General features: G+C 59.9%; 58 protein-coding genes and 1 riboswitch (2 of these 59 cut by a window edge). Of the genes, 22 read left to right on the top strand and 36 right to left on the bottom strand.

Translation table 11 applies throughout. The annotated features are described in order from the left end of the window. On the bottom strand, nt 1–789 hold the 5' portion of the coding sequence (locus tag ACR0E6_RS11470; RefSeq protein ID WP_480583905.1) for an AMP-binding protein. 1,155 nt of this gene lie to the left of the window's left edge; 789 of the gene's 1,944 nt are visible here — the first part of the coding sequence; its start codon is at nt 787–789; its stop codon lies off the left edge, out of view. Nucleotides 790–1,169: 380 nt separating this feature from the next. Here ACR0E6_RS11470 and ACR0E6_RS11465 point away from each other — a divergent pair, with 380 nt between their 5' ends. Then, a complete protein-coding gene (locus ACR0E6_RS11465; RefSeq protein ID WP_170623438.1) occupies nt 1,170–2,291 on the top strand; it encodes an amidinotransferase domain-containing protein in 1,122 nt (373 codons plus the stop codon). A 114-nt stretch (nt 2,292–2,405) separates the two neighbouring features. Here ACR0E6_RS11465 and ACR0E6_RS11460 read toward each other — a convergent pair whose 3' ends face one another. After that, nucleotides 2,406–2,795, bottom strand: a complete 390-nt coding sequence (locus ACR0E6_RS11460; protein ID WP_480583400.1) for a MerR family transcriptional regulator — start codon at nt 2,793–2,795, stop codon at nt 2,406–2,408. 94 nt (nt 2,796–2,889) lie between these two features. Here ACR0E6_RS11460 and ACR0E6_RS11455 point away from each other — a divergent pair, with 94 nt between their 5' ends. Both ACR0E6_RS11455 and ACR0E6_RS11450 read left to right on the top strand, forming a co-directional pair. Next, the gene (locus ACR0E6_RS11455; protein ID WP_480583397.1) at nt 2,890–3,213 is read left to right on the top strand and encodes a hypothetical protein; all 324 of its coding nucleotides are present in this window, start codon (nt 2,890–2,892) and stop codon (nt 3,211–3,213) included. A gap of 4 nt (nt 3,214–3,217) precedes the next feature. Next, on the top strand, nt 3,218–3,436 hold the full coding sequence (locus tag ACR0E6_RS11450; protein ID WP_480583394.1) for a GDCCVxC domain-containing (seleno)protein: 219 nt from the start codon (nt 3,218–3,220) through the stop codon (nt 3,434–3,436). Nucleotides 3,437–3,499: 63 nt separating this feature from the next. On the opposite strand, the gene mutT is transcribed toward ACR0E6_RS11450, so the two are convergent. From mutT to ACR0E6_RS11435, 3 genes are read right to left on the bottom strand one after another with little or no spacing between them, the layout of a single operon-like run. Beyond that, nucleotides 3,500–3,898, bottom strand: a complete 399-nt coding sequence (gene mutT / locus ACR0E6_RS11445; RefSeq protein WP_170334201.1) for an 8-oxo-dGTP diphosphatase MutT — start codon at nt 3,896–3,898, stop codon at nt 3,500–3,502. A 55-nt stretch (nt 3,899–3,953) separates the two neighbouring features. Next, nucleotides 3,954–5,180 (bottom strand): bifunctional glutamate N-acetyltransferase/amino-acid acetyltransferase ArgJ, encoded by a 1,227-nt coding sequence (argJ, locus tag ACR0E6_RS11440; RefSeq protein ID WP_480583391.1) that lies wholly within the window; start codon nt 5,178–5,180, stop codon nt 3,954–3,956. Nucleotides 5,181–5,186: 6 nt separating this feature from the next. After that, nucleotides 5,187–6,035 carry a peptidylprolyl isomerase gene (locus ACR0E6_RS11435; protein WP_170453412.1) on the bottom strand — a complete coding sequence of 283 codons (849 nt, stop codon included), beginning with the start codon at nt 6,033–6,035 and terminating at the stop codon, nt 5,187–5,189. A 176-nt stretch (nt 6,036–6,211) separates the two neighbouring features. Here ACR0E6_RS11435 and secA point away from each other — a divergent pair, with 176 nt between their 5' ends. The 3 genes from secA to ACR0E6_RS11420 all read left to right on the top strand — a co-directional run bounded on the left by secA (nt 6,212) and on the right by ACR0E6_RS11420 (nt 11,531). Next, nucleotides 6,212–8,929 carry a preprotein translocase subunit SecA gene (secA, locus tag ACR0E6_RS11430; protein ID WP_480583386.1) on the top strand — a complete coding sequence of 906 codons (2,718 nt, stop codon included), beginning with the start codon at nt 6,212–6,214 and terminating at the stop codon, nt 8,927–8,929. 100 nt (nt 8,930–9,029) lie between these two features. Further along, nucleotides 9,030–9,950: a hypothetical protein gene (locus tag ACR0E6_RS11425; RefSeq protein WP_480583383.1), complete on the top strand. Its 921-nt coding sequence runs from the start codon at nt 9,030–9,032 to the stop codon at nt 9,948–9,950. A gap of 24 nt (nt 9,951–9,974) precedes the next feature. Continuing rightward, on the top strand, nt 9,975–11,531 hold the full coding sequence (locus ACR0E6_RS11420; protein WP_480583379.1) for a phosphate ABC transporter substrate-binding/OmpA family protein: 1,557 nt from the start codon (nt 9,975–9,977) through the stop codon (nt 11,529–11,531). 74 nt (nt 11,532–11,605) lie between these two features. On the opposite strand, the gene radC is transcribed toward ACR0E6_RS11420, so the two are convergent. From radC to dnaK, 13 genes are all read right to left on the bottom strand, one after another. Next, entirely contained in the window at nt 11,606–12,361 is a 756-nt protein-coding gene (gene radC, locus ACR0E6_RS11415; RefSeq protein WP_480583376.1) for a RadC family protein, read from the bottom strand. Between the two features lie 35 nt (nt 12,362–12,396). Next, nucleotides 12,397–13,131, bottom strand: coding sequence for an ABC transporter permease (locus ACR0E6_RS11410; protein WP_480583373.1), 735 nt, complete (start codon nt 13,129–13,131; stop codon nt 12,397–12,399). Continuing rightward, nucleotides 13,128–13,853, bottom strand: a complete 726-nt coding sequence (locus tag ACR0E6_RS11405) for an ABC transporter ATP-binding protein (protein WP_480583369.1) — start codon at nt 13,851–13,853, stop codon at nt 13,128–13,130. Before ACR0E6_RS11405 ends, ACR0E6_RS11410 begins: the two co-directional genes overlap by 4 nt. After that, nucleotides 13,850–14,524 carry a thiaminase II gene (tenA, locus tag ACR0E6_RS11400; protein ID WP_480583365.1) on the bottom strand — a complete coding sequence of 225 codons (675 nt, stop codon included), beginning with the start codon at nt 14,522–14,524 and terminating at the stop codon, nt 13,850–13,852. Before tenA ends, ACR0E6_RS11405 begins: the two co-directional genes overlap by 4 nt. After that, complete coding sequence (locus tag ACR0E6_RS11395) at nt 14,521–15,456, bottom strand: ABC transporter substrate-binding protein (protein ID WP_170623457.1); 936 nt, start codon at nt 15,454–15,456, stop codon at nt 14,521–14,523. The genes tenA and ACR0E6_RS11395 overlap by 4 nt, the downstream gene beginning before the upstream one ends. 20 nt (nt 15,457–15,476) lie before the next feature. Continuing rightward, entirely contained in the window at nt 15,477–16,439 is a 963-nt protein-coding gene (locus ACR0E6_RS11390) for a HesA/MoeB/ThiF family protein (RefSeq protein WP_480583361.1), read from the bottom strand. Next, entirely contained in the window at nt 16,436–17,032 is a 597-nt protein-coding gene (locus ACR0E6_RS11385; protein WP_480583357.1) for a thiamine phosphate synthase, read from the bottom strand. The genes ACR0E6_RS11390 and ACR0E6_RS11385 overlap by 4 nt, the downstream gene beginning before the upstream one ends. Beyond that, nucleotides 17,029–17,793 carry a thiazole synthase gene (locus ACR0E6_RS11380; RefSeq protein WP_170453401.1) on the bottom strand — a complete coding sequence of 255 codons (765 nt, stop codon included), beginning with the start codon at nt 17,791–17,793 and terminating at the stop codon, nt 17,029–17,031. Before ACR0E6_RS11380 ends, ACR0E6_RS11385 begins: the two co-directional genes overlap by 4 nt. A 2-nt stretch (nt 17,794–17,795) precedes the next feature. Then, nucleotides 17,796–17,990: a sulfur carrier protein ThiS gene (thiS, locus tag ACR0E6_RS11375; protein WP_170453400.1), complete on the bottom strand. Its 195-nt coding sequence runs from the start codon at nt 17,988–17,990 to the stop codon at nt 17,796–17,798. Further along, nucleotides 17,974–18,951, bottom strand: a complete 978-nt coding sequence (locus ACR0E6_RS11370) for an FAD-dependent oxidoreductase (RefSeq protein ID WP_480583352.1) — start codon at nt 18,949–18,951, stop codon at nt 17,974–17,976. The genes thiS and ACR0E6_RS11370 overlap by 17 nt, the downstream gene beginning before the upstream one ends. Continuing rightward, a complete protein-coding gene (gene thiD, locus ACR0E6_RS11365; protein ID WP_480583349.1) occupies nt 18,948–19,751 on the bottom strand; it encodes a bifunctional hydroxymethylpyrimidine kinase/phosphomethylpyrimidine kinase in 804 nt (267 codons plus the stop codon). Before thiD ends, ACR0E6_RS11370 begins: the two co-directional genes overlap by 4 nt. A gap of 46 nt (nt 19,752–19,797) precedes the next feature. Continuing rightward, nucleotides 19,798–19,904: riboswitch (TPP riboswitch) on the bottom strand. Nucleotides 19,905–20,171: 267 nt separating this feature from the next. Further along, entirely contained in the window at nt 20,172–21,317 is a 1,146-nt protein-coding gene (dnaJ, locus tag ACR0E6_RS11360; RefSeq protein ID WP_480583346.1) for a molecular chaperone DnaJ, read from the bottom strand. Between the two features lie 74 nt (nt 21,318–21,391). Then, nucleotides 21,392–23,299, bottom strand: a complete 1,908-nt coding sequence (gene dnaK, locus ACR0E6_RS11355; RefSeq protein ID WP_170453396.1) for a molecular chaperone DnaK — start codon at nt 23,297–23,299, stop codon at nt 21,392–21,394. A gap of 214 nt (nt 23,300–23,513) precedes the next feature. Between dnaK and ACR0E6_RS11350 the strand changes: the two genes are divergently transcribed. Then, nucleotides 23,514–24,116, top strand: coding sequence for an alpha-ketoglutarate-dependent dioxygenase AlkB family protein (locus ACR0E6_RS11350; protein WP_480583343.1), 603 nt, complete (start codon nt 23,514–23,516; stop codon nt 24,114–24,116). Here ACR0E6_RS11350 and ACR0E6_RS11345 read toward each other — a convergent pair. Next, nucleotides 24,113–24,934: an ABC-2 transporter permease gene (locus ACR0E6_RS11345; RefSeq protein ID WP_170453394.1), complete on the bottom strand. Its 822-nt coding sequence runs from the start codon at nt 24,932–24,934 to the stop codon at nt 24,113–24,115. The genes ACR0E6_RS11350 and ACR0E6_RS11345 overlap by 4 nt on opposite strands. 122 nt (nt 24,935–25,056) lie before the next feature. On the opposite strand from ACR0E6_RS11345, the gene cysQ reads away from it, so the two are divergent. The 7 genes from cysQ to ACR0E6_RS11310 all read left to right on the top strand — a co-directional run bounded on the left by cysQ (nt 25,057) and on the right by ACR0E6_RS11310 (nt 33,081). Then, entirely contained in the window at nt 25,057–25,854 is a 798-nt protein-coding gene (gene cysQ, locus ACR0E6_RS11340; protein WP_480583340.1) for a 3'(2'),5'-bisphosphate nucleotidase CysQ, read from the top strand. Beyond that, entirely contained in the window at nt 25,854–26,654 is an 801-nt protein-coding gene (locus ACR0E6_RS11335; RefSeq protein WP_480583337.1) for a 3-deoxy-manno-octulosonate cytidylyltransferase family protein, read from the top strand. Before cysQ ends, ACR0E6_RS11335 begins: the two co-directional genes overlap by 1 nt. 70 nt (nt 26,655–26,724) lie before the next feature. Beyond that, entirely contained in the window at nt 26,725–27,708 is a 984-nt protein-coding gene (galE, locus tag ACR0E6_RS11330; RefSeq protein ID WP_170631519.1) for a UDP-glucose 4-epimerase GalE, read from the top strand. Nucleotides 27,709–27,763: 55 nt separating this feature from the next. Beyond that, nucleotides 27,764–28,759 carry a glycosyltransferase family 2 protein gene (locus tag ACR0E6_RS11325; protein WP_480583902.1) on the top strand — a complete coding sequence of 332 codons (996 nt, stop codon included), beginning with the start codon at nt 27,764–27,766 and terminating at the stop codon, nt 28,757–28,759. 186 nt (nt 28,760–28,945) lie between these two features. Beyond that, nucleotides 28,946–29,932, top strand: a complete 987-nt coding sequence (locus ACR0E6_RS11320; RefSeq protein WP_170631728.1) for a glycosyltransferase family 2 protein — start codon at nt 28,946–28,948, stop codon at nt 29,930–29,932. Further along, on the top strand, nt 29,929–31,629 hold the full coding sequence (locus ACR0E6_RS11315) for a DUF5927 domain-containing protein (RefSeq protein ID WP_480583335.1): 1,701 nt from the start codon (nt 29,929–29,931) through the stop codon (nt 31,627–31,629). The genes ACR0E6_RS11320 and ACR0E6_RS11315 overlap by 4 nt, the downstream gene beginning before the upstream one ends. Before the next feature lie 6 nt (nt 31,630–31,635). Then, the gene (locus tag ACR0E6_RS11310) at nt 31,636–33,081 is read left to right on the top strand and encodes a nodulation protein NodH (protein WP_480583332.1); all 1,446 of its coding nucleotides are present in this window, start codon (nt 31,636–31,638) and stop codon (nt 33,079–33,081) included. Here the strand turns inward: ACR0E6_RS11310 and ACR0E6_RS11305 are convergent. The 8 genes from ACR0E6_RS11305 to hslO form a co-directional block, all read right to left on the bottom strand. Then, on the bottom strand, nt 33,065–33,583 hold the full coding sequence (locus ACR0E6_RS11305) for a L,D-transpeptidase family protein (RefSeq protein ID WP_170453388.1): 519 nt from the start codon (nt 33,581–33,583) through the stop codon (nt 33,065–33,067). The genes ACR0E6_RS11310 and ACR0E6_RS11305 overlap by 17 nt on opposite strands. A gap of 58 nt (nt 33,584–33,641) precedes the next feature. Then, nucleotides 33,642–34,427, bottom strand: coding sequence for an ion transporter (locus tag ACR0E6_RS11300; RefSeq protein ID WP_480583328.1), 786 nt, complete (start codon nt 34,425–34,427; stop codon nt 33,642–33,644). Nucleotides 34,428–34,442: 15 nt separating this feature from the next. After that, nucleotides 34,443–35,672, bottom strand: a complete 1,230-nt coding sequence (locus ACR0E6_RS11295; protein ID WP_480583325.1) for a class I SAM-dependent RNA methyltransferase — start codon at nt 35,670–35,672, stop codon at nt 34,443–34,445. 139 nt (nt 35,673–35,811) lie between these two features. Continuing rightward, nucleotides 35,812–37,644: an ABC transporter ATP-binding protein gene (locus tag ACR0E6_RS11290; RefSeq protein ID WP_480583321.1), complete on the bottom strand. Its 1,833-nt coding sequence runs from the start codon at nt 37,642–37,644 to the stop codon at nt 35,812–35,814. Further along, nucleotides 37,641–39,479 carry an ABC transporter ATP-binding protein gene (locus ACR0E6_RS11285; protein ID WP_480583318.1) on the bottom strand — a complete coding sequence of 613 codons (1,839 nt, stop codon included), beginning with the start codon at nt 39,477–39,479 and terminating at the stop codon, nt 37,641–37,643. The genes ACR0E6_RS11290 and ACR0E6_RS11285 overlap by 4 nt, the downstream gene beginning before the upstream one ends. 192 nt (nt 39,480–39,671) lie before the next feature. Further along, nucleotides 39,672–40,826, bottom strand: a complete 1,155-nt coding sequence (locus tag ACR0E6_RS11280) for a CCA tRNA nucleotidyltransferase (RefSeq protein WP_480583315.1) — start codon at nt 40,824–40,826, stop codon at nt 39,672–39,674. After that, nucleotides 40,823–41,437 (bottom strand): CoA pyrophosphatase, encoded by a 615-nt coding sequence (locus tag ACR0E6_RS11275; protein ID WP_480583312.1) that lies wholly within the window; start codon nt 41,435–41,437, stop codon nt 40,823–40,825. Before ACR0E6_RS11275 ends, ACR0E6_RS11280 begins: the two co-directional genes overlap by 4 nt. Beyond that, entirely contained in the window at nt 41,412–42,398 is a 987-nt protein-coding gene (hslO, locus tag ACR0E6_RS11270) for an Hsp33 family molecular chaperone HslO (protein WP_170520939.1), read from the bottom strand. The genes ACR0E6_RS11275 and hslO overlap by 26 nt, the downstream gene beginning before the upstream one ends. 76 nt (nt 42,399–42,474) lie before the next feature. Here hslO and ACR0E6_RS11265 point away from each other — a divergent pair, with 76 nt between their 5' ends. Next, on the top strand, nt 42,475–42,918 hold the full coding sequence (locus ACR0E6_RS11265; protein ID WP_170453380.1) for an NUDIX hydrolase: 444 nt from the start codon (nt 42,475–42,477) through the stop codon (nt 42,916–42,918). On the opposite strand, the gene ACR0E6_RS11260 is transcribed toward ACR0E6_RS11265, so the two are convergent. Next, on the bottom strand, nt 42,915–44,186 hold the full coding sequence (locus tag ACR0E6_RS11260; RefSeq protein WP_170453379.1) for a SpoIIE family protein phosphatase: 1,272 nt from the start codon (nt 44,184–44,186) through the stop codon (nt 42,915–42,917). The genes ACR0E6_RS11265 and ACR0E6_RS11260 overlap by 4 nt on opposite strands. 158 nt (nt 44,187–44,344) lie before the next feature. On the opposite strand from ACR0E6_RS11260, the gene ACR0E6_RS11255 reads away from it, so the two are divergent. Beyond that, the gene (locus ACR0E6_RS11255) at nt 44,345–44,674 is read left to right on the top strand and encodes an Hpt domain-containing protein (RefSeq protein ID WP_480583309.1); all 330 of its coding nucleotides are present in this window, start codon (nt 44,345–44,347) and stop codon (nt 44,672–44,674) included. Here ACR0E6_RS11255 and ilvA read toward each other — a convergent pair. Further along, nucleotides 44,671–45,897 (bottom strand): threonine ammonia-lyase IlvA, encoded by a 1,227-nt coding sequence (gene ilvA, locus ACR0E6_RS11250; protein WP_480583306.1) that lies wholly within the window; start codon nt 45,895–45,897, stop codon nt 44,671–44,673. The genes ACR0E6_RS11255 and ilvA overlap by 4 nt on opposite strands. A gap of 58 nt (nt 45,898–45,955) precedes the next feature. Continuing rightward, nucleotides 45,956–46,723: a hypothetical protein gene (locus tag ACR0E6_RS11245; protein WP_170453376.1), complete on the bottom strand. Its 768-nt coding sequence runs from the start codon at nt 46,721–46,723 to the stop codon at nt 45,956–45,958. Between the two features lie 142 nt (nt 46,724–46,865). Between ACR0E6_RS11245 and ACR0E6_RS11240 the strand changes: the two genes are divergently transcribed. Both ACR0E6_RS11240 and ACR0E6_RS11235 read left to right on the top strand, forming a co-directional pair. Continuing rightward, entirely contained in the window at nt 46,866–48,092 is a 1,227-nt protein-coding gene (locus ACR0E6_RS11240) for an argininosuccinate synthase (RefSeq protein WP_170623497.1), read from the top strand. A gap of 153 nt (nt 48,093–48,245) precedes the next feature. Further along, the gene (locus ACR0E6_RS11235) at nt 48,246–48,527 is read left to right on the top strand and encodes an SCP2 sterol-binding domain-containing protein (protein ID WP_170453374.1); all 282 of its coding nucleotides are present in this window, start codon (nt 48,246–48,248) and stop codon (nt 48,525–48,527) included. Between the two features lie 18 nt (nt 48,528–48,545). Here ACR0E6_RS11235 and ACR0E6_RS11230 read toward each other — a convergent pair whose 3' ends face one another. Next, entirely contained in the window at nt 48,546–49,127 is a 582-nt protein-coding gene (locus ACR0E6_RS11230; protein WP_170453373.1) for a peroxidase-related enzyme, read from the bottom strand. Between the two features lie 139 nt (nt 49,128–49,266). Between ACR0E6_RS11230 and ACR0E6_RS11225 the strand changes: the two genes are divergently transcribed. Then, nucleotides 49,267–50,373, top strand: coding sequence for a hypothetical protein (locus ACR0E6_RS11225; RefSeq protein WP_170453372.1), 1,107 nt, complete (start codon nt 49,267–49,269; stop codon nt 50,371–50,373). On the opposite strand, the gene ACR0E6_RS11220 is transcribed toward ACR0E6_RS11225, so the two are convergent. From ACR0E6_RS11220 to ACR0E6_RS11205, 4 genes are read right to left on the bottom strand one after another with little or no spacing between them, the layout of a single operon-like run. Then, nucleotides 50,362–51,414 carry an aromatic ring-hydroxylating dioxygenase subunit alpha gene (locus ACR0E6_RS11220; protein WP_480583299.1) on the bottom strand — a complete coding sequence of 351 codons (1,053 nt, stop codon included), beginning with the start codon at nt 51,412–51,414 and terminating at the stop codon, nt 50,362–50,364. The two genes, ACR0E6_RS11225 and ACR0E6_RS11220, sit on opposite strands and share 12 nt — an antisense overlap. Before the next feature lie 5 nt (nt 51,415–51,419). Continuing rightward, complete coding sequence (locus ACR0E6_RS11215; RefSeq protein ID WP_170453370.1) at nt 51,420–51,755, bottom strand: carboxymuconolactone decarboxylase family protein; 336 nt, start codon at nt 51,753–51,755, stop codon at nt 51,420–51,422. A gap of 13 nt (nt 51,756–51,768) precedes the next feature. After that, nucleotides 51,769–52,530 (bottom strand): amino acid ABC transporter permease, encoded by a 762-nt coding sequence (locus tag ACR0E6_RS11210; RefSeq protein ID WP_170520919.1) that lies wholly within the window; start codon nt 52,528–52,530, stop codon nt 51,769–51,771. Between the two features lie 9 nt (nt 52,531–52,539). Beyond that, the gene (locus ACR0E6_RS11205) at nt 52,540–53,280 is read right to left on the bottom strand and encodes an amino acid ABC transporter ATP-binding protein (RefSeq protein WP_170453368.1); all 741 of its coding nucleotides are present in this window, start codon (nt 53,278–53,280) and stop codon (nt 52,540–52,542) included. A gap of 121 nt (nt 53,281–53,401) precedes the next feature. On the opposite strand from ACR0E6_RS11205, the gene ACR0E6_RS11200 reads away from it, so the two are divergent. Further along, nucleotides 53,402–54,172, top strand: a complete 771-nt coding sequence (locus tag ACR0E6_RS11200; RefSeq protein ID WP_170453367.1) for a transporter substrate-binding domain-containing protein — start codon at nt 53,402–53,404, stop codon at nt 54,170–54,172. Nucleotides 54,173–54,206: 34 nt separating this feature from the next. Here the strand turns inward: ACR0E6_RS11200 and ACR0E6_RS11195 are convergent, their stop codons facing one another. After that, nucleotides 54,207–54,815: an XRE family transcriptional regulator gene (locus ACR0E6_RS11195; protein ID WP_170453366.1), complete on the bottom strand. Its 609-nt coding sequence runs from the start codon at nt 54,813–54,815 to the stop codon at nt 54,207–54,209. 55 nt (nt 54,816–54,870) lie between these two features. Here ACR0E6_RS11195 and ACR0E6_RS11190 point away from each other — a divergent pair, with 55 nt between their 5' ends. Then, nucleotides 54,871–55,620: a creatininase family protein gene (locus ACR0E6_RS11190; protein ID WP_480583293.1), complete on the top strand. Its 750-nt coding sequence runs from the start codon at nt 54,871–54,873 to the stop codon at nt 55,618–55,620. A 100-nt stretch (nt 55,621–55,720) separates the two neighbouring features. Further along, nucleotides 55,721–56,138, top strand: the 5' portion of a protein-coding gene (msrA, locus tag ACR0E6_RS11185; RefSeq protein WP_170623512.1) for a peptide-methionine (S)-S-oxide reductase MsrA. It continues 254 nt past the right edge of the window; only the first 418 of its 672 coding nucleotides appear in the window; the start codon lies at nt 55,721–55,723; its stop codon lies beyond the right edge, outside the window.

The raw sequence follows: 56,138 nt of genomic DNA, 5'->3' as shown, positions 1-56,138 counted from the left end.
CTCGCGCAGGTCGGTCATCATCGTGTCGGCGCTTTCGGGGCAGTTCACGCAGAAACCGCACCAATAGGCCTGACCAACGGAAAAGATGAAATCGCCCACCCAGGCCATCGGCAGATAAGACAGGATGTCTTCGTTCCGGGTCAGGTGATCGAATTCGGCCGAGTTCTTGGCGCTTTCGATCACGTTCCGGTTCGACAACACCACGCCCTTGGGCTTGCCGGTGGTGCCGGAGGTATAAAGCATCACGCAGGTGTCGTCATAGGTGATCGCGGAGATACGCTTGTCCAGTTCCGCATCAAACCGCGCGTGACCGGCGCTGCCCTCGGCCATGATGTCCTCAAGCGCATTCATCTGGGAATGGTCGTATTTCCGCATCCCTCGCTTGTCGGTATAGAGGATGTGTTTGACCTGATGCACGTTTTCCTGAATTTCGATGACCTTGTCGACCTGCTCCTGATCGCCGCAGACAACGTATTTCGCGCCGCAATGTTCCAGCACATAGGCCATCTCTTCGGCGACCGAGTCCTGATACAGCGGCACAGGTACCGCGCCGACCATCTGCGCGGCAACCATTGACCAGTAATGCGCCGGACGGTTGCGGCCTATGACGGCGATATGGTCGCCCTTTTCGACGCCCAGTTCCAGAAAGCCCAGCGCGATGGCGCGGATTTCCCGCGCGGCCTCGGCCCAGGTCCAGCATTGCCAGATCCCGAATTCCTTTTCGCGGTAAGCCGGGGCATCCCCGAACTGCGTGACATTGCGGTGTAACAGCGCTGGAAGGGACTGCATCCCCTCAGCGCCCGACTGCGTCTGAGCCAATCTTCCTCTCCTCCCCATCCGGCCCCTCCTCCGGGCCGGAAATGGCGGGTCCGGGTCGTTGCCCGAACACCTGCGCCCCGATAAGGGACGGTTGCACGATCAGCGTCAACTTTTTCCTGATGTTTTCTCAATTCTTACGAATTGTAACAGGGGTCGTGCCGCCAATCCGGGTGACCTTGGCAACGCCCTTCTTCCCAACGCCTGCAAGCAATGCTATGTGGCCCGTCAAGCTCTTTGGCGATGGCGTCGCCAGAGGTAAATCAGCGACGAACCCCATATCCTGTACGCCGGGACTTTCAATCAGGAGATTGAGGGCCCCGTCCTGATCTCCGCCACAACAGGAGACAGCCATGGCCTGGTCCCCCGACAAAACCGAAGTCAAAAGCTGGAATGAATGGGACACCCTGCGCCACGTCATCGTGGGCCGCGCGGATGACTGCCACATTCCGCCCGAGGAACCCGCGCTGGACGCCAAGGTGCCCGAGGACAGCGACATGCGCGGCCAGTGGGGCCGCCGCCCGCAGGAAACCATCGACCGGGCCAACGAGTTGCTGGACAATTTCGCCGATCAACTGCGCAAGCGCGGTATTCGCGTGGATCGCCCGACGTCGATTGATCATTCGCAACCGGCTACCACTCCGGATTTTCACACCGAAAGCCAGTTCGGCTGTATGCCCCCGCGCGATGTGCTGCTGACCGTTGGGCACGAAATCCTCGAAGCGACGATGTCCTACCGCTGCCGCTGGTTCGAATACCTGAACTATCGCCCCCTGATGCAACAATACTGGGACGAAGACCCGAACTTCCGCCACGAGGCTGCACCCAAGCCGCGCCTGACCGATGCGGATTACCATCCCGATTACCTCAGCGACAAAATCGGCGTCGAAAAGCGCCTGCAATGGGCGGCCGAGAAGTTCTTTGTCACCACCGAAGAAGAGCCCCTGTTCGATGCCGCCGACGTGCTGCGTTTTGGTCGCGATCTGGTGGTCCAGCATGGGTTTACCACCAACCTCAAGGGGATCGAGTGGCTGCGCCGTCACTTCCCCGACCACCGCGTCCACACGGTGAACTTCCCCGGTGACCCCTATCCGATCCATATCGACGCGACGTTTACGCCGCTGCGCCCCGGCCTGATCCTGAACAACCCGCAGCGCCGCCTGCCTGAAGACCAGCGCGGCATGTTCGAGAAAAACGGCTGGGAGATCGTGGACGCCGCCCAGCCGGCCCACAACACGCCGCCGCCGCTGTGCTATTCCTCGACCTGGCTGTCGATGAACGTGCTGGTGCTGGACCCGAAAACCGTCTGTGTTGAAAAGTCTGAGGTCTATCAGGCCGAACAGATGGACAAGCTGGGCATGGAAGTGGTCGAGGTCGAACTCCGCGACGCCTACGCCTTTGGCGGCGGTCTGCATTGCTGCACGGCAGACGTCTACCGCGACGGCGAATGCGAGGATTACTTCCCGAATATGTGAGGTTTTCGGATTGAAAACAGGGTGCCTGGGGTATGGCCCGGGCATCTGCATTCTGTATCAGTAGACGGTGCCGCATGGGTGTTGCGGGAGTGGCAGCAATGTGCCCCAAGCCCACTATTCAGTGCGCAGCTTAGACAGCATTGGACACGAGACATTTCCGCTGTCACAGTTGGCTGTAAGTTCGACTAACGCCGCTTCCAAGCGCCTCAGTTCGTCTACCCTTGCACGCACGTTGAAGATATGGAGTTCGGCCAGCTGCTTGACGGATTGACAATCCTCGGCTTCGCCTTCGGACAGGTTAAGTAGCGTCTTTGCGTCTGCGAGCGAGAAGCCCAAATCGCGGCATTTCTTTAGGAAACGAAGACTTCCAATCTCATCTGCAGAGTACATCCGCCGGTTATTCGGTGCCCGTGCTGGCTTTGGCACAATCCCTTCGCGCTCGTAGTAGCGGATCGTTTCAATGCCGACGCCGCTTTGACGGGATGCTTCCCCAATCGCAAACACGTGAGATTCCCCAGCTTGATCCTGTAGCGACTACAGAAGTTATACGGAAGAATGTCACTTAGACAACTCCCCGCGAAAAGGGCCGTCAGAAAAAATGCAGAAGTACCTTAGCCTCAGTTACCTGGGATCGCTGTCCGCGCTTGGCGTCGCAACTTGCTGCGTATTGCCCATGACGATGATGCTGCTCGGACTGGGCGGCAGTTGGATGGCAATCTTCGGGAAGATCGCGGCGGCAAGCTACTATGTGCTGGCGATATCGACCGTACTTGTCGCGGTAACTTGGCTGATGTCTCATCAGCGCGGATTAATACCAAAGTTGAAGTGGTGGCTTTGGGGAACGACCGCGATAACCGGTTTAGCTTGGGTTGTCGTATTCTACGAGGCCCGGATCAACGATTTCCTGATTATGCAGATGTGAGACAATGACGGACCAAACTCTAGTGCTTGAAAGCACACTGACGTGCCCAATCTGTGGGCACAGCGAAACCGAAGAAATGCCGACGGATGCCTGCCAGTGGTTCTATGAGTGCAAGTCGTGCGAAGCAGTTTTGAAACCCATGGAAGGCGATTGTTGTGTATACTGCTCTTACGCCACTGTTCCATGCCCACCAATCCAATTGGGCGGTAGCTGTTGCGGGTAAAGCGAAGGTCGGCTTCGTCCCGCAAATCAGACAAATGACCACAACCTCGCCACCAACCCGCAACTACAACCAATCCCGCAGGATCGGAATCAACGGCACATCCGCCGCAGGCATTGGATAGTTCCGCAGGTCATTCGCCCGCACCCATTTCAGCGCCTGACCCTCTTTCGACTGCGGGATACCCTCCCATTTGCGGCAGGCGAACAGAGGCATCAGCAGGTGGAAATCGTCATAGCTGTGGCTGGCGAAGGTCAGCGGTGCGAGGCAGGAGGCCCAGGTGTCGATGCCGAGTTCCTCGTGCAATTCGCGGATCAGTGCGGCCTCGGGGGTTTCGCCGGGTTCGATCTTGCCGCCTGGGAACTCCCACAGACCGGCCATCGATTTGCCCTCGGGGCGTTGGGCCAGCAGAACCCGGCCCTCGATGTCGATCAGGGCGACGGCTGAGACAAGAACTGTTTTCATGGTCGCAATCCCGGACGCAAAACCGGGCTCCACTTTTGCTGGAATTGCTCCGGTTTCACGAGCGATAATCCGCGTTGATCTCGATATAGCCGTGGGTCAGATCGCAGGTCCAGACGGTGGATTTGCCCGCGCCCAGCCCCAGATCGACGGCAATCACCAGATTCTGACCTTTCATATAGGCGGCGGCGTCATCCTCGCGGTAATCGGGGCTGACCCAGCCTTTTTCGGCCACCAGAATGTCTCCGAAGGAAATGCTCAGCAGATCACGATCCGCAGCCGCGCCGGATTTACCGATGGCCATGACGATGCGGCCCCAGTTCGGGTCCTCGCCCGCGATGGCGGTTTTCACCAGCGGAGAGTTGGCAATCGCCAGACCGTGTACCTTGGCGTCTGCGTCCGAGGCGGCCCGGGTCACACGAATTTCTACGAATTTCGTGGCCCCCTCACCGTCGCGCACCACTTGCTGGGCAAGATCCAGCATAACGCTTTCCAACGCTTCGGCAAACGCTGCATTGCCGGTGGCATCGACACCCGACGCCCCGGTGGCGCACAGCAGCAGGCTGTCCGAGGTCGAGGTATCGCTGTCCACGGTGATGCAGTTGAACGTGCGGTTCGTCTGCGCGCCCAGCATCGCCTGAAGCGCCGATTGGTCCACCTGCGCGTCGGTGAAGATGTAGACCAGCATGGTCGCCATATCCGGCGCGATCATGCCGGAACCCTTCGCAATCCCCGCAATAGAGACAGTTTTGCCATCAATCTCGACCTGCGCCGACGCCCCTTTCGGGAAGGTATCGGTGGTCATGATCGCCTTCGCGGCGTCTTCGATGGCGTGCCGGCTGAGGCCCGATTTCAGCGTCTCAAGCTGGGCCACGATACGATCATGCGGCAGGGGTTCCCCGATCACGCCGGTGGACGAGGTAAAGACTCGCCCGATCGGGACGCCGGTGGCATCCGCAACGGCCTGCGTCACCTCGGAAACCGAGGTCTGGCCGTAATGCCCGGTAAACGCGTTGGCATTGCCCGAGTTCACAAGGATCGCCGCCGGGCCATCACTTGGCCCGCCGATCTTGTCCTGACAATCCAGCACCGGCGCGGCGCGGGTGGCCGATTTGGTGAATACGCCTGCCACAGATGTTCCGGGGTTCAGCACGGCCAGCATGACATCCGTGCGACCCTGATAGCGCACACCCGCCGCGACGGTGGCAAAGCGCACACCGTCAATTGCAGGCAGATCGGGGAAACTGGCCGGGGCCAGCGGCGAAACCTTGGTGATCGTGGCCACGGCAGATTACTCCTGCAGCAGTTCGATCTGGCGCAGCGTTTCGGGGCCCGCCCCTTCCAGCGCCGGACGCTCGATCTGAGCCTGCTGGGTCAGTTCATCGATGCGGGCCTGGATCGCCTCTTGCTGGATGGTCTGAGCCAGTTGATCGCGGATCGTGTCCAGCTCGGGCGCTTCGGATTTGCGGGTGTCGTTCAGAATGATGACATGCCAGCCGAACTGGGTTTGAACCGGATCCGACACCTGACCTTTTTCCAGACCAATCACGGCCTCTTCAAATGCGGGCACCATCTGGCCCTTGCCGAACCAGCCCAGCGCGCCGCCATTGGGGCCCGAGGGGCCTGTGGACCGTTCGCGCGCCAACTCGGCAAAATCCGCACCATCGTCCAGTTGCGATTTGATGACCTTGGCCTCTTCCTCGGTATCTACCAGGATATGGCTGGCGTCGAACTCATCCTCGCCCGCGAAATCTGCAAACTGGGCGTCATAAGCGGCCCGAATGGCCTCATCCGTGACGGCGGCATCGGTCAGGGCTTCGACCGCCTGCACCGCTTTCAGCGAGCGACGCTCATTTTCAAGCGCGATTTCGTTCAGTTTGGACAAGTCGCCCTGTTCCTGGCTCAGCAATTGCTGCTGGATCAGCTGTTCAAGGATGAAGTCGAACAGCACGTCATCTTCAGCCTGTTGATACTGCGCCGGAAGGTTCGTGGCCATGGCGATGACGTGACCCAATGTGATCTCATCCCCGTTCACACGGGCGACGACGGTGCCTGCATCAGGCTTGGTTTCGGCGGCCAGCGGCAGGGCCATCACGGCAGCAAGCGCCAGAGATGGCAGAAAAGTGAGGCCTTTGGGCATGGATCAATCCTATTTCTTTGCCGCGACAGGGCGCAGCGTTGACACTTCAGAACCTGCCGCTTACATCGCTTTGAAGCCTTGGACAGGGCCGCCTTTCACCCCCCGTATCTATGGGTTGCGCGCAAGGTGGGCAAGCCTGTCGCAACCAAGACAAGAACAGATCCGCTGGAGTGAACATGCTGGGACTCGGAACGCTCGCCAAAAAGGTGTTCGGAACACCGAACGACCGCAAGATCAAGGCGACCCGCCCCCTGATCGAAAAGATCAACGCGCTGGAGCCCGAGTTCGAGAACCTGTCCGACGAAGGGCTGATCGAAAAGACCGCCGAGCTGCGCAAGCGCGCGCTGGATGGCGAAAGCCTGGATGACCTGCTGCCCGAAGCCTTTGCCAATGTGCGCGAAGGGGCCAAGCGCGCGCTGGGTCTGCGCGCCTTTGACGTGCAGCTTATGGGCGGTGCGTTTCTGCATCAGGGCAACATCTCGGAAATGAAAACGGGTGAGGGTAAGACACTGGTCGCCACCTTCCCCGCCTATCTGAACGCGCTGACCGGTAAGGGCGTGCATGTTGTCACGGTCAACGAATACCTCGCCAAGCGGGATGCCGAGTGGATGGGCAAGGTGTTTGCGGCTGTGGGTATGACCACCGGCGTGATCTGGTCGGGGCAACCCGATGCCGAGAAAAAGGCCGCTTATGCCTGTGACGTGACCTATGCCACCAATAATGAGCTGGGTTTCGACTATCTGCGCGACAATATGAAGGCCGATCTGGCCGAGATTTACCAGAAGCACCACAATTTCGCGATTGTGGACGAGGTCGACTCGATCCTGATCGATGAGGCGCGGACGCCGCTGATCATCTCGGGCCCGTCGCAGGACCGCTCGGATCTTTACACCGCGATTGATGCGCTGATCCCGTCGCTGAGTGACGATCATTTCTCGCTGGATGAAAAGTCCCGCAACGTGACCTTCACCGATGAAGGCAACGAGTTCCTTGAACAGCAATTGCTGGACGCGGGGCTGATCCCCGAAGGCCATTCCCTGTATGATCCGGAAAGCACCACCGTCGTGCATCACGTCAACCAAGGCCTGCGCGCACACAAACTGTTCCAGCGCGACAAGGATTACATCGTCCGCGACGGAAATGTTGTTCTGATCGACGAATTCACCGGTCGTATGATGCCGGGCCGCCGCCTGTCCGAAGGTCTGCATCAGGCCATCGAGGCCAAGGAAAACGTCCAGATCCAGCCCGAAAACGTGACGCTGGCCAGCGTGACCTTCCAGAACTACTTCCGCCTTTATGACAAGCTGGGCGGCATGACCGGCACGGCGCTGACCGAGGCCGAAGAATTTGCTGAAATCTACGGCCTGGGCGTCGTCGAAGTGCCGACCAATAAACCGATTGCCCGTCTGGACGAGGACGATCAGGTCTATCGCACCGCGATGGAGAAATACGGCGCGATCATCCAGGAGGCGAAAGAGGCCAGCGCCAAGGGTCAGCCGGTGCTGATCGGCACCACCTCGATCGAGAAATCCGAAGTGCTCAGCCAGATGCTGACCAAAGAAGGCATCGAGCATAACGTCCTGAACGCCCGCCAGCATGAACAAGAGGCCCAGATCGTTGCCGATGCTGGCCGCTATGGCGCGGTGACCATCGCCACCAACATGGCCGGTCGGGGCACCGATATTCAGCTGGGCGGCAACGTGGAAATGAAGGTTCTGCAGGCACTGGCCGAAAACCCCGAGGCCGATCCCGTCGAACTGCGCGCTGCGGAAGAGGCGCGTCATGCTGAAGAAAAACAGAAGGTGCTGGAGGCCGGTGGCCTTTACGTCATGGCCTCGGAACGGCACGAAAGCCGCCGTATCGACAACCAGCTTCGCGGCCGCTCGGGCCGTCAGGGCGACCCGGGCCGCACTGTGTTCTACCTGAGCCTCGAAGACGACCTGATGCGCATCTTCGGCTCGGAACGGCTGGACAAGGTGCTGACCACGCTGGGCATGAAGGAAGGCGAGGCCATCGTCCACCCCTGGGTGAACAAGTCGCTGGAACGGGCGCAATCCAAGGTCGAAGGCCGTAACTTTGACATGCGCAAGAACGTGTTGAAGTTCGACGATGTGATGAACGATCAGCGGAAAGTGGTCTTTAGCCAACGGCGCGAGATCATGTCCGCAGACGACCTGTCCGAGATCGTGTCGGACATGCGCGAGCAGGTGATCGACGATCTGATCGACGAATACATGCCGCCGAAATCCTATGCCGATCAGTGGGATACCGATGGTCTGCACGAGGCGATCAAGGACAAGCTGACCATTGACGCGCCGGTTCAGGACTGGGCCGCCGAGGAAGGCGTGGATGACGAACAGGTCCGCGAGCGTCTGATCAAGGCCGCCGATGAGATGATGGCGCAGAAGGCCGTGGCCTTTGGCCCCGAGAACATGCGCAACATCGAAAAACAGGTCCTGCTGCAAACCATCGACAGCAAATGGCGCGAGCATCTGCTGACGCTGGAGCATCTGCGTTCAGTCGTGGGTTTCCGCGGGTATGCCCAGCGCGATCCGCTGAACGAATACAAGACCGAAAGCTTCCAACTGTTCGAAGGCATGCTGGACTCCTTACGCGAAACCGTATCGCAGCAACTGTCTCGCGTACGCCCGCTGACCGAGGAAGAGCAAAAGGAAATGCTGGCCCAGATGGCCGCGCAACAGGCGCAGGCGCAGCAGGCGGTCGATCGGGCCGCAGGTCAGGCCGAGGCAAAGGCAGAAGCCGCCGCCTCGGGCGATGCGTTGCCGGGCTTTGACGAAAACGATCCCGCGACCTGGGGCAATCCAAAGCGCAATGATCCCTGCCCGTGCGGGTCTGGCAAGAAATTCAAACATTGCCATGGCAGACTGACCTAACGTCAACGTTAACCAATCACAATGAGTCCGTCTCGCGGCCACAAATTGGCCTCGATTCGGGGCGAATGTCCGACTCGCTCCTTCAACTGGGGAGGGTGTCTTGTTTGTAGTACGGAATTACGTGACCATGTGCGGCACAGTAGCCTGTGCCCTGGCGATTGGTTACCTGATGCAAAATGGAAGTGCTGCGCAGTCGAACGGGGCGCAGGATACTGCCTCTTTGACCAATCAGAATTCGGTTCTGGCAGGGCTGGACAGCATCGTCCTGACATCTGCCTCCCCCAATGACGCCGATAGCGGCCAAAAGACCGTCACAGTTGAACCCACGCGCGCTGAACCGCAGGCCAGAGAACCGCATCAAAACTGCAACCTGACCGCGCGGGCCATTGCCGTACCCGGTGCGCAGGCCCGGCTAAGCATCAAATCCCCCTGCCAAAGCAACGCACGGGTGAATATTCATCACAGCGGCCTGACCGTGACTCAGATCACCGACGAAAACGGTGCGCTGAACGTGACCATCCCGGCGCTTTCGGAATACGCGATCTTCCTGATCTCGTTCCCGGATCAATCCGGTACCGTCGCCACAACCCATGTGCCGGACATCACCCAATACGACCGCGTCGCGCTGCAATGGCAAGGCGATACAGCCCTGCAGATCCACGCATTGGAATTTGGCGCAAGCTATGGCGGCGAAGGCCATATCTGGGCGGACAGCACAACCGCCGGGGCCGGCAGCGTCGTAAGCCTGGGCCACACCGGTCTAGTCGATGCCAATAATATCGAGATCTACTCTTTCCCGGCGGGCCAGTCGCAACAATCCGGAACCATCGATCTGACGGTCGAGGCCGAGGTCACAGAAACCAACTGCGGCCGCGATCTGAACGTGCAATCCATCGAATTGCGGGCAGACAACCGCCTGCGATCCCGCGACCTGAGCCTCGCCGTGCCGGACTGCACGCAAACCGGTGAGTTTCTGGTGTTGAATAATCTGCTCTCAGACCTGACAATTGCGGCAAAGTAATCCGCAGGCAGGCTCGACTCTCTTATGACATTCTTCCGTGTGGCGGTGGCCGCGCTGATTTCCGCAATCCTTGGAGCCGGTGCGGCAGCACAGGACATCACGCTCACCTCGCATGACGGCAAGGTCGAGATTACTGGCAACCTGCTTGGTTTCGACGGCGAATTCTACCGCGTCGACACTCAGTTCGGCGAGCTGACGGTCGACGGCTCGGGCGTCACCTGCGACGGCCCCGCCTGCCCGAACCTGATCGATTTCGTGGCCGAGGTCCGGTTTTCCGGCTCGTCCGTGATGGCCGAAACAGTTCTGCCCGCGCTGATCATCGGCTTTGCCCGGCAAGAAGGGCTGACCGCTACGCCGAAACGAGTGGATGAACGCACCTTTGCATACGAGCTGTTTCAGGCCGACCGGCAGGCCCCGCTGGCCCGTCTGTTCTTCCGTGTAGGCAATACGGATCAGGGATTTGCCGACCTGACCCAAAACACCGCCGACATCGTCATGGCCCTGCGCGAAATCCGCGACGGCGAAGTTGACGCGGCCCAACAGGCCGGGCTAGGCGATCTGACCCGCGCGCGGCGATCCCGCGTCATTGCTCTGGATGCCATCGTGCCGGTGGTGGCCAAAGACAACATCGCGGCGCAGATTTCCCCGTCTGATCTGGCCCGCGTACTGGCGGGTGAGGTCACCAACTGGTCCGATCTGGGCGGGCCGGACGCGCCGATCGCGTTGCATATGCCCGATGCCGGATCTGGTCTGGCGCAGGCGGTTGAGGACCAGATTTTGGCACCTGTAGGCGTAGACCTGACATCCGGCGCAATACGCCACGCGCGCAACAGCGATCTGGTGCAGGCGGTGGCAAAGGACTCATTCGCCATTGGTATCACCAGCCATGCCTCGGCTGATGCCGCCCGCGCCCTGCCCCTGACGGGCGGATGCGGGCACGGGCTGGCCGCAACGCGCCACGCCATCAAGACCGAAGATTACCCGTTGACCCTGCCCATGTTCCTCTATCTGCCGGAACGCCGCCTGCCCCGGATCGCGCGGCAGTTTCTGGCCTTTAGCCAAAGCGCTGACGCCCAGATGGCGATCCGGCAAGCCGGGTATGTGGATCAGGCGCCTGAAACCACGCGGATCGGATTGCAAGGGGATCGTCTGTCCAACGCCATCGTCTCGGGCGGGGCCGAGGTCGGGCTAGAGGAAATCCAGCGCATGATCGACGCCCTGCGCCCCATGGCCCGGCTGTCCCTGTCGGTTCGGTTCGAGCCCGGATCGTCCCGTCCAGATGCGCAATCGCGGTCGAACATCCTGTATCTGGCGCAGGCGCTGGAAACCGGCACCCTGAACGCCCGCAAGCTGGTCTTTGTAGGCTTCAGCGACGGGGACGGGGCCGCCGCCACCAATGCCCGCATTGCCCTGCGCCGCGCCCAAACCGTCCGCAACGCCGTTCTGGCCGCAGTTGAAACCGAAATCCCCGACAGCATCGACATCTCGGTCGAAGGCTTTGGCGAGGCCATGCCCATGGCCTGTGATGACACCGAATGGGGCCGCAAGGTCAACCGGCGTGTCGAAATCTGGATCGAGTAACTCCCGCATCTTCTTCTCGTCAAAAATACGGTGGGGGTGAATTGATCCGCAGGATCAAGAGGGGGCAACGCCCCCTACAAATACCCCTCGGACCGAAAACTCAGCTCGGTCGATTTTCCGATGATCAGGTGATCATGCAACGTAAGACCCAGCGCCGTGCAGGCATCTTGAATCCGGTTGGTCATGTCGATATCCGACTGTGACGGAGTCGGGTCGCCGGACGGGTGATTATGCACCAGTATCAGGGCCGAGGCATTCAGCTCCAACGCCCGTTTCGCCACCTCGCGCGGATAGACCGGTACATGATCCACCGTCCCCTTGGCCTGTTCCTCATCCGCGATCAGCACGTTCTTGCGGTCCAGATAGAACACCCGGAACTGTTCGATCTCGCGATGTGCCATGGTGGTGTGGCAGTAATCCAGCAGGGCATCCCACCCGGAAATCACATGCCGCTGCATCACGCGGGCGCGGGCCATCCGGTGGGCGCAGGCTTCGAGGATTTTCAGGTCGGTGATCACTGTCTCGCCAACACCTTTGATCTGACGCAGCCGTTCTTCGGGCGCGGTCAGCACGCGGTTGAAATCCCCGAACGTATCCAACAGCAGCCGCGCCAGGGGTTTCACGTCCTGCCGGGGGATCGAGCGGAACAGGACCAGTTCCAGCAACTCATAATCCGGCATCGCCGCAGACCCGCCTGACATGAACCGCTCGCGCAGTCGTTTGCGGTGGTCCTTGATGTATGACGGCAACCGGCCACTCGGCAGTGGCTGTGCCGGTGCTTCGTCCGTGTCGAACAGCATGGGTGCTTCGGCAAAGGCGTCCTGTGTCATGGGCTCATCCTGACGCAGAATCGGTTTCTGATTGGTTAACGTGCCTCACCCGCCAGCCGCACCGTAGCCCGGCGAACCCCCATGTGCAGCAGGATCGAAAAGACCCCCAAAGTCAGCATCGCCGCAAACATCAGGTCCGTCTTGGCCCGACCATTGGCCAGCAGCATCAGATAGCCCAACCCTTGCGACGAGCCCACCCATTCACCGATCACCGCCCCGATGGGCGCATAGACCGCCGCCAGACGCATCCCCGAGGCCAAGGACGGCAACGCCGCCGGAATACGGATATGCCACAGCACCGCCCGCTTGCTGGCCTGCATGGTCCGCGCAAGGTCCAGATAACCGGGCGGCGTCCGCATCAGCCCGTCGAAGAAAGACGAGGTGATCGGGAAATAGATGATCAGCACCGCCATCGCCACCTTGGACCAAAGCCCATAGCCCAGCCACAGGGTCAGCAGCGGGGCCAGCGCAAAGACCGGCAGCGCTTGGGTAAAGACCAGCATCGGCTGCACCAGCACCCGCGCCGCCCGCGAATTGGCCAATTGCAGCGCCGTGACGACGCCCAGCACCGTACCAACACCCAGACCGATCACCACTTCGACCGCGGTGATCCATGTGTGTTCGGCGATCAGCCAGCGGTTCTGCCACCATATCTCGGCCACAAGCGCCGGGCCGGGCAGGATGAATTTCGGCAGGCCGGTGATCCAGACGATCCCCTGCCAAACCGCCACCGCGAACACAGCCGCCGCAAGGGCCGAAAGATATCTCATGCCGTCTCCCGCAGCAGGCGCAACAGGGCCCCTTGGGTTTCCAGTGTCTCAAGATCGTCCACATGGCGCGGTGTGGGGGCGTGCGGAGGTTCACACGCAGTCAGCCCCTGCTGCGTCATCACCACGATGGACTGACCCAGCCGCGCAGCCTCGGCCGGATCATGGGTGACCAACAGCACGGTCCGGCCCTGCAACGCCTCTGCCGCCAGATCCTGCATATCCGCGCGCGTGCGGGCATCGAGGGCCGAGAATGGCTCATCCAGCAGCACAATCGGCCGATCCTCCATCAGCGTTCGGGCCAAAGCCACGCGCTGTCGCTGACCGCCGGACAGTTCAGAAGGTTTCTTGGCCATGTGGTCCTGCAGACGCATCCGCCGGATAAGGCGGTCGCGCCGCCCCAGGTCGGGTTTCTCGCCCCGCAGCCGCGCACCCAGCGAGACATTCTGCGCCACTGTGGCCCAGGGCAGCAGCAAATCATCCTGCGCCATATAGGCCACGCGGTCCGGGACCGGATCGCCATCGCTGGCGGTGATCTGGCCGGTGAATTCCGCTCCGGTTTCCAGTCCGGCAATCAGGCGCAGGACCGTGGTTTTGCCAACGCCCGATCCGCCCAGCAGACAGGTCCACTGCCCTGCCGCAAGGGTAAGGGTCAGCGGCGCGAACAAAGGCGTGTCGCCAATGGCCGCCCGCCCATTGATGGTCAGATCGGGCGCGGGGGTCACCGGGTCAGGCCCATCTGCCAGAAATTGACCTCCAGCTCGGTGGCTGTACGGAAGGTCTGGCACAGGCGATCCCAACGGGGTGAGGCCTTGAAATCCGGTCCAATCCGCCGTGTCAGAGCCGAATCCATCAACTCACCAATCGCCTTGCACCCGGCTTGGTACTCGTCGCTGGCATAGGTGTTGATCCAATCGCGATATGTCTCGGATGTGGCCGCGGACGCCAACCGGGTGCCGATCTCGCCATATCCCATAACGCAGGGCGCCAAAGCGGCAAGCAGATCCAGCAGATCCCCGCTATACCCCGCCTCAAGCACAAAGCGGGTATAGGCAAGGTTCTCGGTCCGTTCGGGCGTCGCGAACAACGCCTCCTGAGTAATCCCGGCCGCCTTACATATCCCGATATGCAACTGCATCTCTTCCCCGACCAGGGCGTTTACGGTTTCCGCTGCCGCCAGCATTTCCGAATGCGTCTCGGACTTGACCACCGCCAGCGCCCAGGCGCGGCTGAAATGGATCAGGAATACATAATCCTGACGCAGGTAATGCAGGAACGCGTCGCGCGGCAGCGTCCCGTCCTTCATCCCTTCGACAAAGGCGTGGCGGGTATAGTCCCGCCACGGCCCCTGCGCCGCGTCGCGCATCAGCGCGAAGGCGTTGCCGTATCCGCTCATTGGGCGGTCACGTCGATGGTGATGTCGCTGACCGGGTTTAGGCTGTCCACCATGCCGCTTTCGTTCAGAAACGCCTCGAACCTTGCATAACGACCGGCGTCAAAGCCCGCAGGACGCAGCGCAAAACGCGGCACCGTGTCGATCCAGGCACGGGCGTTCAGCTCATCCTGCAACTCGGGCGAGGTAGAGGCAAAGATCTCCCAGCTTTTTTCCGGGTTGTTGACGATGAACTGCGTCGCCTTTTCGGTGGCCGCCAGGAACCGGGCGATCATGTCTTTGTCCATCGTCTCGGGGTTTGCGACATAGATCAGCTCGTCATAGGACGGCACGCCCTCTTCCTCGATATAGAAACAGGTGCCCGGACGGCCTTCGATATCCATCTGGTTCAGCTCGAAATTGCGATAGGCGCCGATGACGGCATCCACCTGCCCGGACATCAGCGAGGGCGAGAGCGAGAAGTTGACGTTGATCAGTTCAACGTCGTCCAGCGTGACGTCGTATTTGCCCAGCACGGTGCCCAGAACAGCCTCTTCCACGCCCGCAACCGAGTACCCGATTTTCTTGCCCCTGAGGTCCGCAGGCGATTTGATCGGACCGTCTTTCGGCACCAGAAGGCAACTCAACGGGGTCGCGACCAGCGTTCCAACACGTTTCAGCGGCAGACCCTCGTGGATCTGAAGATGCAGTTGCGGCTGATAAGACACGGCAAGTTCCGCCTGACCGGCGGCCACCAGACGCGGCGGGGCCGAGGGGTCGGCGGGCGGAATGATCTCGACCTGCAATCCTTCGTCGGCGAAATATCCGTTTTCCTGAGCCACGATGATCGGGCCATGGTCGGGGTTGATGAACCAGTCCAGCAGCACGGTCATCTTGTCTTCGGCCCAGGCCGGCGCAGCGGCCAGAAGGGCGATGGCTGTCATCAGCTTTTTCATGTCTCGCGTTTCCTTTTCACTCACGAGGTTGAGGCCGCGACGAGGACAATCTCGCCCGGCCAATCCGGTTCAATCTGTTCTGCAGCGCGCCAGGCCCGCAGGCCGGTGGCGCAGCACAAAGCCAGTCTTTTGTCTTTGTTAGGCTCTGTTTTCAGGTCTTCGACACTCAGGCGCTGCGCCAACGGGTGGATTGGGTCCGGGGCTTCGCCCGTGTCCCGCAATTCGACGATCATGTCGTCGGCGTCCAGTTGCGAGGCGGCCAGGAAGGCAAAGACCCGCTGAGGCTCGGGCGCTGCGTCGAACCGGAAACTGGTGCTGCGCAGGGTGCGTGCATCGAGCTGCACCATCTGACCCAGCGGCGAGGGGTCGATCCCCAAAATCAACGCCAGCGCCATCTGCGCCTGCATCGCGCCGATCATTCCCACGACGGGACCCAGAACACCTGCCGTGGCGCAACTTGCCCCACTGTCCGGCGCATCCGGGAACACCGCACGTAGTGAGGGTGCACCGCCGCAAAACCCGCCGACATAGCCAGACAGGCCCAGAACCGAGGCGCTGATCAGCGGCTTGCCCGCGATCAGACAGGCATCCGACAAGGTATAGCTGGCGGAATAGCTGTCCGCACAATCAAGGATCACATCAGCCTGCCCGACAAAATCCATCACATAGGCGTTTGTTAGAGCCTGTTTTTCAGCAACAATCACAATCCCGGAATTCAGCACGCGACAGCGTTCCGCCGCGACATCGGCCTTTGGGCGACCGCATTCCGCCTCGGAAAACAACGTCTGTCGATGCAGGTTCGACAGGGCGACCTGATCCGCATCCATGATCGTCAGATGCCCAACCCCAGCGCCAGCCAGCAACGGTAGGGCCGGAGCCGCCAGCCCGCCCGCGCCCACAACCAGAACCCGCGCGCGCGACAGGCGGGCCTGCCCTTCGGCGCCGACCTCGGGCAGGATCATCTGGCGGGCATAGCGGTTCATCTGGTGACCTCGATCCATTGGCGCACGCGCGCCTCGGGGTCGGGGTTCAGGGTGATGTCTGTCACGACCGAAACGATGTCCGCCCCAGCCTCAAGCACCCCTTCCGCGCGCTCAACGCTCATGCCGCCGATCCCGACAAGAGGGATGTCGCCCACACGGGCCTTCCATTCGGTGACTTTGGGTAGGCCTTGCTGCTTCCACTTCATCTTTTTTAGAATCGTCGGATAGACCGGGCCCAGCGCCACATAGTCGGGGTCCATTGTCAGCACACGCTCAAGCTCATCATCATCATGGGTCGAGACGCCCAGCTTCAGCCCAGCCTTGCGGATCGCTTTCAGATCGGCGTCGTCCAGATCCTCTTGCCCCAGATGGATCCAGTCACAGCCTGCATCGATGGCGGCCTGCCAATAGTCATTGACAACCAGCACCGCGCCATACTCGCGGCAGAGATCGCGAGAGGTCACGATCTGCGCCCGAACAACCGCGCCCGATTGATCCTTGATACGAAATTGCACCAGCTTCACACCCAAAGGCAGCATCCGCCGCAACCAGTCCGAATGATCGAAGATCGGATAGAAACGGTCCAGCGTCATGACAGGAACGCCTTTCCAATGACAGGGGTTGAGGCTTCGGCCATATCCCGCGCCTCGATCGGGTCGGCCTGATGCGCCAGTTGCCCGGCCTCAACCGCGTGCGCCATTGCCTGCGCCATGCGCACCGGATCACCGGCCCGCGCGACAGCGGTGTTCAGAAGAACGGCGTTATAACCCAGTTCCATCGCATGGGCCGCATGGCTAGGCAGACCAATCCCGGCATCGATTACCAGTGGAATTTCGGGAAATTCCGCCCGCATCGCACGCAATGCGTATTCGTTGTTCAAACCGCGCCCCGAACCGATAGGAGCACCCCAGGGCATCAGAACCTCGCACCCGGCCCCTAACAACCGTTCGCCCACGATCAGATCATCGGTGGTATAGGGAAAGACCTGGAACCCGTCCTCGGTCAGAATTCGCGCGGCCTCGACCAGTTGGAACACGTCCGGTTGCAGGCTGTCGGTGTGGCCGATCAGTTCCAGCTTGATCCAAGGGGTCTCGAACACCTCGCGCGCCATATGCGCGGTTGTCACCGCCTCTTTCACCGTGTGGCACCCGGCGGTGTTGGGCAGCACCCGCACCCCCAGATCGCGGATCATCTGCCAGAATGTCTGCCCCGCCCCGGATTCGCGCCGCAGAGACACCGTGGCCACGCCAGCGCCACTTGCGCGGAAGGCCTGTTCCAGAATCGCAGGGCTGGGATATTGCGCGGTGCCCAGCATCAGCCGGTTGGGCAGGTCGACGCCATAGAAACTGCGCATCCTCAGCCCCCCTGCATCGGCGACAGGATTTCGACCCGGTCGCCTTCGTTCAAAGCATGGGCGAAGCGCAAGCCCGAGGGCACAAATTCTTCATTCACCGCCGTCGCAACGCGGCCCGAGAAACCGCACTCCTCCAACAACTCGGCCAAAGTGACGGCCATCACGTTCTTGGGTTCACCGTTAAGCACAATCTTCATCGACCATCTCCGACTGTTTGTTGTCCAACGCCAGATCGGCCACGCCCTGCGCCAGCGCCGGGGCCAGCAAATAGCCGTGACGGTAGAGCCCGTTGGCATAGATCGTCCCGCCCAGACGCCGAATGCGCGGCAGGTTGTCCGGGAAGGCGGGGCGCAGATCGACGCCAATTTCCAGCACCTCGGCCTCGCCAAATGCAGGGTTCAGCGCATAGGCGGCGCTGAGCAGCTCCAGCATCGACCGGGCCGTGATACGGCTGCTGTCTTCGCTTTCGATCATCGTGGCACCCAGCATGTAGATGCCATCGCCACGCGGCACGATATAAAGCGGGATACGCGGATGCAGCAGACGAACCGGACGCGTCAGGGTCACGTCAGGGCAGCGCACGACCAGCATCTCGCCCTTCACGCCGCGCAGGTCCTGCAACACATCCCGCGCCGTCAGCCCGCGGCAGTCGATGAGGTTATCCAACTGCGCAGGCGCGTGATCGTTGCGGAATTCGACACCCTGTTCCTTGAGATTGCGGTACAGGTCATGCAGCGCCTGTCGTGGATCAAGGTGAGCCTCCCCTTCAAAAAACAAGCCCTGTCCGAATCCATACAAATCAGGCTCTAATTCGGACAATTTCGCACGATCTACTTCGGTAAACGCTTCGGTCCGACGCGCGAAGCGGCACAAGTCCGGCACATCCCTGGCATTCGCCACGACCAGAGTGCCATTGCGATGCACCTGCGTTCGCTCCGCCCACCAGGCAATGGCCATCTGACCCAACCGCAAAACGGGTTCCTCGGCGTTTTCGTATTCGCACCACGGGGCCAGCATGCCGCCCGCCCACCACGAACACCCATGCGGACCGGGCGGGCCAGCGGGGTCAAAGACCTGCACCCGTTCGCCGCGCGAGACCAGCTCGCTGGCAACGGCCAATCCGGCAACCCCGGCCCCTATGACAGACCAGAGCGTCATCCGGGCCAAACCCGGTGAAAATGATGCACCGGCCCGTGCCCCGATCCGACATTCAACTCATCCGCCCGCGCAATCGCGCCTTGCAGATAGTCATGCGCTTCGGCCACCGCCTCGGGCAGCGCCATACCCTTCGCCAGACCGGCCGCAATCGCCGAGGACAGGGTGCAACCCGTTCCATGCGTGTTTCTGGTGTTTTGCCTTGGTGCCTGAAACTCGGCCACAACACCTGTTTCACCGATCAGCACATCGTGGCAGATATCACCCGTTCCATGGCCACCTTTCATTAGAACCGTGCGCGCTCCCATTGCGCACAGCGCCTTGCCCTGTTCGATCATCTCGCTTCGCGACGCCGCAGCTTGCTGATCCAGCAGGCAAGCGGCCTCGGGCAGGTTCGGTGTCAAAACACTCGCGCGGGGCAACAGGACGTCACGGAGGGTCTGCACCGCCGCGTCCGCCAGCAAGGCATCGCCGGATTTCGCAATCATCACCGGATCCAAAACGATGGGGCCGTCAAACTCCGATAGTGCCCGCGCTACGGTTTGGATGATTTCAGGCGTTGCCAGCATGCCGATCTTGATCGCGCCAACATTCAGATCGGTCAGCACCGCCTCGACCTGCGCGGCGATCACGTCCGGCGGGATACCGTGCACAGCCGTAACCGCCTGCGTATTCTGCGCCGTAACGGCAGTGATGACGCTGGAGCCGTAAACACCCAAAGCCGACATCGCCTTCAGATCGGCCTGAATCCCAGCGCCGCCGCCGCTGTCGGATCCTGCTATGGACAGGGCAATTGCTGCCACGTCGTCGCTCCTTCATTTTGGGGGCAACGCGGGCATGGAAAACGTCTGTATGCGTTAGACCGTTCCCTACGCCGGTATTGCCCGGATCAGGTTCGATGGGTTAGCGCGTTCACGCCTCTCAGCCCTTTGATCAGGGCACCCCAACGGTTGATGCGGACAATCTCAGGGCAGGCGCTGGAAATCAAGCGCCAATCCACAGGTCATAAGGCCACTTTGGGCAAGAGGTTAAGACCAAAGCGGCGTTTGAATTGCGGGGGAAAATGCGAGGCTCTGCCTCGCGCTCCGAGGTATTTTGGGCCAGATGAATAAAGGATCCCTTGCTTCATCTGGCTACAAATATCTCGGGGGAGACGCCCGGTACGGGCGGCGGGGGGGCAGAGCCCCCAATAGCGGACGACCGCCCGAATAGGGCAGTCCGCCTTAACCTTTCATCCCGTCCCAAAAGGACTTGACGGACGAGAAAAAGCTTTTGGATTCCGGGTGGTTATCTTCCCCCAGATCATCAAACTCACGCAGAAGCTCTTTCTGACGGCTGGTCAGGTTGACCGGAGTTTCCACGGCCAGTTCGATGAACATGTCGCCAACACCGCCACCGCGAAGGGCGGGCATGCCCTTGCCGCGCAGACGCATCTGACGACCCGACTGGCTGCCTGCCGGGATTTGCACCCGACCGCGGCCACCGTCGATGGTTGGAACTTCGATCGATCCACCCAGCGCGGCCTTGGCCATGCTGACCGGCACGCGGCAGTAAAGGTTCACGCTGTCGCGTTCGAACAGCTTGTGATCCGAAACCTCTACAAAAATATAGAGATCACCCGGAGGGCCACCGCGCATTCCGGCTTCGCCTTCACCGGCCAAGCGGATACGGGTACCGGTTTCAACACCGGCAGGGATGTTCACCGACAGGGCGCGTTCTTTTTCGACACGGCCCGCGCCATTGCAGGATTTGCATGGGTTCTTGATGATCTGGCCCAATCCCGAACAGGTCGGGCAGGTGCGTTCAACGGTAAAGAACCCCTGCTGCGCGCGAACCTTGCCCATGCCGGAACAGGTCGGACAGGTGGTGGGCTCTGCGCCGCCTTCGGCACCCGTGCCTTCACAGGACGAACACGCCACTGCGGCGGGCACGTTGATGGTTTTCTGCAGCCCCGCGTAAGCCTCTTCCAACGATACGCGCAGATTATAGCGCAGGTCCGAACCACGCGCCGCGCGACGTCCGCCACCGCCCCGCTGCCCGCCCATGAAATCGCCGAACAGATCGTCGAAAACGTCCGAGAACGCGCTGGAAAAATCGCCCTGACCAAAGCCGCCGCCGGGACGGCCCCCGCCGCCCATACCGTTTTCGAATGCGGCATGACCAAACCGGTCATAGGCCGCTTTCTTGTCGGCGTCGCGCAGCACGTCATAAGCCTCGTTGGCTTCCTTGAACTGCGCCTCGGCATCCGGGTTGTCCTTGTTGCGGTCGGGATGCAACTCTTTGGCTTTCTTGCGAAAACCCTTTTTGATCTCGTCCGCCGATGCGCCCTTGGTCACGCCGAGCACATCGTAGTAGTCGCGTTTTGACATCAGTGTTTCCTTCTGCCTCAACGTAATCGGGCCGGCCCGGCAACCGGACCGGCCCGCATTGGCCCGGTTACCCGTTAGTTACGCTTGTCGTCGTCCAGATCTTCAAACTCGGCGTCGACAATATCATCATCGCCCGGCGCGGCATCTGCTGCTGCCGGTTCTTCTTCGCCCTCTTCGGCTTGCGCCTTGTAGATGGCTTCGCCCAGCTTCATGGCCGCTTCGGTCACGTTCTGAATGCCCGACTTGATCTTGTCGGCATTCTCGGTCTCCAGCTCGTCCTTCAGCGCGGCAATCGCCAGCTCGATGGCTTCGATGGTGGTCGGGTCAACCTTGTCGGCATGCTCTTCCATCGACTTTTCGGTCGAGTGGATGAGGCTTTCCGCCTGGTTCTTGGCATCGACCAGCTCGCGGCGTTCCTTGTCGGCTTCCGCGTTCTCTTCGGCGTCCTTGACCATCTTTTCGATGTCCTCGTCGGACAGGCCGCCAGATGCCTGGATGGTGATCTTCTGCTCTTTGCCGGTGCCTTTGTCCTTGGCCGAAACCGAGACAATGCCGTTGGCGTCGATGTCAAACGTCACCTCGATCTGCGGCATACCGCGCGGTGCGGGCGGGATGTCTTCAAGGTTGAACTGACCCAGGATCTTGTTGTCCGAGGCCATTTCACGCTCACCCTGGAACACGCGGATGGTCACGGCGTTCTGGTTGTCTTCGGCGGTCGAGAAGACCTGAGACTTTTTCGTCGGGATGGTCGTGTTGCGGTCGATCAGACGGGTGAACACGCCGCCCAGAGTTTCAATCCCCAGCGACAGCGGGGTCACGTCCAGCAGAACAACATCCTTGACGTCGCCCTGCAGAACACCGGCCTGAATGGCGGCGCCCATGGCGACAACTTCGTCCGGGTTCACGCCCTTGTGCGGCTCTTTGCCGAAGAATTTGGTGACCTCTTCGATCACTTTCGGCATCCGGGTCATACCACCGACCAGAACAACCTCATCGACGTCGCCCGCCGACAGACCGGCGTCTTTCAGCGCGGCGGCGCAGGGCTTCATCGATTTCTTGATCAGATCGCCCACCAGCGATTCCAGCTTGGCACGGGTCAGTTTCATGACCATGTGCAGCGGCTGACCGTTCGAGCCCATCGAAATGAACGGTTGGTTGATCTCGGTCTGCGAGGTCGAGGACAGTTCGATCTTGGCTTTTTCAGCGGCTTCTTTCAGACGCTGCAGAGCCATCTTGTCCTGAGACAGATCAACGCCGTGTTCCTTTTTGAACTCATCCGCCAGGTAGTTGACGATGCGCATGTCAAAGTCTTCACCACCCAGGAAGGTGTCACCGTTGGTCGATTTGACCTCGAACAACCCGTCGTCGATTTCCAGAATGGTCACGTCGAAGGTACCACCGCCAAGGTCATAAACCGCGATGGTTTGGGTATCTTCCTTGTCCAGACCATAGGCCAGCGCGGCGGCGGTCGGTTCGTTGATGATCCGCAGCACTTCCAGACCGGCGATTTTACCGGCGTCTTTGGTGGCCTGACGCTGTGCGTCGTTGAAGTAGGCCGGAACGGTGATAACCGCCTGCGTGACGTCCTCACCCAGATAGCTCTCGGCGGTTTCCTTCATCTTGCCCAGAGTGAAGGCCGAGATCTGGCTTGGGGAGTATTTTTCACCGCGGGCTTCGACCCACGCGTCGCCATTGCCGCCATCGACGATAGCGTAGGGCACCATTTTCTTGTCTTTTTCGACTTCCGCATCATCCACGCGACGACCGATCAGGCGCTTGACGCCAAAGATCGTGTTGTCGGGGTTGGTGACCGCCTGACGTTTCGCAGGCTGACCGACCAGACGCTCTTCTTCGGTGAAGGCGACGATCGAGGGCGTGGTCCGCGCCCCTTCCGCGTTTTCGATGACCTTCGGCTGCGAGCCGTCCATGATGGCCACGCACGAGTTTGTGGTACCGAGGTCAATCCCGATGACTTTTCCCATTTTTGCAATCCCTTTCTCTTCAAGGCGATGTCCCGAGGGCCGGACCCGTTATGGCATCCTGTCCCCGATCTGATGTGCGCGACAGCACTAAACCATCGCGCGTCCCGGCGTATATAAGGGCCGGACCAGAGGCCTGCAAGCACTCTGAATCGCAGCTTTTCGGGAATCTGCGGCCTTTTTGGGCAAGGATTAAGTAGGGAATGGGGAATCTGGGATGGCGCGGCTGCTTTTGCGGGGGTTCGACATCAGGAAAGGGTATCTGGACAGCGCCGCGCAGACCCGGGTGATCGAAGCGCTGCGCCCGATTCTGAAAGCCGCGCCGCTGTTCCGGCCCGTGACGCCGTCGGGGAAAGAGATGTCCGTGCGCATGACCTCGGCCGGGGATCTGGGCTGGGTCACCGACAGATCGGGGTACAGGTATCAGGATCGCCACCCCAAAGGCGGCAAATGGCCCGCCATACCCGAGGCGGTTCTGACCATCTGGCGCGATCTGGTTAGCCCGGATCGCGCGCCCGATTGTTGCCTGATCAATTACTATGACGAGGACGCAAAGATGGGGCTGCATCAGGACAAAGATGAGGCTGATTTTTCCTGGCCCGTTCTGTCCGTGTCACTGGGCGACGACGCGCTGTTCCGGATCGGCAATACGACACGCGGCGGCAAGACGGAATCGATCTGGCTGAGTTCGGGCGACGTCGTCATCATGGGCGGCCCGGCCCGGCTGACCTATCACGGCGTTGATCGCATCCGGCCCGGATCATCGCGGTTGTTGCCCAAAGGCGGACGGATCAACCTGACGATGCGCATGGCAACCTAACGGCGGGCGTTCCAGCTTTGGGACATGTGCTTGCGGGAAAAAAACTCGCCCAGCAAACCGATCATCAGCAGCGCTATTCCAACCCACAACGCGTATTCCCAACTGGTGTTGCGGGGGAAATAGTTGCGAAACACGAAGCCCCGACACTGATCGATCAGGTGAAACAGAGGGTTCCACGCAAACATCAACAGAACGCTTCCGCCCAATGCGTTGGCAATGAACATCTTACCGGAAAACACCATGTTCAGGCGGCGATAAATATTGCTGAGCATCCCGGCGGCTGTCGGAAACCATGGGGTTAAGGCCATAAACACCAAACCAACCGAACAGCCGGTGAACCAGGACAGAATGAACATCCCAAACGCGCCGCCGGGATCCTGAACCTCAAGCGGCGCGACCGCCAGGCTGTAGACGAACAGGATCACCAGAACTGACATCAATTGCTTGTAAAGCGTGCCGAACGCGGCGGCCAGGATCATGACCATCGGGTTCATGGGCGAGTGCAGCATCATCGGACTGTTCTTGCCGCCAAGTTTCGAAATGCTGCCAACCGATTGAATATGCGTCATGAACAGGAAAACACCTGACAAAACATACAGGACAAATTCGCCCCGGATTTTGGCGACGCGTGTACCCATGAAGGACATGATCAGGTAAAACACCGAAGCCATCAGAACGACCTGCAAAATGTTGATCAGGATCGCAATAACCGCGTTGGAATGCCGCGCGCGCACGCTGCGCACCACGGCGTGGAACACCAGTTCGGCTGTGGTGAACGCACCGCTCAGCAGCGTTTGGTTACGCCTAAAATAAAACACTCGAAGGGTCTTTCCCGTTTTGCTGCCGTCAATCTGGCACGAATACCTTGCCGTTCGGTAACCGGCACATCATAAGTCCGTCAGAGATTTGGATCAACAAACCACATAAACGGAGCTTTTTTGTGACCTACGACGCGCTTATCCCCGTCATCCGACGTCTGGCCTTGGAAGCAGGCGACAAGATCATGGAGATCTACAATTCGGATGATTTCGACGTGAAGGTCAAATCTGACGCCAGCCCCGTGACCGAAGCGGATGAGGCCGCAGATGCCCTGATCTCGGCCGGGCTGCGCGCAGCGTTTCCCGATATTTTGCTGGTGACCGAGGAGCAAGCGGCCTCACATTCCGAGAAAGGTGACACTTTCCTGATCGTCGATCCGCTGGATGGCACCAAGGAATTCATCAACCGGCGTGGGGATTTCACGGTCAATATTGCCCTGGTCGAAAACGGGCTTCCGACGCGGGGCGTTGTTTACGCACCAGCCAAGGGGCGCATGTTCTACACGCAAGCCGATGGCCAATCGGTCGAGGAAACCGGTGCGCTGGATAAGGACCAGCCCGGCGATCTGACCGCAATATCAGTCTCTGAACCAGACAATTCGGCGCTTTTGATCGTTGCGTCCAAGTCGCACCGGGATCAGGCGACCGAGGATTACATCAACAAATATCAGGTGCAGGACAGCAAAAGCGCGGGCTCGTCGCTGAAATTCTGTCTGGTGGCAACGGGTGAGGCTGATCTTTACCCCCGTGTCGGGCGCACGATGGAGTGGGATACCGCCGCCGGTCACGCGGTACTGGCGGGCGCGGGCGGTCAGGTGGTTCGCTTTGACGACCATTCCCCGCTGACCTACGGCAAGGACGGCTATGCAAATCCGTTCTTTATCGCCTACGCTCCGGGTGTTGAGTTGAAGGAAGCCTGATGTCTGTTCTGATCGCCATTCCCGCCCGCTATGCCTCGACCCGGTATCCCGGCAAGCCTCTGGTTCCGTTGACCGGTGCGACCGGCAAGGCGATGACGCTGATCGAACGATCCTGGCGCGCGGCCTGTTCCGTCTCGGGCGTCGACAAGGTGGTTGTTGCCACCGATGACGACCGTATCCGCGAGGCCGCCGAGGCCTTCGGGGCCGAAGTCGTCATGACATCCGAGGCGTGTCAGAACGGCACCGAACGCTGCGCCGAGGCACATGCCGCATTGGGCGGTGGCTATGAGATCGTCGTGAACCTGCAAGGCGATGCACCTTTGACGCCGCATTGGTTTGTCGAAGATCTGATCTCGGGCCTGCGCGCGGCGCCTGATGCGGGTGTGGCCACCCCGGTTCTGCGCTGTGATGGCGATGCGCTGAACAGTTTGCTGAACGACCGCAAACATGGGCGTGTCGGCGGCACCACAGCCGTTTTCGCGCGCGACAACAGCGCGATGTATTTCTCGAAAGAGGTCGTGCCGTTCACAGCCGAAACCTTCGAAGGCGACGCACCCACCCCGGTCTTTCATCACGTCGGCGTCTATGCCTATCGCCCCGATGCGCTGGCCGCTTATCCTGGCTGGCCAACCGGACCGCTGGAACAGCTGGAAGGTCTGGAACAGCTGCGCTTCATGGAAAACGGTCGCAAGGTTCTGTGCGTCGAGGTCGAAGCCAAAGGCCGCCAGTTCTGGGAGCTGAACAACCCGCAGGACGTACCGAAGATCGAAGAGATGATGGCCGCTATGGGTCTGGAGTGACCTCTTTTCCCCATGACCTTTGCACCTGCCACGGCGTAGGAACCTCCAACTCTGACCTTATGGATCGCATATGAAAACTGTTCTTGTCACCGGTGGCGCTGGCTATATCGGATCCCATGCCTGCAAGGCGCTGTCACAGGCCGGGTATGTGCCCGTCACCTATGACAACCTGATCACCGGCTGGCAGGATGCGGTCAAATTCGGCCCGTTCGAACAGGGCGACCTTCTGGATCGCGCCCGTCTGGACGAGGTTTTCGCGAAACACCAGCCAGTGGCGGTGATGCATTTCGCCGCGCTCAGCCAGGTGGGTGAGGCGATGAAAGAGCCCGGTAAATACTGGTCCAACAACGTGACCGGCTCCCTGACGCTGATCGAGGCCGCGGTTGCGGCAGGCTGTCTGGACTTTGTGTTCTCATCGACCTGCGCCACCTATGGTGAGCATGACAATGTCGTTCTGGACGAGACAACCTCGCAGCACCCGCTGAACGCTTATGGTGCCTCAAAGCGCGCGATCGAGGATATTCTGCACGATTTCGAGGCCGCGCATGGGCTGCGACACGTAATCTTCCGCTATTTCAACGTCGCGGGCGCGGACCCGGATGGCGAAGTTGGTGAATTTCACCGCCCTGAAACCCATCTGGTGCCGCTGATGCTGGACGCAATTGACGGCAAACGGGACGGGCTGACTGTATTTGGCACCGATTACGACACGCCAGACGGCACCTGTATCCGCGACTATGTCCATGTCTGCGATCTGGTTGACGCGCATGTACTGGGTTTGAACTGGCTGGAAGAGGGCAAAGGCAGCCGGGTCTTCAACCTTGGCACCGGCTCGGGCTTTTCGGTTCTGCAAGTCATCCAACATTCCAAGGCCGTCACCAACCGCGCGGTGCCCTATACGGTCGGGGCGCGCCGCGAAGGCGATTGCACCAAACTGGTCTCAGGGTCTGTCCGGGCCGAGGCCGAGTTGGGGTGGAAGCCCAAAAGGTCAACGTTAGAGACGATGATCGCCGACGCATGGCGCTGGCATCAGAACGGCCATTACGAGCAATGAGGCCCGGTTGACCAGCGCATCGGTACAGACCCTGCCCCAAATCGGATGGGCCCAGATGTACCGTCTGCGCTGGAAACGCCGCCGTCTGCTAATGCGCGCTTGGCGCAGCCGACATCAACTGAGCAGCGCGAACGATCAGACCGACAAGATCACGCGCGGCAGCATTCTGGCCTTCACCACGCTGCGCAACGAAATCACGCGCCTGCCCTGGTTTCTGCACCATTATCGCAGCCTCGGGATCGATCACTTTCTGATCGTGGACAATGGCAGCGATGATGGCTCGGCTGAATTGCTGCTGGACCAGCCCGATGTCTCGCTATGGCAAACCCATGCAAGCTATCGGGCTTCGCGCTATGGGCTGGACTGGCTGACATGGCTCCAAATGCGCCATGGCCATCGCCATTGGTGCCTGATGGTGGATGCGGATGAGTTGTTGATCTATGCCCATCACGACACACGCTCGCTGCACGATCTGACAAAATGGCTGGACCAAACGGGGCGCGGGGCATTTGGCGCTTTGATGCTGGACCTGTATCCCGAAGGTCCGTTGGGGGATCAAAGCCATGACCCCGAAAGTGATCCGACGGCAGTACTGAGTTGGTTCGATGCCGGGCCTTATCGGGCCCAGCGTCAAAGCCCGGCGGGCAATCTTTGGGTGCAGGGCGGTGCGCGTGAACGCATGTTCTTTGCCACGACGCGACAGCGATCTCCGACCCTGAACAAGATCCCGCTGATACGCTGGTGCCGCCGCTACGCCTATGTGAATTCCTGCCACTCGGCCCTGCCCCGGCACTTGAACGCAGCCTATGACGGACCCGGAGGCTCGGCCCCTTCCGGTATCTTGCTCCACACAAAATTCCTGCCCGAGATCGTCGAGAAATCGCGGATTGAGAAGCAGCGCCGCCAGCATTTTCATGACCCTGACCAATTCGGGCCATATTATGATGGGATCATCAATCGCCCGACCCTTTGGACCGCTGAATCGACGCGCTATGCAGGGTGGGAACAATTGCAGCAACTTGGGTTAATGAATGTCGGAGGATGGACGTAATGGGCGAAAACATGTGCATAAAAACCATGTTCACCGCTAACCGGTTCTAAATCCATTGCCCTGCAAGATGCATAGGTGGCATAAATCGGCATTAACCCGACCCTTTTTGCACGTTGAAGGGGGCGGAGGACGCTCGCGGCAAAACAAAGGTTGGATAATCACGTGAGCCTGTGGGACTCGTATCGGATGAGGTTGCGGCGCAAACGCCGTATCCTGCGCGGCGTCAGACGACGGCGCGAGCTTGGGCCCGTCAGCAACAACACCGCCGCCATTCGCCGCGAAGATATTCTGCTGATGAGCGTGGTGCGCAACGAAAAGATACGCCTGCCCTTTTTTCTGGACTACTACCGCAAACTGGGTGTCGACCATTTTCTGTTTGTGGACAATGACAGCGATGACGGCACTTGCGAGTTCCTGAAATCACAGCCCGATGTCTCGGTCTGGCGAACAAAGACCAGCTATAAACGCGCGGGGTTCGGGCTGGACTGGTCCAATTACCTGCTGCGCAAATACGCCCATAAACACTGGGTGCTGACCGTCGACCCCGATGAGTTCTTCATCTATCCCTTCTGCGACACAAGGCCCATTCGGGCGCTGACCGATTGGCTGGATGGATGCGCGGTGCGCAGTTTCGGGACTATGCTGATTGATATGTATCCCCAAGGGCCGGTGGACGCAGAGCCTTATCACGAAGGGCAGGACCCGTTTGAAATCGCGCGCTGGTTCGATGCCGGCAATTACATGATCACCAAGAACCCTGAGTACAAGAACCTGTGGATTCAAGGCGGTCCCCGCGCGCGCGTGTTCTTTCGCGACAACCCGTCAAAGGCGCCTGCGCTGAACAAGATCCCTCTGGTGAAATGGGACCGGCGCTATGTCTATGTAAGCTCGACCCATTCGCTGCTGCCGCGCGGCTTGAACCAGGTTTATGACGAATGGGGCGGTGAAAAAGCCAGTGGCGCGTTGCTACATGCCAAACTGATCGACACGCTGGGCGACAAGGCGCGTGAGGAGTTGCAGCGCGGTCAGCATTATCGCGGGTCGGGCGAATACAAAGCCTATGCCGATGGTCTGGACGAAAAGCCCGTCTTCTGGTGCGACTGGTCCGAGACCTATATCAACTGGCGACAGCTTGAGATTCTGGGCCTCATGTCAAAAGGAAACTGGGCATGAGTTCCTTGGGCATCGTCATGCTGGTGCATACCGCATTGGACCGCGCCGAACAGGTCGCCCGGCATTGGACGGCGGCGGGATGCCCGGTGGTGATCCATGTGGATCGCAAGGTGCCGGGCGATGTGTTCTCGAAATTCGTCGCCTCTTGCGCGGATGATCCGCTGATCGTGTTTTCCGGGCGTCACAAATGCGACTGGGGCGGATGGGGCATCGTTGCCGGATCGCAGGCCGCATCCGAACTGATGCTGGAACGGTTCCCGGACGTGCGGCACGTATTCCTGTCCTCGGGGGCCTGCCTGCCGCTGCGCCCTGTGCAGGAGCTGGTTGATTACCTGTCCGACCGGCCCCGCGTCGACTTCATCGAAAGCGCCACCACCGCCGATGTCAGCTGGACCATTGGCGGGCTGGATCATGAACGCTTCACCCTGCGCTTTCCGTTTTCATGGCGCAAGCAGCGCAAACTGTTTGATGCCTATGTCAAGCTGCAACGCCGCCTGGGCCTGCGCCGCAGCATCCCCGAGGGGCTGGTTCCCCATATGGGCAGCCAATGGTGGTGTCTGACCCGCCAAACCCTGTCCGCGATCCTGCAGGACCCGAAACGCAAGACCTATGACCGCTATTTCCGGCAGGTCTGGATACCCGATGAAAGCTATTTCCAGACGCTGGCACGGCTGTATTCGACACATATCGAAAGCCGCTCGCTAACCCTGTCCAAGTTCGATTACCAGGGCCGGCCGCATATCTTCTACGACGATCACCTACAGTTGCTGCGCCGGTCGGATTGCTTTGTTGCACGCAAAATCTGGTGGCGGGCGGATCGGTTGTATCAGGCCTTTCTGACCGATCAGACCGGCGCGATGAAACCGGCCGAGCCGAACCCCGGCAAGATCGACCGGGTGTTTTCCAAAGCGGTTGAGCGTCGCACCCATGGCCGCGATGGTCTTTACATGCAGGGCCGGTTCCCCCGGCATGGCAGTGAAAACGGCCTGACCTCATCGCCTTATTCCATGTTTCAGGGCTTTGGCGAATTGTTCGAGGATTTTGAAACCTGGCTGACCTCGGTCACCGGGGCACGGGTGCACGGGCGCTTGTTCGGACCCGATCGGGCCGAGTTTGCCCAAGGTCAGAGAATCACCAACGGCGCGCTGAGCGATTGCGCCACCCTGCGGGACTACAACCCGACCGCCTTTCTGTCGAACCTGATCTGGAACACGCGGGGTGAGCGTCAGTGTTTTCAGTTCGGCCCAAATGACACGCAAGCCATCAACTGGTTCATGGCCCGCGACAAGAACGCCCAGGTTTCGGTCATTACCGGGGCATGGGCCATTCCGCTGTTCCGCTCGAACATGAACTTCGCGGATATCCGGTGCGAGGCCGCGCGCCTGCAACGGATCGAAAGCAAACAGCTTGAGGTTCTGACCTCAGTCTGGACCAAGGCAAATGTGCGCAGCTGGACCCTGGCGGATTTCATCGAGGCCCCGATGGAGCCTTTGCAGACAATCATCGATGAGATCGGCACCCAAGGTGCCAGTCACCTGACGGAAGCACCAACCATGGTCGATCTGTCCGGCTTTGGTCAGTTCCTGCAAAACCTGAAGAACCAGGGCATGCACCCGCAATTGATGGGGGATTTCCCTGCCGACGACGTTTTCGGCACACAAACCAAGCCATATCGCAAACCCTATCTGGTGCAGTGATCGCCGATGACGCGCAAGTTTGACTATTTCATCGTATTGGCTGCGATGCGAACCGGTTCGAACCTGCTGGAGTCGAACCTGAACGCGCTGGACGGTGTCACCTGCCATGGCGAGGCATTCAATCCTCATTTCATTGGCCGCGTCAAAGCGCAGGACGTGCTGGGCATCTCGCTGGAAGAGCGCGACGAAGATCCGGCGCGGCTGATCGAGGCGATGCGCGCAGACACAGGCGATCTGAACGGTTTTCGCTATTTTCAGGAACACGACCCAAGGGTGCTTGACCCGGTCCTGAACGACCCGCGCTGCGCCAAGATCATTCTGACGCGTAACCCTCTGGACAGCTACCTGTCGCTGAAGATCGTGCGCAAAACCAAGCAGTGGCAGTTGAAGAACATCAAACGGCGGCTTGAAGCACAGGTCGAGTTTGATGGGCCAGAGTTCTCGGACTATCTGGATCAGCGCCAAGGCTTCCTGCATCAGGTCCACACCCATCTGCAACGCACCGGCCAAAGCGCATTTTACATCGATTATGACGATTTGACCCGGTTGGACGTTCTGAACGGGCTGGCCGACTGGCTGGGCATTCCGGCGCGTCTGAGCCAGCTGGACGACCTGCTGAAACCGCAAAACCCGATCCCGGCGCTGTCCAAGGTCACAAATCCGGACCAGATGCAGAGCGACCTGTCCGGGCTCGACCTGCTGTCCATGCACCGCAGCCCGTATTTTGAACCCAAGCGCGGACCGGCGGTTGAAGGGTATGTGATCGCGCCACAATCTCGGCTGCTTTATATGCCGGTGCACGGCGGAATCGATCCGGTCATTCATCAGTGGATGGCCACGCTGGACAATGTTGGCACAGATGGCCTGATAACCAGCCCCTCGCGGCAGGAGGTGCAAGACTGGATGCGCGCCACGCCCGGACACCGTAAATTCACCGTGCTGCGCCACCCGCTGGCGCGCGCGCATACGGCCTTTTGTCGACATATCCTGAACACCGGACCAGAGTGTTACGAGGACATCCGCAAACAATTGCGCAACCGCTTCAAACTGCCGATCCCCGGTCAGATACGTGCGCATAACTATTCAATGGATCAGCATTATGAGGCGTTTTCCGCCTTCCTGACCTTCCTGCGCCATAACCTTGCCGGGCAGACGCCGATCCGGGTGGATGCAGCTTGGTGTACGCAGTCAGAAGCGCTGGCAGGGGTTTCGAAATTTGCCCTGCCCGATCTGATCCTGCGCGAAGGTGAGCTGTCCGTTACCCTGCCTGATCTGGCCCGCAGGATGGGCCACGCAAACCCGCCAATGCCCAACAATGGCACTTCGGAAGAACCCTATCGCCTGGACGAAATCTGCGATGCCAAATTGCAGGCGCTGGCAGCAGAAACGTACCAGCGCGACTTCGTGCAATTCGGATTTGGCGATTGGAACCCGGTCAGGGGCGCAGAGTGATCAGCGTACCCCGGCCAACCATCGCGTAGATCTCTTCCATCTCGTCATTCTTGACCGCGATACAGCCCGCCGTCCAATCCGGCGTCTTTTTCGCGCGCCGCAGTTCTGACCGCAGGTTGGGCTGGCCGTGAATGAAGATGTCGCCGCCCGGATCAACACCTGCGGCCTTGGCCTGCGCGATGTCTTCCGAGTTGGGATAGGAAATCCCCAAAGACAGGTGATACCGGCTGCGCGGGTTGCGGCGGTCGATCAGATATGTGCCTTCGGGCGTGCGACCATCGCCACGCTTGGTCTTGGTGCCCCGGGGCGCAAAACCCAGATCAACGTCATAGTCGCGCAGGACCTGCTCGTTATGCAAAAGATAAAGCTTGCGCGCGCCCTTGTTCACCACAAGAGACGTCACCTCGGGTCCGTTATAGGTCAGAAATCTGGGGCTGGCTGAGGCACAAGCCGAAAGGCTCAGCGTTGCCATCGCCCCCAATCCAAATGCTCGACGATCCATGTTTCACTGCCTGCTGCTCTTTTTTTGCGTATTATGCCAAAAAATCAAAAAACTGAAATCACTTTTTGATGTTTGATTGCTGAATAAGCCGTTGTTCAATGGCTTCCAGCCGTTCCAGCACCTCATCCCGGTAGGCATCGGTTTTCACCTCATCCTCGGCATGGTGCGCATCCTGCATCGAATTCACGATCAGACCGACCAGCAAGTTCACCACCGCGAAGGTGGTGACCATGATGAAGGGCACAAAGAAAAGCCAGGCGTAGGGATAAACCTCCATCACCGGACGCACGATGCCCATGGACCAGCTTTCCAGCGTCATGATCTGGAACAGCGTATAGGCCGACAAGCCCAGATTGCCGAACCAGTCCGGGAAGGAATACGAGAACAGCTTGGTCGAGATCACCGCGCCGATATAAAACAGGATCGCCATCAGCAGGAATACACTGGCCATGCCCGGCAGGGCCGAGATGAACCCTTCGACCACCCGGCGCAGGCGCGGCGCGACCGAGATCACGCGCAATACCCTCAGGATTCGCAGCGCCCGCAGCACGGACAGGCCACCCGCACTGGGGACAAGGGCAACGCCCACGATCAGAAAATCAAACAGGTTCCAGCCGCTTTTGAAGAAGTTACGCCCGGTGGCGATCAGTTTCATCGCAATTTCGGCGACGAAGATCGCTAGGCACAACTTATCGAGCGTCACGATCAGCGGGCCTGCGGCTTCCATCAGCACGGGCGAGGTTTCCATCCCCAACAGAATCGCATTGAAGATGATGACGCCGGTGATGAACCGACCAAAAGCCGGTGCCTCGATAATGTTCAGCAAACGCTGTTTGAACCCCATGCCTTGCCTGTCTCCTTAGGACGCGGGGTTCAGCACGAACCGCGCGGCCAGTTCCGTATGTGACGACCACCGAAATTGGTCAACGACCTGCACCCATTCAAGGGTATAGCCCGCATCGACAAGCGCTTTGGCGTCGCGCGCAAAGGTGACCGGATTGCATGAGACATAGGCGATGACCGCTGGACGTGCCTGCGCCAGTTCTGCCACCTGTGCCTCGGCCCCGGCGCGGGGTGGGTCAAGAACAACGGCGTCGAACGGCTTTAGCTCATCCGGCATCAAGGGGCGGCGAAACAGGTCGCGCGCCTCGACCGTGATGCGTTTCAGACCGGTCGCCCTGCGCCAGCCCTGATCCAAGGCTTGTGTCATCTCGGCCTCGCCCTCGACCGCATGAACCTCGGCCATCTGCGCCAGTGGCAGTGAGAATGTGCCGCTGCCGGCAAACAGGTCGACAACCCGCTTTGCCCCTTGAGTTGCCTCCAAAACAGCCTGTGTCAGAGCCTGTTCTCCGTCCTTTGTAGCTTGCAGGAACGCACCCGGCGGAGGTGTCACAGCAGCGATGCCGAAGCGCTGGACGGGGGCGTGTCGCATCGCGATCACCTCGCCATCCCAGCTAAGCCTTGCCAGCCCGTGTTTCTCGGTTTCTTGCGCCAGAGCCAGCTCCAGAGGGCCGTCGAGAGGTTTGCCGCCTTTGACCGCCACATCCAGCCCGCCCTCGGACAGGGTCAGCGTCACAGCCAGCACACCCTTGCGGCTGCCACCCAACAGGGCCAAAGCCTCGGCCACCGGAATGGCGGCGATCAATGCGGGGTCCAGCAGGTGACAATCCGGGATTTCGGTGATCGTGTCCGACGCCCGTCCGTGAAATCCGGCCAGCGCGCCCTTTTTCGTCCGCCGTACGGCAATCGTCGCCCGACGACGGGACCGTTCGGGCGACGTGTGAATGGGCCGCATCGGGGCATCGAGCCCCTGCGCGGCTAGCGCGTTGCGCACCACCGCACCCTTCCAGTCGGCCACGAACGCGTCTGAGGCATGCTGCAATTGGCACCCGCCGCAGGCCTTGTAATGCCGACATGGCGCTTTCACCCGCTGATCGGATGGGTTGTCCACCCGGATATCGGTCAGAACCTGACCGTGCAGAGTACCGCTCACCACCTCTCCGGGTAAGGTTCGCGGCGCATAGACGGGGCCATCGGCGATACCGTCGCCCTGATGCCCCAGGCGATTTATGGTGAATGTCTGCGTCATGACGTGGCTGATAACGGCGGTTTGTCCGCAACAAAACCCCTTAGGGCACTTTGCGTTTACTTTGGTTCGCAATACGCTGCCTCTCCCTTCGGTCGAACGCGCATTTCGATGCTGTTTGGTTCAAGAAACGCAAAGGCCCCTATTCCGCAGCTTCAGCCTGAATGAACCCGCCCGACTGGCGATGCCAGAACCGCGCATACAGCCCGCCCTGATCCAAAAGCGCCTCATGCGTGCCGGTTTCAACGGTCCGCCCGTGATCCAGAACAACGATCCGGTCCATTTCGCTGAGCGTTGACAGGCGGTGCGCGATCGCCAGAACGGTTTTACCCTGCATGACCCGATGCAACGCGGTTTGGATCGAAGCCTCAACTTCGGAATCCAGTGCCGATGTCGCCTCATCCAGCACCAGAATCGGAGCGTCTTTCAGGATGGCGCGGGCTAAGGCGATCCTCTGCCGCTGACCACCGGATAGCTTCACACCGCGCTCGCCCAGATGCGCATCGTATCCTTTGCGACCCTGCGCATCTTCCAGGCTCAGAATGAACTCATGCGCCTCAGCCTTTTCGGCGGCTTCGATCATTTCCGCCTCGGACGCATCCGGGCGACCATAGAGGATATTCTCACGAGCCGAACGGTTGAACATCGCGGTTTCCTGCGTGACCATGCCGATCTGACGGCGCAGGCTGTCCTGCGTCACCTGCGACACGTCCTGCCCGTCGATGCGAATAGCGCCGTTTTCCCCGTCATAGAGCCTGAGCAACAGCGACACGAGCGTGGATTTCCCCGCCCCGGACGCGCCGACGATGCCCAATTTCTCACCCGGTTTGACGGTCAGATTCAGGTCGGTCACACCGCCGATATCGCGACCATAGGCAAAGCTGACCGCGTCAAAGGCGATGCCACCTTCGGTCACCACCAAGTCCGTGGCCTGCGCAGCATCCTCGACCCGGTCGCGCTTGGCCAGTGTCTTCATCCCGTTCTCGATCTCACCGACATTGGCGTAAAGGCCCATCAGCGTAAAACTGACCCAACCGGTCATCTGCGCGATCCGGATCGAAACAGCACCTGCGGCCACGATATCGCCAGCGGTTGCCATGCCGAACTGCCACAGCCACAGGGTCGCGCCCAGCAGTAGCACGGGCAAAACGCCAGCCAATGTCATCAGGATGAAACGGAAACTGGCAGAGAGTTTGCCGAAATCCAGCGACCGCTCGCGCAGTTCCACCATCGAGTCACGCGCGGCCTGATCCTCGAACGCGGAATGCGCGAACAGCTTGACCGTTTTGATGTTGGTGATCGTGTCAACGACCTGCCCCGACACCATCGCCCGTGCCCCGGCCCGAGCCCCCGACAGCTTGCGGATGCGCGGCAGGTACCAGCGAACCAGCAGAAAATAGACCGCCAACCAGCCGGCGAAGGGCAGCATCACCAGCGGATGAATAGACCCTAACAAAAGCAAAGAACCGACCAATGAAGCCAGGGCAAACACAATCGCACTGATCGTTTCCGAAACGACCGAGGCCATGGCGTTGGACGTCTGCATCTGCTTCTGCGCAATCCGCCCGGCGAAATCATCATCGAAATAAGTCACCGACTGGCCCAGCGTCCAGCGGTTCAGCTTAGCCAGAACCAAAGGTGGGATATTGGGCATGACGATGTAGTTGTTCGACACCGACGACAGGCCAAACAGGATCGGCCGCAGCAACATGAAAAAGACCACCGCTGCGAAGATCATCCACATGTTCCCGGCGGTCAGGAAATTCTCGGGGCCGCTGGAGGTTGCCACGTCGATCACACGGCCCAGAATCCAGGCCGTGACCGCCTCCATCGCGCCAGCAGTGGCCGAGAAGAAAGCCGCGACAAACAGCATGGGCCAGGCGCCGGACAGGCTCCAGCGAATGAACGCCCCCAAGGTCTGCGGTGGGGGCGTTTCGATGTTTTTGAACGGGTTTATGAGGTCAGCAACCCTCATTCCGCGGCCTCCGGGTTCATGAAGCCGCCAGATTGCCGCGCCCAGAACTGCGCGTAAAGGCCGCCCTGCGCCAAAAGGTCAGAATGCGCGCCCTCTTCGACGATGCGACCGGCATCCATCACCAGAATGCGGTCCATCTGCGCGATGGTGCTGAGCCTGTGAGCAATGGCGATCACGGTTTTGCCCTGCATCATGCCGTAGAGAGTTTCCTGAATCGACGCTTCGACCTCGGAATCTAGGGCGGATGTCGCCTCATCCAACAGCAAGATCGGCGCGTCCTTCAGAATCACCCGTGCCAGAGTTACCCGTTGCCGTTGACCGCCGGACAGCTTAACGCCCCGTTCGCCCACATGGGCGTCATACCCGGTGCGCCCTTGCGGGTCTTGCAGGTCCAGAATGAACTCATGCGCTTCGGCCTGTTTTGCTGCGGCAACCATCTGTTCTTCGGTCGCGTCGGGACGTCCATAGAGGATGTTGTCGCGCACCGATCGATGCAGCAACGCGCTGTCCTGCTGGACCATCCCGATATGACTGCGCAAGCTGTCCTGCGTGACACCGGCGATGTTCTGGCCGTCGATCAGAATCGCACCGCGTTCAACGTCGTAAAACCGCAAAAGCAGCTTAACTAGGGTCGATTTCCCCGCGCCAGACCGGCCGATCAAGCCGATCTTTTCACCGGGATTGATCGTCAGGTTGATGTGATCCAAGCCACCGGTTTTACGGCCGTAATGGTGCGACAGGTCGCGAATTTCGATCTCACCTTTGCCCAGCTGCAATGGCTTTGCATCAGGTGCATCCAGCAATTGGATCGGCTGCGCAATTGTCTCCAACCCCTCGGCCACAACGCCAAGCTGGCGGAACAGGCTGGTCAGCGCCCACATGATCCACCCGGTCATGGCGTTCAAACGCAGGGTCAGGGCGGTCGCCGCCGCCACTACACCAACTGAGGCTTGGCCTTGCATCCACAGAACGATGGCCCAGCCGACTACGCCCACAATCAGAAAGCCATTCAGCACGACCAGAATGGCGTCCATGATGGTGAAAATCCGCATCTCGACCTGAACAGTGCGACGCGTCTCGGAGATTGCCTCTTTCGCGTAGTCCATCTCTTGATCGGCATGCGCGAACATCTTGACCGAGTGGATGTTGGTATAGCTATCCACCACGCGGCCCGTCACGGTTGAGCGCGCATCCGATGCGGCCTGTGACGCGGGACCGACGCGCCGAACCGCCCAGTTGACCAGCACGACATACAACGCAAACCAGATCAGCAGCGGCAACAACAGCCGCGTGTCCGCCGCCATCAGCAGGATTGCAGCCCCGACCAGATAGGCCAGCGAGAAAGAAATCGCGTCGAAAACCTGAAACACCACCTCGCCAGCGGCGGGCGGGGTCTGCATGATCCGGTTGGCGATGCGCCCGGCAAAGTCGTTTTCAAACCAGCTAACCGACTGGCGCAAAACGTGCTTGTGGGCCCGCCAACGAAACAGCGTGCCATACTGAGGCAGGATCGCGTTGTTGATCACAAGCACGTCCAGAATGTGCAAAATTGGCCGCAACAAAAGGATAAACGCAGCCATCAACAGCAATTCTGTCCCGTGATCCTTCCATACATTGGCCGGAGACCCGCCAAGCAAGTCCACAACGCGTCCCATGTAATAGATCAGGCCGACCTCGACCCCAGCGACAACAATGGACAGCAGCGTTGCCCATACGAACACGCGAAAGAATGGCCGCGAGTATTCCAGCATGAAGGGCCACAGCCGCGTCGGCGGCGTGTCAGTCTCATGATAGGCGACAAAAGGGTCAACAAGGTTTTCGAAATAGCGAAACATGGAAGCGTGCTCCGATTGAGCAAAACAAAAGACGTGCGAAGAAGAATGGCGCCTGAACACCACCCTTTACGGGGCAAGTGTCCCGGCTTTAGCCGAACCAGATCCCGTAATACATTCGCATTCCTCCATCCATGTGACAGGCGCACGTAACCACAAACCCGTTGGTTTGTCATCCCCTTTTGAGACTTCCCGTCAGCCGGTCAGCAAATCCTCGCGGGTCAGGGTGAAGCCCGACGCGATCCAGCGCGCCTCAAGCTCGGCCAGTTTTTGGCCCAACGCGGGGCCGGCGAAATCGGGGATCAGATCTGCCGCCTTGATCGGAAAGCGTGCGGCTGCGCCGCTGTGCAACTGTGTCCTCAGGTCCTCGGACCATGGTTCTTCCAGAAACGCGCAGCGCAACAGGGTTTCGTGCAGGCCGCCCTCATCCCCGTATCGATAGCCCAGTTCAGCCACGCTGGTCGGTGCCTGTGCTTCGTCCCGCATTCGGGTCAGCCGTTGCAATTGAGACCGGCTGAGGCGCAGGGTGGCGGCGTCTTCGGGTGTGGCGATGGCGGCAAGGCGGCGCACTGGCTCGGGTTCGGCCCCTGCGGTCTGTTCAATCGCCACCAAGGGCGCAAGCGCGCGGTCATTCGCGCCGGGCAACAGACGCGCCAGAACGCCGGCGCTGCGCATCGCGGCAACTGACGGGGCCGGATCGGGCGCAGCCAGCAGTTTCAGCAACTCGGCCCCGACGCGTTCGCGGGACAGGGTGGACAGCCCGTCCAGATTGCCCGCAATCGCCGCCAAGGCATCCGCATCGAACCCGGCCTCGGCATCGCCATACCAGGCGTGAAACCGGAAATACCGCAGCGAGCGCAGGTAATCCTCGCGGATACGGTTTTGGGCGGTTCCGATGAAGTGCACGCGGCGTGCCTCAAGATCGGGCAGGCCCGAAAGCGGGTCTAACACGGTGCCATCGGGCCGGGCATAGATCGCGTTCATGGTGAAATCGCGCCGCGCTGCGTCTTCCTCGACCTTCTCGGAAAAGGCGACAACGGCCCGGCGACCATCGGTTTCAACATCGCGGCGAAAGGTGGTGATCTCATGCGGGATGTGATCGCAGACCACGGTGACTGTACCATGGTCAATCCCGGTCGGAATCGCCTTGAGGCCTGCGGCCTGTGCCAGATCAACCACCCGGTTCGGCAGCGCATCGGTCGCAATGTCGATATCCGAGACCGGCGCGCCCAGCAGGGCATTGCGCACGCAGCCCCCGACAAACAGGGCCTGCGCCCCGCCTTTGGTCAGGGCCGCGCAAACCCTCTGAGTTGCTGGATCTGAAACCCAGGCCGCGCTGATCTGCTTCATTCACTCACCCGTGCTGCCAACCCGCGCAATATGCGGGCGGTCGCGCCCCAGATGTAATAGGGGCCATAGGGCACGGCGTAATACCTGCGCCGCTGACCCCGCCATCTGCGCGACTCGATCACATAATTCGCAGGGTCCAGCACATGTGCAAGCGGAACCGAGAAAACCTCGTCGACTTCGCCGGGTTCGGGCACGGGGTCAAACCCCTGCCGGACGATGGCAACCACCGGGGTCATCGAAAACGAAGTCACGGTTTCATGGTCAGGCAAAAACCCGATCACTTCGGGCAGATCGGGCGGCAGGCCGATTTCCTCGCGCGCCTCGCGCAAGGCTGCGGCGGTGATGTCCACATCCCCTTCATCCTGCTTGCCACCCGGAAAGGCGATCTGACCGGGATGGTGTTTCAGGGCGGATGATCGTTTGGTCAGAATCAGATGCGGTTCATCGCCGGTCAGCAGGATCGGCACCAACACCCCCGCCGGACGCAATTTGCGCCCGGGCGGAAGCACGGTTTCCGGGTTCAGGTCAAAATCGCTGGACCCGTAACCCGGACGACGCAAGGCCGCAGCAATGCGGGCGGTAAGGTCATGCACCGCTGGCGTCTTCTGCATCAAATCCAACCGTTGCGGGATCGAGCACATAGTGGGCCCCGCAGAACTGACAATCGGCTGTCACCTGCCCTTCGGGCGTGGTCATCTTTTCGATGTCCTTGGCCGAATAGATCGACAGGCTTTGGCGCACACGTTCCTCGGAGCAGGTACAGCCAAACTGCACCGCCTGCGCGTCATAGACGCGCGGCCCTTCCTCGTGGAACAGGCGAACCAAAAGGTCGGTGGGCGCGACCGAAGGGCCGATCATCTCAAGATCTTCGACCGTATCCAGCAGGATGTTGACACGGCCCCAGTTCTCGCCCTCTTCGCCATCAACCAGATCATTTGCGGTCAGGATCTCGCCGGTACCCTCGCCCGAGGCCGCAAAGGGCGAGGCTTTGGGCATGTGCTGCAACATGATACCGCCCGCGCGCCAATGTTCGCCCACACCCGGCTCGGTCGATTTGCCGAAGCTGAGCGAGAAGCGGGTCGGCAACTGTTCTGACTGGGCAAAATACGCTTCAGCGCAGGCGCTGATCGAGCCTCCGGCCAGCGGGGTGATGCCCTGATAGGGCTGGGTGCCTTCGCCCTGATCGATCATGATTGCAAAATACCCCTCACCCACCTGATCGAAGGGGGCGGAATCTGTCAGGCGATCCCGGTCGAAACTGGCATAGGCCCGGATGCGGGCCGGTTCGCCCTCGACCTTCGGTGCATAATAATCCGTGGCGATCATCCGCACCGCGCCCTTGGATTGCACCTGCAAGGACAGTTTCCAGCGCAGCGAAACGGTCTGGCCGATCAACGCGGTCAGCAGGGCCATCTCGGCCACCAAAGCCTCAACCTGTTCGGGGTAGTCATGCTGCTTCAGGATGCCGTCCAGCACGCCATCCAGACGGGCCACGCGCCCGCGCATATCCGATACATCGAGTTGAAAGGGCAGGACGGTATCGTCCCACGCGATTTTTGTTCCAAGAGACATGGGGTTTCCTTACACGCCAAGGGTTGGCATACCGGCACCATATAGGTCGCAGAGATTGGGTTGTAAGGGGCCATACATGATCAGAAGGTTTGGCGAAACCCCCGAACCCGGGCGCAGATACACCCAAAGGGTTGGTGTTTACGCTTTGCTGCCGCGCGGCAGAAGCCTGCTGCTGACCTGCCAGACCGAGCCGGGCCCGGATCTGCAACTGCCCGGAGGTGGAATTGATCCGGGCGAATCGCCTGTTACCGCGCTGCATCGCGAGGTTTATGAGGAAACAGGTTGGCGCATCGCCAAACCGGAACGCGTGGGGGCATTTCGCCGGTTCACCTATATGCCGGAATATGACCTGTGGGCCGAGAAGGTCTGCCTGATCTATCGTGCGCGCCCGGTCCGCCGCATGGGTCCTCCGACCGAAGATATTCACGAGGCGCTTTGGATGGACACCGCGGATGCGGTGGAACTGCTGGGCAATGACGGTGATCGCCACTTTGCCAACCTGCATCTTGGCCGCCTTTAGGGGCCGTTATATTCGAAATACACCGCCGACACGTCATCACCCATACCGTCCTCGGGCGACATGAGCTGTGTCAGGCGCCAGAACATATCGTCCAGAAATTCGGACCCGCCGCGCCCGGTGGCGCAGTCCAGGGCCATGTCGCGCAAACCCTCCTCTTCCAGCAATCCGCCCTCTGCCAGATGGCATTCGGTGAACCCATCGGAATACAGCAATAACCGATCCCCCGGATGCAGTTGGGTTTCGATCTGCTGAAACGACACGTCCGAGATCAACCCGATTGGCAGCCCCCCTTCGCCCAGAAACTCGGTGCTGCCATCCTTGCGCAAAACCAACGGGTGCGGGTGCCCGGCCTGTACCAGCTTCATATGCCCGTTGCGCAGATCGACGATGGCGTAAACCATCGTGAAGTATTCTTCGATCCCGGCATCCGCCATCAAACGCATGTTCAGCATCCCGGCCACCTCATCCGGCGGCAACAGGGCATAGAATTTATCGAAACGACGCTCCATCGCCACGTTCTGATCGAAATGCTTGCTGGACAGATAGCCACCCAGCCGCGCCGTCATCATGGCCGAGGTGATGCCATGGCCCGACACGTCAATGCTGTAGAAACCCAGCCGGTTTGGACCGGGTGAGAACATGCCCACCAGATCACCACCAATATGACCGCAGGGTTTCAACAACAGACTGACGCGGGATTTGCCGAATGTCTGCGTCAGTTCAGGCACCAGCGATTCCTGAATCTTGCGGGCCTGCATCAGGTCCTTGTCGATAGCGTCATGGGCCAGCTTCAACTCGTCCAAGGCGGATTCGATCAGCCGGTTCTTTTCGGACAATTCGCGCTGCATATCCAGAATTCGCGCCCCTGCCGATATACGGGCGCGCAGTTCATCGGCCTCAAGCGGTTTGATCAGGAAATCATCGGCCCCGGCATCAAGGCCGCGCGCGACCTCCTGCTTTTCGCTTTTTGAGGTCAACAGGATGAAATAGCTGTAATGCTCGGCCTCAAGCGCGCGGAAGGCGCGGCAGAACTCCAGCCCGCTCATCCCCGGCATGACCCAATCGCTGAGCACAAGATCGGGCACGGACCGGGCGCATAACTCGATAGCGGCTTCGCCAGTGTCGGCCTCAAGCACCTCGAAGCCCCATTTCTTGAGCGAGGCAACCAGAATCCGACGTTGCAGGCGGCTGTCATCCACAACCAGCACCTTTCGGATCGCGCCGAAATCCAGATCCGATCTGGTTTCCTCAAGATTTGCCGCTGGCACTCTGCAACCCCATGCTGTTCCTCTGACCGGGACAGGGTGACCGTATCGCCCGGGGGTTTAACATCAGGTGAAGGCCCTCGGGCCCCTCGGAGTTTAACCCGACATTTACCCGTACCGAGTTACCAAGGGTCAGCCCAATCCGATGCAGGAGGATGACAATGATCCACTGGCCCCGAGTCAGACAGTTGCGGGACGAGGTCGGCGCGGATGAGTTTGACGAGGTTATCCAGATCTTTCTGGATGAGGTGCAAGAGGTCATCGCCCGCCTGCACGCCGATACCCAGCGGCTTGAGCTGGAACAGAACCTGCATTTCCTGAAAGGCAGCGCGCTGAGCCTTGGGTTCGACCAGTTCTCAAGACTCTGTCAGGATGGTGAGCGGCGCGCCGCAGCCGGTCATGCGGCCGAGGTGGATCTGTCCGGAATCCTGTCCGTCTATGACGCATCCAAATCGGTGTTTCAGGCGGATCTGGCCCGGAACCTGACCTAGATCACAAACTGCGCCAGGGTCTCATCCTCGGTGATGTCGGTATAGGTGAACCCGGCCTCATCAAGATGCGCAAACAGGCGCATGAAACTCTCGGGCTTGCGGGTTTCGATGCCGATCAGGACCGAGCCGAAATTGCGGGCCGATTTCTTCATGTATTCGAATCGGGCGATGTCATCCTCGGGGCCGAGGGTGTTCAGGAACTCTTTCAACGCGCCGGGACGCTGCGGCAGGCGCAGGATGAAGTATTTTTTGACCCCGGAATAGCGCTGAGCCCGCTCCTTGACCTCGGGCAGGCGTTCAAAGTCGAAATTACCACCTGAGGTAACGCAGACCACCGTCTTGCCCCGGACAAAGCTTTGCACATCGCCCACCGCCTCAACCGCCAGCGCACCGGCGGGTTCCAGAACGATGCCTTCGACATTCAGCATTTCGATCATGGTGGCGCAGATGCGATCCTCGGACATCACCAGAACATCCGACAAATGGCGAGAGCGCAGCAGGTCAAAGGGTTTCGCGCCGATCCGGCCCACCGCCGCCCCGTCGACGAACGTATCCACCTGATCCAGTGACACCGGATGCCCCGCCGCCAAAGCCGCGCGCAGGCACGCCCCGCCCCCGGGCTCGACAAACAGGCAATGGGTGCGCTCGCCGAACCACGTTGCTACGCCCGCCGACATACCGCCGCCGCCCACCGGCAACAGCAGATGATCGGGTACACCGCCAAGCTGTTCCTCGATCTCGACCGCCAATGAGGCCTGTCCTTCGATCACATCTTCATCGTCAAAGGGCGACAGGAAATGCCCGCCCTTTTGCGCGCACCAGGCCTGCGCGGCGGCCAGAGTGTCGTCGAAATAGTCGCCGGTCAGGTGAATCTCGATATTGTCCCCGCCAAAGATGCGGGTCTTCTGGATCTTCTGCTGCGGGGTTGTCACCGGCATGAAGATCACGCCTTTGACGTCCAGATGCTTGCACATGAAGGCCACGCCCTGCGCGTGATTGCCGGCGCTGGCACAGACAAACAGGTCCTGCCCCTGCTGCTTGCGCATGGCATTGAACGCACCGCGAATCTTGTAGGACCGCACCGGGCTGAGATCTTCGCGCTTGAGCCAGATATCGGCGCCATAACGGTCGGACAGATGCGCATTCCGCTGCAGCGGCGTTGCAGGGAAAACAGTGCGCATCGCCTGTTCGGCAGCGCGGGCGCGGGTCATGAAATCACTCATGACCGTTTCACTGACCCATCCCGGCTAAAAGGGCAAGGAATACATATGTGTACGCGGGTCAGGAGAGCTCGCGCTTTTCGACGAAAACACCGTACATCGTGGTCAGGATGCTGACATTGACAAGGTAGAGGATCAACGTGACTGCAAAAACAACCAGCGCTCCGACAATCGAAACACCCATCAATGGCGCTGTGATGAGGTTCACCGCACCCTGAATAAGCCCGGACACGATCAGCAAAACAAAGATCGCGCCCTCGGCACCTCGGGTAGCGTCCCATGCCTGTTTGAACGTCAGGGGCTGACCAATCGCGGCAGCTGGCAGCAACACGACCAGCCGGTACAGGCAGACGATTACGCCCAGCGCCCCAAGACCCAGCACAACAATGCCCGACGACTGAGACATCGATGAGGCAATGCCAGAGGCAATAGCGACTGGTATCAACAGGATAACGGCGGCAAGACCCAACAAAAACCCGTGGCCGACATAGGACAACACGCGATCAACCCGGAACTGCGGAATCCATCCCGTCGGGTATTCGGCCAGCAATACAAATCGGTGCCATTCGACAACGATCCAGCATGCCGTGATCAGCATGCCAATCCAGATCACGATCAGGACTAGGAAGATCGTTGCATTCCCTGATGAGAACAGATCGTTTTCCGGTCCCCCGGGGGACATCATCCTTTGCAAAATACTCGCAACGACAAACACGACAATTGCACCGCCGAACCAGAGTGCAACCGGGACGAGACCGATCTGCAAGGCCTGCCTGAAATTGCCCAAAACCATCCGCACCGAATGCACAAAGATCTTCCAGCCCAACATCCGAAAACCGCGCCTCTCAACCAATTCTTGTTCTCTATCGCCTCGTTTCACCCCAATTCCCGGACGTGGTCAACGCACATAACTTGCCCCCGCGTTCAAAACCCGTTAGGGGCCAATCGTCTTACGAATAAGGGGAAGTCAGATGTCCGCGCCCAAGAAAGTTGTTCTGGCCTATTCCGGTGGCCTTGATACCTCGATCATCCTGAAATGGCTGCAGACCGAATATGGCTGTGAGGTCGTGACCTTCACCGCCGATCTGGGTCAGGGCGAGGAGCTGGAACCCGCCCGCCAAAAGGCCGAGCTGCTGGGGATCAAGCCCGAGAACATCTATATCGAGGATATCCGCGAGGAATTTGTCCGCGATTTCGTCTTCCCCATGTTCCGCGCCAATGCACAGTACGAAGGGCTGTACCTGCTGGGCACTTCGATCGCACGCCCGCTGATCTCGAAACGTCTGGTCGAGATTGCGCAAGCGACCGGTGCCGATGCAGTTGCACACGGTGCAACCGGCAAGGGCAACGATCAGGTGCGGTTCGAGCTGGCGGCCTACGCGCTGAACCCCGACATCAAGGTCATTGCACCGTGGCGCGAATGGGACCTGACCAGCCGCACCAAGCTGCTGGAATTTGCCGAACAGAACCAGATCCCGATTGCCAAGGACAAACGCGGTGAGGCGCCGTTCTCGGTCGATGCCAACCTGCTGCACACCTCGTCGGAAGGTAAGGTTCTGGAAGACCCTGCCGATATGGCACCCGATTACGTCTATCAGCGCACCGTCCACCCCGAGGACGCACCCGATCAGCCCGAGTTCATCGAGATCGGCTTTGAAAAAGGTGACGCGGTCAGCATCAATGGTGAGGCGATGAGCCCCGCGACCATCCTGACCAAGCTGAACGAATATGGCGGCAAGCACGGTATTGGCCGTCTCGATCTGGTCGAAGGCCGTTTTGTCGGCATGAAGTCGCGCGGTATCTACGAAACCCCCGGCGGCACCATCCTGCTGGAGGCGCATCGCGGCATCGAATCCATCACCATGGACCGCGGCGCGATGCACCTGAAAGACCAGCTGATGCCGCAATATGCGGAACTGATCTATAACGGTTTTTGGTACAGCCCCGAGCGCGAGATGCTGCAGGCCGCCATCGACAAATCTCAGGAACATGTCACCGGAACCGTGCGGGTGAAGCTGTACAAAGGTCTGGCCTCGACCGTGGGCCGCTGGTCGGATCATTCGCTCTATTCCGAGGCGCATGTGACCTTTGAGGAAGACGCCGGTGCCTATGACCAGACCGATGCGGCGGGCTTTATCCAGTTGAACGCGCTGCGCCTGAAACTGCTGGCGGCGCGGGACAAGCGCCTGGCGAAGTAACCGCCGTCGCAGACTGAAGCTATGACCCCGGCGACCCTTGAGGATGCCGGGGTTTTCTTTATCCGATCAACGCTCTGTCAGTTCCCGCCACGTCAGGCTTGCCTGACCTCCGGGTTTGTCCTTACGCAAAGGTCAACTTGGGAAGGACAGATCATGCTGCAAGACATTGCCGACGGAATTCAAAAAGGCCTGAACGGCAAAAGCTTTGATGGCTCGCTCAAATTCGATTGCGGCGACGATGGGGTGATCGTTCTGGCCGACAATACCGCCAGCACCCAGGATCGCGACACTGATTGCACGATCCGGATTTCCAAAGACAATCTGGGCAAATTGCTGACCGGCAAGCTGAACCCGATGACCGGCGTCGCGCTGGGGAAACTCAAGATTTCGGGCAACATGGGCGTTGCGATGAAGCTGGGGCAGTTGCTGGGCTGAGGTCAGCCCAACCCCCGGCTAGTCGTCGCCTTTGTAATACCCGATCACATCGTTCTCGGTCGTGGCCCCCAGCCCGTTCAGCAACCGGTTGGAATAGTTGAAATACGCGCAGACCTGATTGACCTCGAGGATTTCGCCATCCTCGCACCCGGCGATTTTCAGCGCCTCGAAATCCGATTTCACCATCTTTCCCACATCCGTGGTCAGTTTGCCCGCATAGCGCAGCAGGGCCAGTTCCTTGCCGTCAAATTCATCCTCGGGCCGATGCGCCTTGAGCGCGACAAAGATCCGGTCGCTGCGCGGCTGATCCTTCAGCAGATTGCGCACATTCATGAAGTGATGCGTCAGCGAATAGGTACAGTCGTTCAGGATCGAGGTATAGCTGGCCACCACCTCAAGAAACCAGAACGGCAGCTTGTTGTCCTGTGAATGCAGGACCGACCGATACAGCGTGACGTGCCCGTTCATCGTCTCGGGCCGCAGCGAATGCACTCGCATCACGGTGTCAACGGTGCCGTGCGGGGTCCGCGCCTTGTCCAACAGCTCTTTCAGGCGACCTTCGGCTTGTTCATCGGGGATCATGTCGATCCAGGCGCTCATCTTGGTGTCTCCTGCGGTTAATTGCCGGTGTTTTTGGGAGTGTCAGTAAAAGTTTTTACTGGCAAGAGATTTTTGATTATAACAAAATCGTGAACAGACCAGCGAGTCTTGGGATCATTCTTGGTAAGGGGCAGACGGAATGCACCGGTCTGATTTGTATTCAGGCGCTGAAAACCTGTTGCTGCGATGCGGTGGCCTGTCCCGGGGCGATCGCCTGCTTGTTCTGTGCGAAGACCCTGGAAACGCCTACTACGATGAAGAGATCGGACAGGCCATTCTGGACTGCGCCCGCACCCTGCAGATCGACACATCCGTGCAAACAGTGCCTTTTGACCCGATTGAGGTCAAACTGTCCGATCAATTGATTGCCGACATGAAGGCTGCGGATCGAACGCTGTTCCTGTCCCGCACCGGCGACCAGATCAGGTTTGACACGGGCTTGTCGGGCATTCAGCCCATCATGTCATATGCGTTGGACGCGCAGATGCTGGCCTCGGGCTTTGGCCGGGCGAACTATACCGGGTTTGTTGCGCTGAAGAACGCGGTGAACGCCGTTATGGCCGAGGCCGAGCGCATCCGCGTCACCTGCCCCTTGGGCACGGATTTCAGCGGGCCGGGGGCCGCGTATCCTAAGCAAGGCGCCGCGGATGTCAGCGTGGCGCGCTTTCCGATGTCCGTTTTTGCGCCCGTCCCGGCCCAGGGCTTTTCCGGCATTGTGATGCAGGATGGATTTCTTGTGGGAACCGGGTCGAAATTCTATCAGCCTTATGGCTGCGACCTGAGGGAGCCATTGGCGGTTCACTTTGACGGCGGGCGTTTGACCGGGTTTTCCGGTCACGACATGGACGTGCACTGCGCACAGATGCATTATCAGAAGGTCGGGCAGATGTTTGATCTGGACCCGATGACCATGCACTCGTGGCATGCAGGCATTCATCCGGGATGCGCCTATACCGCGCCTGCTTTTGAGAATTTCGAACGGTGGAGCGGATCGGCCTTTGGCAACCCCCGCCTGTTGCATTTTCACACCTGCGGGCATTACGCACCGGGTGAGATTTCGCTGAACGTGCTGGACCCGACGATTGCCGTGGATGGCATGGCGATTTGGGACAATGGTATTTTCAGGCCCGAGCTGATCCCCGGCGGGCAGGCAGTTCTGGACGAATACCCCTGTATCAGAGCCGTTTTTGACGCGCCCGAACAGCGGGTCGGTCAGGGCGCAAATGGCCGGTTGTCAGCCCACTGATTCGGACGCGATCATCTTCGCCACCCGCGACCGGAACCGCATCGCGCCCGCATCCAGCCCAAGGTTGATATAGCCGGATTTGCGCTGCGTCATACCGGTCTGGACGTATTCCAGCACCTCTTTGTCCTCGTTGAACGCCATAACCGCGCCGTCGAACATCCGCTGGGACATGGCGGCGTCATCGGCGTGCATGTTGCGATGCTGGAACCAGAAATAGCGTGCGCTTTCGTGATCCACCGGCGTGATGAAATTGTAAGAGATATTGATGAACGCATTGTCCGAGATCGGACGATCCGCCCCGCCTTCCCCCACCGGTGTATAGACGGACATGTTGATCGCGGTCGATGGCAGGCGGCATTCGTAATGCTGCTTGCGGTCGCAGGTTGGGCCAAAGGGCAGGATCGGCGCATAGTATGGCGGCGCAGGTTCGTCCGCGATCCAGCGTGAGACGATGACGCCGCTTTCGGTCTCTTCCAGATCAAGGGGCCGATTGTCGGTTCCGGCCCCGGCAAATGAGGTCAGATGCACCCAGGCCACATGGCTGGGGTCCAGCAGATTGTCGATGATGTACAGGTAATGGCACGCCATCTCCATCGCGCCGGTCTGGGTTTTGCCCCAGCTTGGGTTGTCGAAATTCGGGATGTCGATGATATCATCCGGATTGGCCTGCGCCGGGTCGCCCATCCATAGCCACAGGAACCCCCAGCGATCCTCGGCCGGGTAGGAATGCACAGCGGCGCGGCGCGGGGGGTTGTCCAACTGCGTTGGCGCGATCACACATTCGCCGCTGCAATCGAAGGTCAGCCCGTGATAGCCGCAAACAACATGATCGCCCTCGATCGTTCCGCGCGACAGGGGCAGTTTGCGGTGCGGACAGGCATCTTCCAGCGCAATGGCAGCGCCTTTGGTGTCGCGGTAGATCACGATCTCTTCGTTCAGCATCCGCACGGGGCTGAGATCGCGACTGAAATCCCCGCTGCGCCCTGCAACGTACCAGCAGTTTCGGATAAAACCCTCGGCTCCGGCCAGATCAGGACGCATGGGGGTTACTCCGAAAACACATCAAAGGCTTTCAGGGCCTTTGCACTGTATCCGAAGGATGGACCTCCACCCATATAGGTTGCCATGGCGAGCGCCTCGCACAACTCCTCGCGCGTGGCACCAAGGCGGACGAGTGACTTCACGTGAAACCCGATGCAGCTGTCGCATTTTGTGGCAACGGCAATGCCCAGCGCGACAAATTCCTTGGTCTTTTCGCTCAGCGCACCGTCGGCCTTGGCGGCCTTTCCCATTATGCCAAAACCGCGCACGGTTTCGGGCACTTCTTTCGAGAAGGTTCCGATATTGGCCTCGGTCTCGGCCATGAAGTCTTTCCAGTCCATTTTATTCTCCGTCTTAACCGCGTTCATCCGCGCCCATGCGGCGTTCCAGCCAACGCACACCGGCGCTGATGATCAGAACCAGGATCAGGTATTCGAAAATCAGCAGGGTGTAGATTTCCAGCGGGCGGTATTCCGTCACCACCAGCTCGTTCGCGCGGCGGGTCAGCTCCTGCATGCCGATGACGCTGGCAAAGGCGCTCATCTTGACGATGTAGATGAACTGATTTGCCAACGGGGGCAGAATGCGCCGGATCGCCTGCGGCAGGATCACGTAGCGCATGGTTTGCACATAGTTCAGCCCGATGGTCTGCGCCGCTTCGCGCTGCCCGCGTGCAATGGATTGAATGCCCGCGCGGTAGATCTCGGCCGTAAAGGCGCTGTCCGAGATCGCCAAAGTGATGATTGCACCCCAGAACGGATCGATGGGGATGTTCATGCCCATCGACTGGAATACAATCGGCAGGCCGTAGAACACCCAAAACAGCATAGGCAGCAGCGGAATCGCGCGGATGAACTCGACATAGACCCTGTTCAGCAACCGCCAGCCGCGTTTTTCGGACAGACCGGGCAAGGCAACCAGCAAGCCGATCACAATCGACAGAACGGCGGCGATCAGAGAGATCTGGATCGTCGCCCCCATGCCCGAAATCAGGAATTTCACATTGGTCCAGCCCGTATCCGTCGTGGGGTCGATCACATACCAGCCCCAGGTCTGGGACGAGGAACAGCCGGTCAGAGCCAAAAGCGGGATCAGAAGAAGAAGCGTTTTTTTCATCATACCCACTCAGTGCTGCAAAATCTGGCTCAGGAACTTCCGGCACCGATCCGAGGTGGGATTGGTAAAGAAATGTTCCGGCTTGCCCTGTTCCACGATCTCGCCCGCATCCATGAAGATCATGTTGTCGGCGACCTTGCGGGCAAAGCCCATCTCATGCGTGACAACAACCATGGTCATGCCCTCATTCGCCAGTTCGACCATCACATCAAGCACCTCGGCGATCATTTCCGGATCGAGGGCCGAGGTCGGCTCGTCAAACAGCAGAACCCTGGGCTCCATGCACAGGGACCGGGCAATCGCCACGCGCTGTTGCTGGCCGCCAGACAGTTGGATCGGGCGTTTGTCGGCCTGATCGGGGATATGCACGCGTTCCAGGTAATGGCGCGCGCGGTCTTCGGCGTCTTTCCGGCTGAGGCCGCGCGCCTTGATCGGGCCGAGCGTCAGGTTTTCCAGAACGGTCAGATGCGGGAACAGGTTGAACTGCTGAAAAACCATGCCAACCTCGGACCGGATCGTGGCCACGGATTTGGCATCGTCCTTCAGTTCCACCCCATCAATGCGGATAGTGCCTTTCTGGTGCTTCTCCAACTGATTGATACAGCGCACAACGGTGGATTTGCCCGACCCCGAAGGCCCGCAGATCACCACCTTTTCGCCACTGTTGACCGTCAGATTGATGTCCTTGAGAACGTGAAACGTATCGAACCACTTGTTCACATCAACAAGCTCGATGGCGGCGTCTGGCATTGGCTGACCTGCCCTTATTTTATTCACAGTGGAATATTTTCTTGAGGTTATCTTCCCCTTCGCGCTTAAATCAAGGAACAATATGGCAGCAAGACCCAACCGCCACCAACGGGAGATATAAATGAACACGATTTGGAAAGCTGCGGCAGCCGCAGCGCTTGGGCTGGTATTGTCGGGCGCGGCACATGCACAATCGGCCCTGAACGAAGTGCTGGATTCGGGCGTTCTGAAGGTCGGCACAACCGGCGACTGGAACCCGATGTCCCTGCGCGATCCGGCGACGAACAGCTACAAGGGCTATGACATCGACATCATGAACGAACTGGCCACCGATCTGGGGGTCGAGGTCGAATATGTCCCGACCGACTGGAAAACCCTGGTCAACGGTGTGGTTGCGGGCAAGTACCACCTGACCGGCTCGGCCTCGATCTCGCCGCCGCGCATGAAGGTTGCCGGGTTCTCGGACAGCTATATCGCGGTCGAGTTGTTCCCCTACACCACCAAGGATAAGGCCGACAAATTCGACGGCTACGACTCGATCAACCAGCCCGACGTGACGGTTGCCACCACTTTGGGCACCACCTTTGAAAAGCGCGTGCGTGAATGGTTCCCGAATGCGGAAATCAAGGTCGTCGAAGCGCCGGCCCGTGGCTTTCAGGAGGTTATCGCCGGACGTGCGGACGTGTTCATCACATCGAACATCGAAGGCTCGACCCTTGAAGACAAATTCCCGGTTGTCCGCGTGAAGAATGCGGGCCCCCGTTCGCCTTCGCCCATCGCCATGATCCTGCCGCAGGACGATCAGGTCTGGATCAACTACGTCAACAACTGGATCGAGGTGAAGAAGGCGCAGGGTTTCTTCGAAGCGAATCGAGAGAAATGGGGTCTCTGACCTGACCAGCGCCCGGCCTTACCGCCGGGCGTTTTCAATTTCCGCTGGGTACGGCCTTGGCCACAACGGTTATGAAACTGACCTTGTCCGTCTTCAGCTCAACCGGTCCATGCGCAGCGTTTGAATCAAAGCTTAAGGAGTCGCCGGGGCGCATATGATAGGCCTCATCCCCGCAGCCATAGACCATCTCACCATCGGTGACGTGGATGAACTCGATCCCCTGATGTTGATATGATGGTCGTGGCCCCAGAGGCGATTCCAGCGTTACGCTGAAGCTTTCGAAACTGACATGCTTGGCCTCGGCGCGGCCGATCAGCTTGTAGCTATGACCGTAACCGCTGCCCAGCCGCTGCACCGTCACACCCTCGCCCGCCGCAACAAAGGACACGTCGGACCGTTCGACCGTTGCGGCAAAGAAATTGATCAGGGGGACACCGATCCCGTTTGCCAGCGCATCCAGCGTTCCAAGCGAGGCCGAGACCTGTCCGCGCTCGATCTTCGAGATCATCGCGGTCGAGACCCCGGACTGACCCGACAACTCGGCCAGCGTCAGACCTGCGAGCATGCGATGGGTTTTGACGGCCAGCCCGATCACATGATCAAGCGGCGGCTTCTGGGTTTCAATGGTACGTGGCTGTTCCATGCGCTCAGCGTATCGGCGTGTTGCCAAAAGGAAAAGCGATAGTCAGGCTGTAATCATGAAACTGGATCATATGACATGGTATGAGGTCGAGGCCCGGATCAAGTCCGGGGCCGCAATCCTGCTGCCCGTGGGATCGACCGAGCAGCATGGGCCGATGGGCCGGATCGGAACCGACACGATCTGCGCCGAAGCGATAGCGCTGGCCGCAGCCAAGCGGTGCGACGCCATCGTGGCTCCGGCGCTGGCCTACACCCCGGCCCCGTTCAACACGGCCTTTCCCGGTACGGTCTCCCTGTCGGAGCCGATTTTTCAAACCATGGCGAGCGAGGTCATCTCGGGCCTGCTGGCGCAAGGGTTTACCGGTGTTTTTGTTGTGAATGGTCACGGCGCCAATCTGGCACCGTTGAACCGCATCGCTGACGCCCTGCCCGCAGGTCGGATTCAAATTGTCAGCTGGTGGGAGCCGCCCAGCGTCAACGCCCTGCGCCAGAACCTTTATGGCGCGTGGGAGGGGATGCACGCCACCCCGTCCGAGATCGCGATCACGCAAAGCCTGTTGGGGGCTTTGCAAACGGGTTTGGCCGCCGATCCCCCCAAGAAACTCAGCTCTGATTATATCCGCGCCCATAGCGGCGACCGTCACGGCCCACCCGAAGAACACCGGGCCGCGTTCCCGGATGGCCGCGTCGGATCCCATTCCGCGCTGGCCACGCCCGAGGACGGCGCGCGGCTGCTGGACACCGCCGCACAGGCGATCGCAGAACAGTTTGCAGCGTTTCAGGATCTGGCGCGACAGGTTCGTTAGGCTGCGGATAAACTCGTCTCACCAGCGCGTGACAATCGATGTCAGGCGATTGCAACGGGTCGGTTCTCGGGCCACTTTCAGTCTCGGAAGGAGACCTGCCATGACCCGAACTGCCTACCTCGATTTTGTGAAGCCCGCCCTGTTGCTGACGTTCATAACTTTGGCCGCGATGCTGCGGGTCCTGCCCGCTCAGGCGGCAGGCACCGAGACACTGACCGTTGCGGGCGGGTGTTTCTGGTGCGTCGAATCCGATTTCGAATCCGTCCCCGGTGTCGTGGGCGCGGTGTCGGGATATACCGGTGGCAAATCGGCCAACCCAACCTATGATCAGGTCTCAAAAGGCGGTACAGGCCATTACGAAGCGGTTCAGATCACCTTCGATCCGGCCCGGGTTTCCCGTGAAACGCTATTGAACATGTTCTTCCGCTCGGTCGATCCCACCGATGCGGGCGGTCAGTTCTGCGACCGGGGTGACAGCTATCGCACAGCGATTTTCGTCTCTAACTCGGGCGAAAAGG

Source organism: Ruegeria sp. AP12, assembly GCF_056540025.1.
Note: the sequence above shows the minus strand (reverse complement) of the source record. Positions and strands in the feature narration are given on the sequence as shown.

Bases quoted from the DNA above. Each gene is read 5' to 3' on its own strand.
- ACR0E6_RS11455 (WP_480583397.1), top strand. From the start codon at position 2,890: ATGCAGAAGTACCTTAGCCTCAGTTACCTGGGATCGCTGTCCGCGCTT.
- ACR0E6_RS11265 (WP_170453380.1), top strand. From the start codon at position 42,475: ATGATCAGAAGGTTTGGCGAAACCCCCGAACCCGGGCGCAGATACACC.
- ACR0E6_RS11420 (WP_480583379.1), top strand. From the start codon at position 9,975: ATGACATTCTTCCGTGTGGCGGTGGCCGCGCTGATTTCCGCAATCCTT.
- ACR0E6_RS11220 (WP_480583299.1), bottom strand. From the start codon at position 51,414: ATGCGTCCTGATCTGGCCGGAGCCGAGGGTTTTATCCGAAACTGCTGG.
- ACR0E6_RS11385 (WP_480583357.1), bottom strand. From the start codon at position 17,032: ATGACGCTGGACCGTTTCTATCCGATCTTCGATCATTCGGACTGGTTG.
- ACR0E6_RS11295 (WP_480583325.1), bottom strand. From the start codon at position 35,672: ATGACGCAGACATTCACCATAAATCGCCTGGGGCATCAGGGCGACGGT.
- ACR0E6_RS11315 (WP_480583335.1), top strand. From the start codon at position 29,929: ATGAGTTCCTTGGGCATCGTCATGCTGGTGCATACCGCATTGGACCGC.
- ACR0E6_RS11465 (WP_170623438.1), top strand. From the start codon at position 1,170: ATGGCCTGGTCCCCCGACAAAACCGAAGTCAAAAGCTGGAATGAATGG.
- ACR0E6_RS11210 (WP_170520919.1), bottom strand. From the start codon at position 52,530: ATGAAAAAAACGCTTCTTCTTCTGATCCCGCTTTTGGCTCTGACCGGC.
- ACR0E6_RS11435 (WP_170453412.1), bottom strand. From the start codon at position 6,035: ATGCCCAAAGGCCTCACTTTTCTGCCATCTCTGGCGCTTGCTGCCGTG.
- ilvA (WP_480583306.1), bottom strand. From the start codon at position 45,897: ATGAGTGATTTCATGACCCGCGCCCGCGCTGCCGAACAGGCGATGCGC.
- ACR0E6_RS11390 (WP_480583361.1), bottom strand. From the start codon at position 16,439: ATGAACCGCTATGCCCGCCAGATGATCCTGCCCGAGGTCGGCGCCGAA.
- ACR0E6_RS11410 (WP_480583373.1), bottom strand. From the start codon at position 13,131: ATGAGATATCTTTCGGCCCTTGCGGCGGCTGTGTTCGCGGTGGCGGTT.
- dnaJ (WP_480583346.1), bottom strand. From the start codon at position 21,317: ATGTCAAAACGCGACTACTACGATGTGCTCGGCGTGACCAAGGGCGCA.
- ACR0E6_RS11305 (WP_170453388.1), bottom strand. From the start codon at position 33,583: ATGGATCGTCGAGCATTTGGATTGGGGGCGATGGCAACGCTGAGCCTT.
- ACR0E6_RS11370 (WP_480583352.1), bottom strand. From the start codon at position 18,951: ATGACGCTCTGGTCTGTCATAGGGGCCGGGGTTGCCGGATTGGCCGTT.
- ACR0E6_RS11380 (WP_170453401.1), bottom strand. From the start codon at position 17,793: ATGCGCAGTTTCTATGGCGTCGACCTGCCCAACCGGCTGATGCTGGGC.
- ACR0E6_RS11240 (WP_170623497.1), top strand. From the start codon at position 46,866: ATGTCCGCGCCCAAGAAAGTTGTTCTGGCCTATTCCGGTGGCCTTGAT.
- ACR0E6_RS11290 (WP_480583321.1), bottom strand. From the start codon at position 37,644: ATGAGGGTTGCTGACCTCATAAACCCGTTCAAAAACATCGAAACGCCC.
- ACR0E6_RS11190 (WP_480583293.1), top strand. From the start codon at position 54,871: ATGAAACTGGATCATATGACATGGTATGAGGTCGAGGCCCGGATCAAG.
- ACR0E6_RS11300 (WP_480583328.1), bottom strand. From the start codon at position 34,427: ATGGGGTTCAAACAGCGTTTGCTGAACATTATCGAGGCACCGGCTTTT.
- ACR0E6_RS11310 (WP_480583332.1), top strand. From the start codon at position 31,636: ATGACGCGCAAGTTTGACTATTTCATCGTATTGGCTGCGATGCGAACC.
- ACR0E6_RS11280 (WP_480583315.1), bottom strand. From the start codon at position 40,826: ATGAAGCAGATCAGCGCGGCCTGGGTTTCAGATCCAGCAACTCAGAGG.
- thiS (WP_170453400.1), bottom strand. From the start codon at position 17,990: ATGAAGATTGTGCTTAACGGTGAACCCAAGAACGTGATGGCCGTCACT.
- ACR0E6_RS11245 (WP_170453376.1), bottom strand. From the start codon at position 46,723: ATGTTGGGCTGGAAGATCTTTGTGCATTCGGTGCGGATGGTTTTGGGC.
- ACR0E6_RS11205 (WP_170453368.1), bottom strand. From the start codon at position 53,280: ATGCCAGACGCCGCCATCGAGCTTGTTGATGTGAACAAGTGGTTCGAT.
- ACR0E6_RS11215 (WP_170453370.1), bottom strand. From the start codon at position 51,755: ATGGACTGGAAAGACTTCATGGCCGAGACCGAGGCCAATATCGGAACC.
- ACR0E6_RS11450 (WP_480583394.1), top strand. From the start codon at position 3,218: ATGACGGACCAAACTCTAGTGCTTGAAAGCACACTGACGTGCCCAATC.
- hslO (WP_170520939.1), bottom strand. From the start codon at position 42,398: ATGTCTCTTGGAACAAAAATCGCGTGGGACGATACCGTCCTGCCCTTT.
- mutT (WP_170334201.1), bottom strand. From the start codon at position 3,898: ATGAAAACAGTTCTTGTCTCAGCCGTCGCCCTGATCGACATCGAGGGC.
- ACR0E6_RS11225 (WP_170453372.1), top strand. From the start codon at position 49,267: ATGCACCGGTCTGATTTGTATTCAGGCGCTGAAAACCTGTTGCTGCGA.
- ACR0E6_RS11200 (WP_170453367.1), top strand. From the start codon at position 53,402: ATGAACACGATTTGGAAAGCTGCGGCAGCCGCAGCGCTTGGGCTGGTA.
- ACR0E6_RS11395 (WP_170623457.1), bottom strand. From the start codon at position 15,456: ATGAAAAAGCTGATGACAGCCATCGCCCTTCTGGCCGCTGCGCCGGCC.
- ACR0E6_RS11350 (WP_480583343.1), top strand. From the start codon at position 23,514: ATGGCGCGGCTGCTTTTGCGGGGGTTCGACATCAGGAAAGGGTATCTG.
- radC (WP_480583376.1), bottom strand. From the start codon at position 12,361: ATGACACAGGACGCCTTTGCCGAAGCACCCATGCTGTTCGACACGGAC.
- dnaK (WP_170453396.1), bottom strand. From the start codon at position 23,299: ATGGGAAAAGTCATCGGGATTGACCTCGGTACCACAAACTCGTGCGTG.
- tenA (WP_480583365.1), bottom strand. From the start codon at position 14,524: ATGAGCGGATACGGCAACGCCTTCGCGCTGATGCGCGACGCGGCGCAG.
- ACR0E6_RS11195 (WP_170453366.1), bottom strand. From the start codon at position 54,815: ATGGAACAGCCACGTACCATTGAAACCCAGAAGCCGCCGCTTGATCAT.
- ACR0E6_RS11285 (WP_480583318.1), bottom strand. From the start codon at position 39,479: ATGTTTCGCTATTTCGAAAACCTTGTTGACCCTTTTGTCGCCTATCAT.
- secA (WP_480583386.1), top strand. From the start codon at position 6,212: ATGCTGGGACTCGGAACGCTCGCCAAAAAGGTGTTCGGAACACCGAAC.
- galE (WP_170631519.1), top strand. From the start codon at position 26,725: ATGAAAACTGTTCTTGTCACCGGTGGCGCTGGCTATATCGGATCCCAT.
- ACR0E6_RS11255 (WP_480583309.1), top strand. From the start codon at position 44,345: ATGATCCACTGGCCCCGAGTCAGACAGTTGCGGGACGAGGTCGGCGCG.
- ACR0E6_RS11325 (WP_480583902.1), top strand. From the start codon at position 27,764: ATGTACCGTCTGCGCTGGAAACGCCGCCGTCTGCTAATGCGCGCTTGG.
- ACR0E6_RS11335 (WP_480583337.1), top strand. From the start codon at position 25,854: ATGTCTGTTCTGATCGCCATTCCCGCCCGCTATGCCTCGACCCGGTAT.
- ACR0E6_RS11230 (WP_170453373.1), bottom strand. From the start codon at position 49,127: ATGAGCGCCTGGATCGACATGATCCCCGATGAACAAGCCGAAGGTCGC.
- ACR0E6_RS11235 (WP_170453374.1), top strand. From the start codon at position 48,246: ATGCTGCAAGACATTGCCGACGGAATTCAAAAAGGCCTGAACGGCAAA.
- ACR0E6_RS11320 (WP_170631728.1), top strand. From the start codon at position 28,946: ATGAGGTTGCGGCGCAAACGCCGTATCCTGCGCGGCGTCAGACGACGG.
- ACR0E6_RS11275 (WP_480583312.1), bottom strand. From the start codon at position 41,437: ATGCAGAAGACGCCAGCGGTGCATGACCTTACCGCCCGCATTGCTGCG.